We start from the raw sequence: 55,349 nt of genomic DNA, 5'->3' as shown, positions 1-55,349 counted from the left end.
ACCGCTGCATTGAGGCGCACAGCGGTGGCGCTGGCGACACCGCCTGCGCTGCCGTGTACAGGTCAGCGGATGGCGTTCGTGTTCCCGCGCCGGTCGATGCGGGAGCACGTGCAGCGCAACGCTGTTGACGCCGCCGCAGCGCGCCCTGACGCCACGACCACGCGGCCTGGCTAGCATGATCCGCAACGGCGGCCGCCCGCTGCCTGCCACACCATGCTGCGAGGACGCGCCGATGCGCCTGGAACACTGGCTGCTGCCGCCGCACGATTGGGTCCCCAACCATCCTTTCCTGCCGGTCCTGCTGTACCGCCAGGCCGAACGCGATGGCGATGCCGCCGGCTTCGAACGCCGCTTCGCCGCCCACGGCTGGCCGCCGCACTGGCGCGATGGCATCTACGATGACCACCACGACCATTCCACTGCCCACGAGGTACTTGGCGTGGCCAGCGGCAGCGCGCGGCTGCTCATCGGCGGCCCAGGCGGCACCGAAGCCACGCTGGCGGCCGGCGACGCCTTGCTGCTGCCGGCCGGCAGCGGCCATTGCTGCATCGCCTCCAGCAGCGATTTCCTGGTGGTCGGCGCCTATCCCGCCGGGCAGGACTGGGACATCTGCCGGCAGGCGCCCAGCGCCGAAATGACCCGACGCATTGCCCAGCTACCATTCCCGCCCAGCGATCCCGTCGCCGGTGCGCAAGGCCCGCTTCTCCAGCACTGGAAGATGCCTGAGGATCCGCGCTAGATCCGCGCCGGCGCCCCGGCGTGTCGCAGTCCGGGCATGACTTCCAGCACCCTGACTTCCCGCAGACGACAGGGCGCGGCCCCGCACCGATGCTGCGGTCATCGTCAAAGGAACCGCCGCCATGCGCCTGCTGCTCTCCGTGTGCACGCTCTCCCTGCTCGGCGCCGCCGCCAGCGCCGCCGCCGGCCCGCAGTTCTCCTCGCAGCAATGCGGTTTCTCCACGCCCTACGACGTCATCGTCGATCGGACCGGCGTGGCCCTGAGGCGCAGCGCCGGCACCCCGAAGACCGTGTTCCTGCATGACGGCCGCCTGCAGGTGGATGGCGTCGCCCAGCCGCTCAGCAATGCCGATGCGCAGCGCGTGCGGCAGATGGAACAGGGCGCGCAGGCGCTGATGCCCGAAGTAGCCGGCATCGCCCGCGAAGTGGTCGGCATCACCTTCGATGCCTTCGGCGACGTGGTCGAAGCGATCACCGGCAATGCCGGCAAGGCGCGCAAGATCGAGCGGCACCGCGACGCCGCCCTCGCCCACCTGGATCGCACCCTCGGCAAAGGCCAATGGCAGAAGGAACCGTTCGACAAGGCATTCGAAGCCGACGTCAGCGCCGCCGCCGAGGAAATGGCCGGCGCACTGACCCGCGGGGTGATGTTCGCAGTGTTCACCGGCCGCGCCGATGCCATCGAGAAGCACACGGACGCGATGGAGAAGGACCTGGAGCGGCGCATGGAGGCGCGCGGCAAGGCGCTGGAAGCCAGGGCCAATGCGCTCTGCGTGCAGGTTGCCGCGCTGGATGCGTTGGAGCAGCAACTGGACTACCGGTTGCCTGGCGGCAAGCGGCTGGACTTGCTCGAACATGGCGAGAAGACGGCAACCTCGGCCACGCCCGGCGATTCGGCCGTGGCCGCGGCCAAATAGCCGCACAGCAAGACACACTGAGCGAGGGCGTGCTGCTGATGCTGTTGGTGTTCGCCGGCCCGTGGGTGCGGCAGCCTGACTGAGGCGCAAGCATCAGAATCGTTTGTCTCGACTCTGCGAAGACAATGATTCAGGAGACCTTTCGAAAATGATCCGATGTCGGCGCTACTGCCCTCATGCTCAGCAACGCTGCTACTACCCCTCGAATTTCATAACACGCTCTGGAACCGGGATTAATCAGGATTGTCGTTGATCCACACCTCGTTTGCCGGGTCGAATTCGCTAATCTCCATTTTTCCTGCACGCCAGCCAAAGCCACAGATCGCCACCACGCCCTGCTGCATCGGGTCCAAGGCAAATGCCTGCTCAACTTCCATTTCGTTGACGGCAGATGTCACGAACGCGCCCAGCCCGGCCTCGGTGGCACTCAGATACAGCATTTGGGAGATGTGCCCAATGTCCAGAACGCCCGCGCGGTATGCCTTTGCATGCAGCCGATACTTCCAGAAACTGCGCTGAAATCGCAACGCCAAAACGATAATAACCGGGGCGTCAGAGAACCAGTGCTGGCCTGCCAGTGCCGCTCTGGAAAATACTTCCAGCGGCTGTTTAGGCGACGGCAAAGGCTGCAGCGCGTGGTCGATGGGGTGATAGTGATACAGTCCTGGAGCCAATCCTTCAACCCGATTGGCGATCAGATACGCCTCAACCGGGTGTAGCCCTCCGCCAGAAGGGACATACTTCTTGAGAAATATCGTGTCCTCTTGTATCCGGACCTGTGCGTGAGCCATCAGTGCACGCTGCAGCATTCTTGCGAGCAGCGGCTGCGGCACAGACCGCTGAATATCGAAGTTGCGGCAGGTGGCACGCCGCGCGAGCAGGCCGTCGAGATCGTTTGCAGGCAAACGTGGCAGCGGTATTCGGCTTGGCGCATCGCCGCGCTCGCCGACTGCCGGCGGCGGCGCGCCCAACCTGGCTCGCAACTCGACAGCGGTCGTCATTTCGCTATCCGCCATGGCTACTACGCTATCCACCGCTTGCCAACGGCTATGGCGGTGCATCACTGCCGCCATGGGCCACCAGTGCCCGCTGCGCAGAGTGTCATCGTGCTGTCGGTACTCAGCACTCTCGACATCATCGCCGATCAGCAGACCTTGGCGCAGCAACCGCTTGACAGCCTCTTTCGGATAACCTTCCAATCGATCATCATCGATCCATTCGCCAGGACCCACTTCTCCCAGGATTTCGCGCTCGACCGCGCTGACCTCGACCTCGCCATCCAGATGTGCGGCCAGAGCCAGCCAGCGTCGTTTACGCGTTAGTCCGTCGCCCCCTACCAGCAGCGACTCGATATCTACAGAAACACTTTCACGACTTTCAAAGAAGACTATCGCACATCGACGTAACCGCATAATCCCTCAATATAGGACCAGCCAGGACAAAACTCAGAAATCCACAAATCCAATCTTGCAAAAACCGGCAGGAACCATCATATATCCGCAACACCAACGAACAAATCAGGGGATCCATATGAGCCAGAACGTCGAACACATTCCCTTTAGCGAAGAAGCCGCATTTAGCCTGATTGACAGGCTCTCCAGTGATGAAGATTTTCGCAATCTATTTGTCACCGATCCCGCAAAAGCACTTAGAGAAGCAGGAGTTCCTGAGCAAATCGTTCAAGCAACGGTAGGCGAAGGCAAATGTCTTGATGTCAAGCATCTTGCCCCGGCGGCTTCAACTCCGATTCGCAACACCAACGGTTGTGAAGTGGCCCGGCGACCTGACTTGAGCGACTTCACCGCCAAGTGGAGTTGCCCATGTCATCCAGCCGCCTGGACCAGGCCGAACGATACCGTTTGCATGCGTTATATGAAACCGGGATGTCGATGCGGGCCATCGCCGATGCGTTGGAGCGCGCGCCCAGCACGATCAGCCGCGAACTGCGCCGCAATCAGCACGCTCGGCACTATCTGCCAGATCACGCACAGCGCATCAGCGAGCATCGGCGCACGCAGGCCAGCCGGCGTCCACGCATCGACGCTGAGCGCATCGCACAGATCGAGGTCCTGCTGAGCGAGGACTTCAGCCCGGAACAGATTGCCGGTCGCACCGGCCTGGCCAGTCACGAATGGATCTATCGGCACATCTACGCTGACCACAAGCGCGGTGGCCAGTTGTTCACGCATCTACGCAAGCGCCGCCGCAAGCGCCGTCGGCGGGGCGTGCGCGATGGCCGCGGACAGCTGACACATCGGCGCAGCTGGACACAGCGCCCCAGCGTGGTGGAGCAGCGAAGCCGCATCGGCGACTGGGAGCTGGATACCCTCCGGGCCTCACACGGAAAGGCCGTGGTGGTCAGCATGACCGAACGCCGCAGTCGCCTGCATCTGCTGGCTTACTCGCCTGACGGCACCGCCGAGAACGTGCGCAACGCCATCGTCCAGCGCCTGGGCGGCCTAGGCCACACGGTGCACACCCTCACCGCCGACAACGGCAAGGAATTCGCCGATCATCGGCTCATTGCCGCCTGCTTGCAGAGCGACTTCTATTTTGCAGATCCGTACTGCGCATGGCAGCGAGGCAGCAACGAAAATGCCAACGGATTGACGCGCCAGTACTTGCCACGACACATCGATTTCAGCACCATCACCGATGCGCACCTGCGATGGATCGAACAGCGACTCTACAATCGTCCGCGCAAGATACTCGGATTCAAAACGCCCCTCGAAGTCTTCTCCGAGGAGGTCCTCAACAGCGTTGCGAATCGGAGTTGAATCCGCCCCCCAAAGAAGAGCTTGCTGCTGCAAAATCTCTTCTACTAGAATATCTCACTTCAAAATCAGCCTATCACGTCGTTCATTGCTTCGAATCCGGAAAGATAGATTCGACCCTTCGCAAAAAATAATCGGAAAGCCCGTCAAGAGGCCAGCCGCGGCGAAAACTCGACAGTGATTGCCGCGCCTGTTGCACATCACCCACAGCGACCCATGCCTGAGCAGAGCTCAGATAAGAAAGCGTGCAGTCGGCAATATTCATGCTCTGAAAAGCCTGACCTCCGAACGGCTCCGCGTAAGCGCGCCCGCGGTGACTGGCGATCCATCGATCCTGCTGCAACGCGCGCTCATATTGACCGGCGGCATAAAGCGCATCACGCAACGCAACGTGCGTCTGGAACGGTTCAGTGCCATCGATTCTAGAGGAAAGATCCGCAACAGCCTGATCCGGCTCACCCGTCAGTCGCAACTTTTCCGCTTGCGCAATCGCGACAAACTGATGCACAACAGGGTTGCTCGACTTTACAGCGAAAGGCATCAACGACGCGACCATCCTATTGCTTGTGGCGACATTGCCCCTCCTTTGCACCAATCTGATGACTGCCAAGGCATTCACCAGCAAATCGTCACGATCACGCACATCGCCCGCGGCAACCTGCTGCATTATTTCGCTGAATAGACCATCCAGGCCTGTTACGTGCGGGGCGGCGGGATCGCTCAAAAAATCAACGGTACTGGCCATGACCCTCAGGGGATATTTGGGCATGGCGGCAGCACTTGAGGAATCGCTTACCGCTTGCGCCGCCAGCATCCTGGCATTTTTCAGATTGCCTTGATCCAATGTAATCGCCACCTTTTCGAACCCGTTGGTCAGACCATCCGCATCCATGCCTTTCGCAGACAGAGAATCCAGTACGAGCTTCGCATCGACAAAATTCCTGGCTGCAGCGAAAGCAGCCGCGTGATACCTGGTTTGCTTGTAGCCGCCGATATCCTCGGCTGTCGAGAATTCGGTGATGGCATCGGCATAACGCTCTTTCGCCAGGCGGATTCAACTCCGATTCGCAACGCTGTTGAGGACCTCCTCGGAGAAGACTTCGAGGGGCGTTTTGAATCCGAGTATCTTGCGCGGACGATTGTAGAGTCGCTGTTCGATCCATCGCAGGTGCGCATCGGTGATGGTGCTGAAATCGATGTGTCGTGGCAAGTACTGGCGCGTCAATCCGTTGGCATTTTCGTTGCTGCCTCGCTGCCATGCGCAGTACGGATCTGCAAAATAGAAGTCGCTCTGCAAGCAGGCGGCAATGAGCCGATGATCGGCGAATTCCTTGCCGTTGTCGGCGGTGAGGGTGTGCACCGTGTGGCCTAGGCCGCCCAGGCGCTGGACGATGGCGTTGCGCACGTTCTCGGCGGTGCCGTCAGGCGAGTAAGCCAGCAGATGCAGGCGACTGCGGCGTTCGGTCATGCTGACCACCACGGCCTTTCCGTGTGAGGCCCGGAGGGTATCCAGCTCCCAGTCGCCGATGCGGCTTCGCTGCTCCACCACGCTGGGGCGCTGTGTCCAGCTGCGCCGATGTGTCAGCTGTCCGCGGCCATCGCGCACGCCCCGCCGACGGCGCTTGCGGCGGCGCTTGCGTAGATGCGTGAACAACTGGCCACCGCGCTTGTGGTCAGCGTAGATGTGCCGATAGATCCATTCGTGACTGGCCAGGCCGGTGCGACCGGCAATCTGTTCCGGGCTGAAGTCCTCGCTCAGCAGGACCTCGATCTGTGCGATGCGCTCAGCGTCGATGCGTGGACGCCGGCTGGCCTGCGTGCGCCGATGCTCGCTGATGCGCTGTGCGTGATCTGGCAGATAGTGCCGAGCGTGCTGATTGCGGCGCAGTTCGCGGCTGATCGTGCTGGGCGCGCGCTCCAACGCATCGGCGATGGCCCGCATCGACATCCCGGTTTCATATAACGCATGCAAACGGTATCGTTCGGCCTGGTCCAGGCGGCTGGATGACATGGGCAACTCCACTTGGCGGTGAAGTCGCTCAAGTCAGGTCGCCGGGCCACTTCACAACCGTTGGTGTTGCGAATCGGAGTTGAAGCCGCCCCAGCAAAGAACGCCCTTTCAGTTCGAAAGCGACGTCCCGCAATGGATTTTGCTGAACTGAAAAACCGTCAGCGGCACTGAACGATGCATCGTAGCTTCCCGCATTGAATTGGTACCAGGCACTTTCTGCAATTCCTGCATAGAAGTCTGGATAGATGCCAGCCAATACCTTCCACTTGCCAGGGGCCACGCGCCAGCTGTCTTCCTGAAACTCCGCTTCCCACGCGTCCAGATAGAGTGCATCCCGCGGCGGCAAGTGATTGCGCAGCGATGCTGCCTTCAGCAGATAGGGTTTGGCTGCGACATTATCCGAGGAAGATACATAAACGCGCATGATACCCAGATAAGCAAGCGCAAAATCTTTATCTAATTCGACCGCTTTTTGGAAATATTGCAATGCATTCTTAGAATCGCGGCGCGTGTAGAAATTCGTAGCGATCGCATACGCCCTTAGGGCATCCAGGCTACTGGTCGTTACCTGAGGAAGCGGAGCAGAATTCCTGCTTATGCTGCCCATGGCCTCGCCAAGACTTTCACGCAAAGAAGCCGTGACTTGATCAACCGAACCAAGCACGGAACCGAGTCCCTTGCCATCGGAAGATTCTACGGCGACGGTGGTTTGTGTCCTTGGATCGACCACCTCTGCGCTCAAGCGGACGCGCCCGCCGATTTCTGCGACCGTCGGCAATATGACCGCGCGCGCGCCGTCGCGCATCGCAACCTCCGAAGCAATGATTCGATCGACCTTGGTGTGCTCCGGGTTGCGCCGCATTCTATTCAACGTATCGCGAACTTTAAGATCGCTCAGGACGTTTACATAACGCGATTGTTCCAGGCTGATCCGGAACGCCTGCTCCAGCGAATCGTCTAGTAACGTGTTACCAGTCAGATTCCGCAAATCCCCCACCACCACCCAGTCGCGCTCGGCGAAGGCAATGGCCGGCTGCGGGCGAGTGGCGAACCAGGCGCCGACCGCGATCGCGGCGATCAGGCCGACCTCGGCCAGCAGCGCCGCCGGCTGCCGCCACAGCGGGATGTCGCGCCACGCCTTCGGCGTCGGTTTCGGCGCGCGCAGGGGGGTGTTGCCGATCTCGCCGACTTCGTAGATTTCCTGCGCAGTCGGCACGCCCTTGAAGCGCCAGCGGCCGTGCGATTTCCACAGCAGGCGCTCGCCGCGCTCGCCCAGTTCGCGCGCGGCGCGGTGGGTCAGCGACTCGGCCACCGCCGACAGCAGGATCTGCCCGGGCCGGGCCAGGGTCATCAGCCGCGCGGCGGTCGGCTTGGCCAGGCCCTCCACTTCCAGCGGCTTGGCGCCGACCTGCACCGCGGCATCGCTGTTGCGCCAGGTCAGCACTTCGCCGACGTGCAGGCCGGCGCGCACGTTCAGTTGCAGCTTGCGCTGCGTGCCCAGCGCCTGCAGGCCGCGGCTGTAGTCCAGGGCGAACCCGAGGCCGTCGATCGGCCGCTCGAACAGCAACAGCAGGCCATCGGAACGGTCGATCAGGCGCCCGCGCCAGCGCTGCTGCAGTTCCAGCACCAGCGCGTCGTGCAGTTTGAACAGCTCGGCGGCGTTGGCGTCGCCGAGCCGCTCCACCAGCGCCATCGAATCGCACAGGTCGGTCAGCAGCAGGGTGCGTAGCTGCGGGACCTCGGGCCGGGGCGGGTGGACATCGTGCATGGCAACTCGAGGACGCGCGTGCGTCAGCAGGGCGCGGCGGCGCGGTCGTGCCAGTACAGGCGGTTGCCGCCGAGGCGCTTGGCCTCGTACAGCGCGGCGTCGGCGTTGGCGTACCAATCGTTCCAGTCGGACTGTGGATCGACCCGGCTGATGCCGATGCTGACCGAGCAGATATGCGGCGAGGGGTGCGGCACGCCGAGCAGGTTCTGCACGGTGGCGATCACGAACTCGCCGATGCGGCGCAGATCATCGGCGTTGCCGGTGGACACCAGCAGGCAGAATTCGTCCCCGCCGAGGCGGCAGGCGATGTCGTCCTGGCCGGCGACGGAGCGCAGGATGTTGGCGACGTTCTGCAGCACGCGGTCGCCGATCAGGTGGCCGTGCTGATCGTTGATGTGCTTGAAGCGGTCGCAGTCGATCAGCAGCAGGCCCGGCCCGGGCGAGCGGCCGTCGCGGCGGCATTCCTGCAGGCGCAGGATCAGGCCGCGGCGGTTGTGCAGGCCGGTCAATTCGTCGGTGCGCACCAGCTCTTCGGTCTGGGTGAGCTGGTGAGTGGTGGTGTAGAGGTTGTCCAGCGCCGCTTCCAGGTCGTGGTTGCGGCGGCGCAGCTGGCGGATCAGGGTCTGCTCGTTCATCACCACGCGCATGATGGTGCGGCGCAGGAAGTAGGCAACCACGCCCGGGTCGCGCTCCACCAGGCGCTGGAAGTCGTCGTGATCCAGTTCGACCAGCACGCCGTCGCTGGCGGCGATGGCGTCGGCGCTGCGCATGTGGCTGCCGATCAACAAGCCGAGCTCGCCGAAGAATTCGCCGTGCCCGAGATGCTTGACGACCAGGTCTTCGCCGAAATCCAGGTCGATCACGCCGCTGCCGATCACGAACATGGCGCTGCCGCCGTCGCCGCGCCGGAACAGCACGTCGCCGGCACGCACCGTGCGCGAACGGCCGAACTCGGAGAACAGACGCAGTTCCGCGGCGGTCAACACCGCCAGCTCATTGGGCTTGGGGGCAACCATACCCATCGTCGGAATTGTCTCGCGTGCATTGGACGCGGCGCTGTCGCAGCTCATCCAGCCCCCTAATGCTCTTGGCGTCGCCCGCCATCTTGTGCGAAGCATAGCATCCGGCAGCATGTTCACCGCGACATCACAGCAAATCTCACATCTGACGGAGACGGGAAAAGACCTGCAAGCGCGCATTGCCGCCGCGCGCCACGCTTTAGGCGTGGCGCGCGGCATCGGCGCCGGGACGCGCACCGCGGCGCGGGCAAAAAGAAACCCGGGCAAGCCCGGGCTCTTCCCCTCCCTTGGGGATCGGCAAGCCAACGGCCGCCTGGCTGCAGGTCAGGCGGCCTTTTCGCCGAGGAACTGCTCTTCTTCCGTCGAGCCCTTCAGTGCGGTGGTGGAGGACTGGCCCTGCTGGATCGCCTGGGTCACCGCATCGAAGTAGCCGGTGCCGACCTCGCGCTGGTGCTTGACCGCGGTGAAGCCGCGATCGGCGGCGGCGAACTCGGCTTCCTGCAACTCGACGAAGGCGCTCATCTGCCGGCGCGCGTAGCCGTGCGCCAGGTTGAACATCGAGTAGTTCAGCGCATGGAAGCCGGCCAGGGTGATGAACTGGAACTTGTAGCCGTAGCGGGCGATCTCCTGCTGGAACGTGGCGATGGTCGCATCGTCCAGGTTCTTCTTCCAGTTAAAGCTCGGCGAGCAGTTGTAGGCCAGCAGCTTGCCCGGGAACTTGGCGTGGATCGCCTCGGCGAACTGGCGTGCGAACGCCAGGTCCGGCTTGCCGGTCTCGCACCAGATCAGGTCCGCATACGGGGCGTAGGCCAGGCCGCGGCTGATCGCCTGGTCCAGGCCCTTGTTGGTCTTGAAGAAGCCTTCGACGGTGCGCTCGCCGGTGGTGAACGGGCGGTCGTTGGGGTCGATGTCGCTGGTCACCAGGTCGGCGGCTTCGGCGTCGGTACGCGCCACCAGCAGCGTCGGCACGCCCAGCACGTCGGCGGCCAGGCGCGCGGCGTTGAGCTTCTCGATCGCCTCGCGGGTCGGCACCAGCACCTTGCCGCCCATGTGCCCGCACTTCTTCACCGAGGCCAACTGGTCCTCGAAATGCACCCCGGCGGCGCCGGCCTCGATCATCGCCTTCATCAGCTCGAAGGCATTGAGCACGCCGCCGAAACCGGCCTCTGCATCGGCCACGATCGGCTGCAGGAAGTCGATCTCGTCCTTGCCCTCGGCATGGTGCAACTGGTCGGCGCGCAGCAGCGTGTTGTTGATGCGCTTGACCACCGCCGGCACCGAGTCGGCCGGGTACAGCGACTGGTCCGGATACATCTGCCCGGCCAGGTTGGCGTCGGCGGCGACCTGCCAGCCGGACAGGTAGATCGCGTTGAGCCCGGCCTTGACCTGCTGCATCGCCTGGTTGCCGGTCAGCGCGCCCAGCGCGTTGACGAAGTCCTTTTCGTGCAGGGACTTCCACAGTTTCTCGGCGCCGAGCCGGGCCAGCGAATGCTCCACGTGCACGGTGCCGCGCAGGCGCACCACGTCGGCGGCGGTGTAGTTGCGGGCGATCCCGGCCCAGCGCGGATCGGTGTCCCAGGCGTGCTGGATCTGTGCGGCGGTCTGCAACGTGGTGCTCATCTTGCGCTCTCCTCGGAATGGATACGGCGATGCAACGGTGGCGCGGTCTATCGGATGAAACGCGCGGAAGACACGGAAGACATCAGGCGCAAGGACATCGCGCTCACGATTCCCCATTCCCGATTCCCCACTCCCAGCCTCAATCAATCGATCATCTGATAAGCCGGCAAGGTCAAAAACTCGGCCAGCTCCTCGCTGCGGGTCAGGGTGTCGAGCAGCGCGATGGCGTCGTCCAGGCGGTTGCCGCCGGGCAGCAGCGCGCGCTCGCCCAGGCGTGCCGGCAGCTGGCGCATACAGGCGTCGAACAGCGCGAAATCGATCGCGGTGCCGTCGTCCAGATGCAGGCCGCCCACATGCAGCCACTGCCACAGCTGGCTGCGGCTGATCTCGGCGGTGGCCGCGTCTTCCATCAGGTGGTGGATCGGCACGCAGCCGTTGCCGTCCAGCCATGCGGCCAGGTAGCGCACGCACACTTCGATGTTGCCCTCGAAGCCGGCGCGGGTGATGCTGCCGGTGGATGGCGCGATCAGCGTGTCGCGGTCGGCCTGCACGTCCTCGCGGCGCACGTCGTGCTGGTTCGGCGCGCGCATGTGCTCGTCGAAGATGGCGCGGGCGATCGGGATCAGCGCCGGATGCGCGACCCAGGTGCCGTCGTGACCGGCGCTGACCTCGCGCAGCTTGTCCGCACGCACCCGTGCCATCGCCTGCTCGTTGGCGGCTTCGTCGTGGCCGATCGGAATCTGCGCGGCCATGCCGCCCATCGCATGCGCGCCGCGGCGGTGGCAGGTGCGGATCAGCAGTTCCGAATATGCCTTCAGGAACGGCTGGGTCATGGTCACCTGGCCGCGCTCGGGCAGCACCCGGTCGCGGTGGCGGCGGAATGTCTTCAGGTAGGAAAAGATGTAGTCCCAGCGGCCGCAGTTCAGGCCGACGATGCGCTCGCGCAGCGCATGCAGGATCTCGTCCATCTCGAACACCGCCGGCAGCGTCTCGATCAGCACGGTGACCTTGATCTGGCCCTGCGGCAGGCCCAGCATCGCCTCGATGTGCGACAGCGCGGCCTCCCACAGCGCGGCCTCTTCCATCGACTGCAGCTTGGGCAGGTACAGGTAGGGGCCGCGGTCCTTGGCCAGCAGCGCGCGGCCGTTGTGGAAGGCGAACAGCGCCGCGTCGAACAGGCCGCCGGCCAGCGCCTGGCCATCGACCAACACGTGCTTCTCGTCCAGGTGCCAGCCGCGCGGACGCACGATCAGCACCGCCTGCTCCTCAAAGGGCTTGAGCGCATAGCGCTTGCCCGGGCTGCCGTCGCGCGCCGGCGGCGCGCTGAAGCTCAGCGTGCCGGCCACCGCCTCGGCCAGCGCGCGCTGCCCCGCGACCAGGTTGCGCCAGGTCGGCGCGGTCGAGTCCTCGAAGTCGGCCATGTACACCTTGGCGCCGGAGTTCAGCGCGTTGATGACCATCTTCGGATCGGTCGGGCCGGTGATCTCGACGCGGCGGTCCTGCAGCGCGGCCGGCAGCGGCGCCACGCGCCAGTCGCCGGCGCGGATCGCCTGGGTGTCGGCGCGGAAATCCGGCAGCCCGCCGCCATCGAAATAGGCCTGGCGTTCGCGGCGCGCAGCCAGCCGCGCCTGCCGCTCGGGTTCGATCGCCCGGTGCAGCGACACCAGCAGGGCCAGCGCCGCTGGCGGCAGCAGGGCGTCCTGGCCGGCCTGCGCGGCGGTCAGGGTGATGCCGGGGGTGGAGCGCTCGGCGGACGGGGATGAAGCGGCGAAGGCGGCGGCGGACATGGTGGGGTTCCTCGATGTTTCCGGACTCTCACCGTGCTGCCGCAGCATGTATTTGACAATACAGTTTTATCAATGCATTAAATAAGCACATCTTATAGTTGTTACCTCATGGCCACGCGCGGCACCGCAACTCCGCGTTTTCCTTACAAATCCGACCGGCTGAAGCCGCTGCGCGCGTTCTGCCAAACGGTGCGCCTGGGCTCCGTCTCACGGGCCGCCGAGGCGCTGTTCGTCAGCCAGCCGGCGGTGACCCTGCAGTTGCAGGCGCTGGAGCGCGAACTGGGCGTGGTACTGCTGGAGCGCAGCGGGCGGCGCCTGATCCCCAGCCGCGAAGGCCAGCTGCTGTACGAAATGGCGCAGCCGCTGGTGGAAAGCCTGGACCGGCTGGAGGCCGACTTCCGCGAAAAGGCGCGTGGGCTGGATGCCGGCGAACTGAACATCGCCGCCAACAGTTCCACCATCCTGTATCTGCTGCCGAAGATCGTGGAGAACTTCCGCGCGCGCCACCCGGAGGTGCGCCTGACCCTGCACAACGCGATCAGCGCCGACGGCACCGAGCTGCTGCGCGAGGACGCGGTGGACCTGGCGGTCGGCTCGATGCTCGACGTGCCGGCCGACCTCAGCTACGCGCCGGTGTACCGCTTCGAACAATTGCTGATCGCTCCGCGCGACCATCCGCTGGCGAACATGCCCAAGCTGACCTTGCACGACCTGTCGCCGTATCCGCTGATCCTGCCGCCCAAGCGCCAGGTGACCTATCGCCTGGTCGACCTGGTGTTCCAGCAGGCGCGGGTGCCGTACACGGTGGCGCTGGAAGTGGGCGGCTGGGAGGTGATCAAGCAGTACGTGGCGATGGGCATGGGCATCTCCATCGTCAGCTCGATCTGCGTCACCGAGGCCGACCGCAGCAAGCTGATCACGCGCGCGCTGGGCGACTATTTCCCCACGCGCAGCTACGGCGTGGTGGTGCGCAAGGGCAAGTACCTGTCGCCGCAGGCGCGCGCCTTCATCGAACTGATCCAGCCGGACCTGTTCACCTCGCGCGGCTACGACGAAAGCGGGCCGTCGGAGCGCTAGGCACGCCTCCTCGTCCGTTGCGCGAGTCCCCGCGCATGGCACGCTGCCGCCACGCCGACATCGGCGCGTAACGCAAAATGGATCCGGTCAAATTGCGATAGGCAGCCGCCAGGCCTTCCGACGCACGCACATCACTTCGCACGGCGCGGCAAGGCGACGCTGGCCGGGTGCTCGAATGCAGCGTGCCATTGTATCTGCAGGCGACGAAGACTCCATGCGCTACGCACCGACGCTCGCAAATCGCCATCGAGCGCTGCCCCCACGGGGCGTAACACACGATACCTGGCATAAGCCCGGCTCGGGGGGGACCGTTTGCTTGCGATCCGTGTCCCGAGCCGCTGCCTTCGCCGCATAGCCAGGACATATGCCACCATGAAGTTATACCAACACCTCAACCTCACCGGCACGACCAATCCATCGGAAGCGTCCACAAGCTCCGCGCAATTGGAAATGCAGCCACACGCGCCACAGGCGCTGGCTCAGGCACAGCCGGAAAGCGGCACTGCCGCCCTGGCAGGCCTTTCGCGCAGCCCCAGCCAGCGTAGCGCGCGCAGCGTCGAGGCCACGGCCGCGGCAACCGCGCTTAGCTCTCCATCCGTCACCGCCGAGGCGACGGCTGCGCCAGCGCCCACGTCCATGTCGGCGACATTGCAACGGCTCCACACGCAGTTGCAGCAAGACAAGCAACGCCCGGTGGACAAGGACCTCGCCGCACAACTCATCAGCGCACTGCGGCCGCTGCGTTCCTCGGATGCGACAGCCGCCCCGCGCAACCTTGCGACCAGCGCGGAGTTGACCGCCCAGGTCAGCGAGCAGGATGTGATGCGCTGGTATCAGGCGCAAGGCCTGCAGGAATCCGATGTGCACACGCTGCGCCGCACCGCGTTGCTGTCGGGTATGCCCAATCCGTCCGGCAGCTTTCTCAACAATGCGATGCAGTACATCGCCTCGCCATGGATCAACTACGCCACCGGCAATCCCTGGGCGGGCGCGAGCTTCGGCTTCGCGACTGCGGCCATCGCCGCGCCGATGAATGCCGCCCAGCAGTCGGCCGTGGTCAGCCTGTGCGAATCGATCCGCGAACATGGCGGACATGTGATCGTGCCGGACAAGAGCCAGATCAACGACAAGCAGTGGTTGCCGGATCTAGCGATCAAATTGAGCGAAAAGCTGGCCGATTTCAGCACGTGCTACGACAATTTCAGCGCGGTGGTCAACGAGTACCCGGAACACGATGCGGGCGCGTTGGCCAACGATCCCGAGGTCGTGCAGGCGGCCCAGGCGCTGATGCACGCGGAGAGCGCCCTGCAAAAGACGCAAGGCGATTTCGTGATGACCCAGGGTGCGCACGATCGGCAATGGCTGGGCAATCGCTGGCAGTCGATACCGCGTACGTTGCGCTCGCCCCTTTCCAGTGCGCTGGGGCTGATCAGCAAGACCCCGGCGATACGCGCCCTGTCGCCGAGCGCACAGGCCGTCGCCTCGCTTGTGGTCACCGGCATGCAGCATGTGGCGGCGGGATTCGACGAACGCGCCAAGCAGGAGGCCAACAATAAGCTGAACTTGCTGCACGCCGATGTGTTCACGCCGGAAGGCGCGCAGAAGCTTGCACGCGGCGAGCCGCTTGGTGGCCAGGACATCGACGAGGGCAAGCTGCGCAAGCTGATCCAGTCGTCCACCCAGGCGCAGGTCAAGCGGGTGACCAGCGGCTTGACCGCCGTGCGCAAAGAACTCAGCCAAGCCCTGCAAAGCGCCGGGTCAGAAGCCGGGCACGAGGTCGATCTGGAGTTGGGCCACGGCAACAAGCCCGTGGCGTTGGTCGAACTGGAAAAGGACCTGGATTGTCTGCGCGAAGGCAGGTTGACCGACCTGGCGCACGACGGAGCCGCGGCGCGGCTGTTGGCCGGGTCGGCAACGTCGGTCCTTTCCGAGCAACTGGTCCGCGATATCGCCGCCAAGTACACGATGCGCGAATTCTCCGCGCAGACCGCCCAGCGCATTGGCCAGGCGTTCCATGGGATCGTCTTCGGCAGCGCGGCATCCTCGGTGATCGGCAAGCTGACCTCGGCCGCGCAGGGAGGCACGCGCAACGTCCCCATCCCGCAAGTGCTGGGCGTGGCCGCACTGTCCGGGGCGATGGCCGCAGTCGGTGCGCTGAACCAGCACGTGGCCATCAGCGTCAAGAACAATCGGCGCGAAGCCAGCCCGGATATCGGGCTGGGCAAGCAGATCACGCGCGGCATCATGGGCGGCGCGCAGGAAGCCATGGCGCAACACAGCGGCACCAGGACCAGCAAGGCCATCAACGCAAAGCTGGGAGACGCCGACGTGCACGCCATGCTGCAGAAGGCCAGGGAGGTGTGCCAGACGCACGGTGCTGGGCCGTCGAACCCGCTGACGCTGGACGAGGCGGTGCAGCAACTGCGGCCAGGGCAACGCGCTACGTCGCATTCGGGCGAGATCACGGTGCAGATCGAAGAGGACAAGCCAACGCCTCCGGCCTGAGCCCACGCCAGACGCGACGCAGGATGGATAGGCCGCGGTACGTGCTGCAGTAGACTGCCGCATCGCCGCCGGTCGATCCGATCACTGCCTTGCCAGCATCCTCCCGCTACGCCGAACTCGACGCGCCGCCGGCATTGCGCGATCGCCTGCGCTGCAGCTGGCGCTTTCGCCAGGGCACCGGCGAAGCGCAGCCGACGCAGGTGCTGCCCGATGGCTGTGTGGACCTGATCTGGGATGGCCGCGCGCTGTTCGTGGCCGGACCAGACCACTGCGCCAGCAGCGCGGCGCTGGCGCCGGGCAGCGTGCTGAGCGGCGTGCGCCTGGCCGCCGGCGCAGGCGCGCGCCTGCTCGGCGTTCCACTGCATGCGATCGCCGACCAACGCGTCGCGCTGGAGGCGCTGTGGGACGGCCGCGGCCGCGACTGGCAGGCGCGGCTCGAAGACGGCGCCGATCCACTGCCATTGCTGCACGCGTTGTGCGCCAGCCGCCCGCTGCAGACCGACCAGCCGATGGCCTGGCTATTCGCGCAACTGGCCGGCGACGATGCGCCGCGCATGGCCGAACTCACGCGCAGCCTGGGCATCAGCGAACGCACGCTGCGCCGCCGCTGCCAGGACGCGTTCGGCTACGGCGCCAAGACCCTGGAACGCATCCTGCGCCTGCAGCGCTTCCTGCGCATCGCCTGCGGCCACGCCACGCTGACCGCAGCGGCGCTGGAGGCCGGCTACGGCGACGCCCCGCACCTGGTCCGCGACAGCCGCCAGCTGACCGGCCTCAACCCGCGCGAACTGGTACGGCGGCACGCGCGCTGAGCTGGCCGTTTTCGCCAAGCCGGCGGCGGCGCGGCGGTGGAGACTGGCCACCCTTTTCACGGAGTCCACTATGCACCGCGCCGACCAGCAACACCGCATCGACTACCTGGAATTCGCCGTCGCCTCGATCGCCGCGGCCAAGGCCTTCTACGGCCAGGCCTTCGACTGGAGCTTCCAGGACTACGGCCCGGATTACTGCGAGTTCCGCGACGGCCGCCTCAGCGGCGGCTTCTTCCATGGCACCGCGCAGCCCGGCGGCGCGCTGGTGGTGGTGTACTCCACCGACCTGGCCCAGACCCAGGCGCGCATCGAAGCCGCCGGCGGCCGCATCGTCCGCCCGGCATTCGACTTCCCCGGCGGCCGCCGCTTCCATTTCGCCGACCGCGACGGCTATGAGTGGGCGGTGTGGTCGGAGGGGTGAGGCCCAGCTACGACTGCGCGCAGAGGGCGCTGCGCGTTTGCGGCACTGGCGCCGATAGTCAACCGCGCACTGACGCAATGGCGCGCAGACCGCGCACTGCGGCCGACACGCCGTGCATTGCAGCTACAGGCGCGACCACTCCAGGCCTTCGCCGCGGCGGTAGTACACCGCCACGTCCCCGCGCTGCGGATGGCCGCGCTCGAGCACGCGCCACTCGGTGAACGGCACGCGCAGGCCATAGGCGCTCATGTCCCCGGCGACGCGGTCGCCGGGTTGCAGGGTCGGCTGCATCGAGCCGCTCGGGACCACGTAAGCATCACCGCGATCGGCAGCAGTTCCTTGCGCGTCCAGCGCGCGGCGCGGTGCAGGCGGGAGTCTCGCGGGTCGGTCGAGGTCATGAAACACCTGTGGGATTCGGGCGGGAGGACATCGCGGCATTGCCATCGCGACAGTGCGCGCGGCGCTGCGCGGGTACCAGTGACGGAAGGCATGGGGCGGCGCTTGCGCCATCGGGCGCCGGGCGCGGATGCGTCTTGGCTTCGGAGGCGGTCGGGGCTGAAGACCCTCCTACAGGTTGCCGCGGCCATTTCGCGGCGGCCGCCACGAAAAACGGGATGGCCGTTGGGCCATCCCGTGCTCGATCACCGCTGGCGGCGAGGTTGGACTCAGTTCTTCAGACCGCGGTTTTCCAGCAGCGGTTCGACGCTGGGGTCCTTGCCGCGGAAATCGCGGTACAGGGTGGTCAGGTCGACGCTGTTGCCGCGCGAGAGGATCTTGGCGCGGAAGATGTCGCCGTTCTTGCGCGACAGGCCGCCGTTCTCCTTGAACCATTCGAAGGCGTCGTCGTCGAGCACTTCGGCCCAGAAGTAGGCGTAGTAGCCGGCCGAGTAGCCGCCACCCCAGATGTGGTCGAAATACGTGGTGCGGTAGCGCGGCGGCACTTCGGCCACGTCCACCTTGAACTTCTTCAGCGCGTCTGCTTCGAACTTGTCCACGTCCTGCAGCGGCGCATCGGCCGGCTGGGTGTGCCAGGCCAGGTCGAGCAGCGCCGCCGACAGGTATTCGGTGGTCGCGTAGCCCTGGTTGAAGGTGCGCGCCTTCTTGATCTTTTCCACCAGCTCGGCCGGCATCGCCGCGCCGGTCTGGTAGTGCTTGGCGTAGTGCGCGAACACCTTCGGATCCGAGGCCCAGTGCTCGTTGAACTGCGATGGGAACTCGACGAAGTCGGCCGGAGTGCTGGTGCCAGCGATCGACGGGTATTTCACCTTGGAGAACATGCCATGCAGTGCATGGCCGAACTCATGGAACATGGTGGTGACGTCGTCGAAGCTGAGCAGCGCCGGCTGGCCGGGCGCGGGCTTGGTGAAGTTGCAGACGTTGTAGACCACCGGCTTGGCGCCGGTGAGGCCGTCTTGCGGGACGAACACGTCCATCCACGCGCCGCCGGACTTGCTGTCGCGCTTGTAGTAGTCGGTGTAGAACAGCGCCATCGAGGTGCCGTCCTGGTCGAATACTTCGTACACCTTCATGTCCGGGTTGTAGGTCGGAATGTCGGTGCGTTCCTTGAAGGTGATGCCGTACAGCTCGGTAGCGGCGTAGAACACGCCGTTCTTGAGCACGTTGTCCAGTTCGAAGTACGGCTTGATCTGCGACTCGTCCAGGTCGTACTTGGCCTTGCGCACCTGCTCGGCGTAGAAGTTCCAGTCGGACGCGGCGAGCTTGAAGCCGCCCTTCTGCGCGTCGATCACTTTTTGCATCTCGGCCACTTCGCTGCGCGCCTTGGCGGTGGCCGTCGGCACGGTGTCGGTGAGCAGCTTCAGCGCCGCGGCTGGGGTCTTGGCCATCTTGTCGGCCAGGCTGTAGGCGGCGTAGCTGTCGAAGCCGAGCAGCTTGGCCTTCTGCGCGCGCAGCTGGGCCAGGCGCTGGATGGTCTGGCGTGTGTCGTTGGCGTCGCCCTTCTCGGCGCGCGACTGCGAGGCGGCCATGACCTGGGTGCGCAACTCGCGGTCCTTCAGCGAGGCCAGCACCGGCTGCTGGGTGGTGTTCTGCAGGGCCAGCAGGTACTTGCCGTCGAGCTTGCGCGCGGTGGCGTCCTGCGCGGCCGAGGCGATGTCGCCATCGGACAGGCCGTCGAGCTTGGCCTTGTCGTCCACCACCACCGCACCGGCGCTGGAGGCCGCGACCAGCTTGGTATGGAACTGGGTGGCCAGCGTGGTTTCCTCGACGTTGAGCTTGCGCAGCGTCGCCTTGTCGGCATCGGACAGCTGCGCGCCGGCGCGCACGAAGTCCTCGTAGTCGCGCTCGACCAGGCGCTTCTGCTCCGGCTCCAGGTTCAGCGTCTCGCGCTGGTCGTAGATCGCCTTGATCCGCGCGAACAGCTTCGGGTCCAGGCTGATCTCGTCCTGGTGCTCGGCCAGCTTCGGCGCGACCGCTTCCTGGATCTTCTGGCGCGCGTCGTTGGTATCGGCCTGGACCAGGCCGAAGAAGATGTGGCTGACACGGTTGAGGGTCTCGCCGCTGCGCTCCATCGCCTCGATGGTGTTGGCGAAGGTGGCCGGCTCGGCGTTGTCGGCGATCTTGCGGATTTCGGCCAGGTGCTGCTTCATGCCCTCTTCGAACGCGGGCAGGTAGTCGGCGTCCTTGATCTTGTCGAACGGCGGCGCCTGGAACGGCAGCGTGCTGGCGCTCAACAGCGGATTGGCGGCGGCGGGAGCGGGGGACTGCGAGGCGGGGGCGGTGGACACGGGGGTGGACTCCTTACCGGAACAGGCGGCCAGCGCCAAGCTGATGGCAGCGGCCAGAACGACAGTACGCGACATGGGGGGAACTCCTGACAGGGACATGGTGGCGGGGCAGCCGCGCACGCTACGCGGTTTGCGCGGGGGCGGCATGTGCCATTGGATCTGGGGGTGGCGCGCTCGGCGTGGACAGGGCGGCGGACCGCCCTGGCGCAGCGGCCTGGGCGGCGCTTTGCGGACAGATCCCGGTCGCGGCTGAAGCCGCTCCTACAGGAACCGCATCGGCATCGACGTGCCGGGCCGCCTCACAATGTATCGCGATGCTTGCCGCGCCAAGGCCGGTACCAGGTGCGGATCGCGGCGATGTCGGCGTGCATGTCGGCGCTGGTGTGGAACAGCGGGCCGAGGCCGACGGTGCGGCTGGGATAGTCGAAGTACACCGGGAAGATCGGGATCTCGGCGCCATGCGCGATCTTCCAGAAACCGACCTTCCACTTCTCCACCCGCTTGCGCGTGCCTTCCGGGGTAATCACGTACCACATGCGCGGCGCCTGCCGAATCAGCGCCACCGCCTGCTCGACCACCCCGCGCGGCGACTTGCGGTCCAGCGGGATGCCGCCGAGCTTGCGCAGCAGCGGCCCCAGCGGCCACCAGAACAGCTGGGTCTTGCCCATCACGCGCACCTCGAAGCCGACCGCGAACTTGACCGCAAAGCCCAGGAACCCGTCCCAGTTGGACGAATGCGGGGCGACGATCATCACCAGCTTCGGCACGTCCGGGAACTCGCCCACCACCCGCCAGCCGGTCAGGCGCAGCGCGGTGCGGCCGAACCAGCGGGCGAAGCGGCTGGGCTTGACCATCGGCATGTTCGGGGTGGCGGGTGGCAAGGAAAAATTGCGTTCGCTCAAAAGTCACTCCCAGCGGCCGGGCGAACGGCCGCGTTTGATCTGGCTGCGCTCGCGCTTGGCGTCCAGGCGCCGCAGCTTGGCGCCATGTGAGGGTTTGGTGGCGATGCGCCGTTTCGGCACCGACAGCCCGGCGGCGATGAACTCGGCCAGGCGCTGGCGCGCATCGTCGCGGTTGCGGTCCTGGGTGCGGAAGCGTTGCGCATCGATCACCAGCACGCCTTCGGCGGTGATGCGGCGGTCGCGCCGGGCCAGCAGCCGCGCACGCAACGGCTCCGGCAGCGACGGCGAGCCGGCCAGATCGAAACGCAGCTCCACCGCGGTGGAGACCTTGTTGACGTTCTGCCCGCCGGCGCCGCTGGCGCGCACGAAGCGCTCGACGATTTCGGTTTCCGGAATCGCCAGGCTGTTCGAGATGTGGATGGCCCCGTTACCCATCCGCGAATTGTAGGGCATCCGCCAGACGGCTTGATTTTCCAGGACCGCGGCCGCGCCGACGGTCGCGGCGCGTGGCCGGACCTGCGCCGGCCACGCGGGCCGGCGCAGACGGCGAGGCCACGGCGATTCCCGTATCCTGGCGGCCGGTCATAGCCTTGCAGGACGCTCGATGAACCCGACCCCGCTCCTTTCCCGTCGCTGGCCGCAGCGCCTGCTGCTGGCCGCGCTGCTGGCCCTGGCCGCGGCTCCCGCGCTGGCCGAACCACCCAGCGACGGCGACATCAACCGCCTGCTGTCGGCCTCGCGCGCGCAGAACATGCTCGACAGCATGCTGCCGCAGATCGAAGCGATGCAGCGCCAGCAATTCGCGCAGCTGACCGCGCAGCGCCCGCTGGACGCGGCGCAGCAGCAGAAAGTGCAGCAGATCCAGGAGCGCACCCAGGCCACCGTGCGCAAGGCACTGTCGTGGCAGGAAATGCGCCCGCTGTACGTGAGCCTCTACAAGCAGTCGTTCTCCAGGCAGGACGTGCTGGCGATGGCCGAGTTCTACGAGAGCCCGGCCGGCCAGAGCATGCTCGACAAGACCCCGCAGCTGATGCAGAACCTGATGGGCGCGATCCAGCAGAAGATCACCCCGCTGTTCGCGGACCTGCAGAAGGACCTGGAGCAGACCGTCAACACGGCGCCGGCGAAGAAGTAGCCGCGCCCCTGCGCGCGACGCACTGCACCGCGCTTGCTGTAGGAGCGGTTTCAACCGCGACGAGCGAAGCGGCAGGCGTTGCGCTTGCGGCAGCAGTCTGGACCGAAATGTCCCGACCGCACCTGGACGCTTCAAGCCGCGCAGGAGACATCGTCGGAACGACTCCGGGTGGCGTCGGGTCATGCGTCGTCGCGATGGGGCATTGCCGGTAGTGCCGGTCGCGGCTGAAGCCGCTCCTACACGAAGCGCCACGCCACGAACCCTATGGAAAAGCGCTAGCCAGCGACTTCGCCTGGCGCACCCGCCAATCGTTCCGCGGTGCCCCGCGCCCGCGGCGCCGCCGACCACCCGAACAACCCGAACGCGCGCACGAACTGCGCATCCAGCGGTGCGTTCACCTCGATCCGGCGCCCGTCCGGATGCGGGAACGCCAGCCGCTCGGCGTGCAGCAGCATGCGGTGCACGCCCTGCATGCGGAAGATGCGGTTGTGGCGGCCGTCGCCGTGGCTGGTGTCGCCGATCAGGTGATGCGACAGATGCTTGAGGTGGCGGCGGATCTGGCGGAAACGCCCGGTCACCGGGCTGCAGCGCAACAGCGCGTAGCGCGAGGTGCCGAACTCGCCCGATGGCACCTGCAACTCGCCGCAGGCCAGGCGCTGGAAGCGCGTCTGCGCCGGCTTCTTCAACGGCTTGCCGGGGCCGCCGTCGAGGTCGTGATCGACGTCGAAGCGCTCTTCGGCCGGCCAGCCGCGGCAGACCGCCAGGTAGTCCTTGTCGACCTCCCCGCCCATCAGCGCCTTGCCCAGCGCGCTGGCGGTGTCGCGGTCGAAGGCCAGCAGCAGGCAGCCGCTGGTGGCGCGGTCGAGGCGGTGCACCAGGAAGATCGGGCGGCCCAACTGCACGCGCAGGCGATCGGCCAGGAAGTCGTCCTCGCCGCGGGCCAGCTTGCTGTCGTGGACCATCAGCCCGGCCGGCTTGTCGACCACGGCCAGGAACGGGTCCAGATGGAGGATCTGCAGGGAATCGGGGGAAATATTCACCGCCGGATTATCCGCGCCCGGCGGCCCCGGCCACAATGCGCCCGTCACGCAGCGCCCCATGCCGGGCCGTTGACGCCACCGCGCCACCGCGCCACCGCTCGACGATGATCCTCCCCACGCTGCGGAGCGTCCGATGCAACGCTGGCTGCTGTTGTCGCTGCTGACCGTGGTCCCGCTGGCGCATGCGCTGGACCTGCCCTACGACGCCGACGCCGACGCCAAGGCGCAGGTGCAGCAGGCGCTGGCCGCCGGCAGGCAGGCGCACAAGCCGACCCTGCTGATCTTCGGCGCCAACTGGTGCGGCGACTGCCGCGCGCGACGCCTCGCTCCACACGGCCAGGAATGCCGCGCTGGTGAACGCGCACTTCGAAGTGGTCAAGATCGATGTCGGCAACTTCGACCATAACCTCGAACTGAGCCAGACCTATGGCGACCCGATCCAGAAAGGCATCCCGGCCGCGGTGGTGGTCGGCGCCGACGGCAAGCCGGGCTACACCACCAAGGCCAGCGAACTGGCCAACGCGCGCAAGATGCGCGATGCAGGCATCGAGGACTTCTTCGCGAAGGTAGCCGGGGTGCCGGCAGGGCATTGAACCGCCGCGGCAGCAGCGATGGCTGCCGCCCGTCGCGGGTGGCAGTCGCCCCGGCCGGTTACAGCAACTGGATCCCGAAGCGGCGCACGCCCAGCGCCAACCCACCGAAGCAGGCCATGGTCAGCAGCGCGCACGCGGCCAGCGTCCACCAGAAGCGCAGCCGCGGCAACAGCAGCGGAAATGCCAGGAACATCGGCAGCGTCGGCAACACGTACCAGAACGTATACCAGGCATGATTGGCGATCCTGGCCTGCGGCTGCCGCTCCAGGTGCAGCCAGATCAGGGTCAGCAGCGTGACCAGCGGCAAGGCGGCGATCAGCCCGCCGAGCCGGTCGCTGCGCCGCGCCACTTCGGAAATCGCCACCACCAGCGCGGCGGTAATCAGGTACTTGCCGACGATCCAGGGCATGCGCAGCTCCCAATAGGCGAAAGATGCAGGCCGCGGCCAGCGTGGGGTGTTCGATCGCGGCAGCGAAGCGCCTAGCGCCGCCACCACGCCGAGAGCAGGCTGAGCGCGCCGATGCCGCCGGCGATCCAGGCCCAGAGCGAGACTCCACCGAGTTGCGGCCCACCGGGGTCGAGCGCGTACAGCAGTGCCGCGACGGTGAGCAGGCCCACGCCGGTGATCGCGGTGACCACGCGGCGCTGCATGCGCAGCAGGATCACGTTGAGGTCGGACAGGTCGTGCGAACGCATCGACAACTCGTGGCCGCCTTCCACTTGCTGGCGCAGCCAGCTATGCACCAGGCGCGGCATGTCCGGCGCGTGGGTCATGATTTCCGGCAGCCGCTTGCGCAGTTCCTGCAGCGCGCGCTGCGGGCTGTAGCGCTCGATCAGGATGCGCTCGAGCACCGGCCGCGCCACCGCCCAGATGTCCAGCTCCGGGTCCAGCTGGCGGCCCACGCCTTCGATGTTGAGCAAGGTCTTCTGCAGCAGGATCAGCTGCGGTTGCAGGGTCAGCTGGTAGCGCTGGGCGACCCGGAACAGCTTGATCAGCACCTCGGCCAGCGAGATCTGCGACAACGGCCGGGTGAAGTACGGCTCGCACACCGAGCGCGCCGCCGCTTCCAGCTCGTCGATGCGCACGTTGGCCGGCATCCAGCCCGCCTCCACGTGCAGCTCGGCCATGCGCCGGTAGTCCTTGTTGAAGATGGCCATGAAGTTCTCGGCCAGGTAATACTGATCTTCCTGCGACAGCTGGCCCATGATGCCGAAGTCCAGCGCGATGAAACGCGGGTTGATGCGCCGCGCCGGATCGCTGTCCACCCAGATGTTGCCGGCGTGCGCATCGGCATGGAAGAAATTGTCGCGGAACACCTGCGTGTAGAACACGCGCACGCCCTTGGCCGCCAGCGCCTTGCGGTCGATGCCGGCGGCGTCGAGCGAGGCGATGTCGTCGGAAGGAATGCCGCGCACCCGTTCCAGGGTCAGCGCGCGCTCGGCGGTATGGCTCCAGATCACCTCCGGCACGTACATGTCGTCCGAATGCAACCAGAAGCGGCGCAGCACGCTGGCGTTGGCGCCTTCGCGCTGCAGGTCCAGCTCCGCGGCCAGGGTGGTCTCGATCTCGGCCACCACCTCGCGCGGGCGGATCTTGTCGGCACGCGGGTGCGCGCGTTCCACCAGCGCGGCGGCGGACTTGAGCAAGGCGATATCGGCGTCGATCTGCCGCTCGATGTCCGGGCGCAGCACCTTGACCACCACTTCGCGGCCATCGTGCAGGGTCGCCGCATGCACCTGCGCGATCGAGGCCGAGGCCAGCGGTGTGGTATCGAAACTGGCGAAGGCCACGCCGATCGGCTGGCCCAGCGCCTGCTCGACGATGCGCCGCGCGGCCTCGCCGTCGAACGGGCGCACCCGGTCCTGCAGCAGGGTCAGTTCCTCGGCCACGTCCGGCGGCATCAGGTCGCGGCGGGTGGACAGGATCTGCCCGAACTTGACGAAGATCGGACCCAGATCCTGCAGCGCCAGGCGCAACCGCGCGCCGCGCGACTGCGCGGCGATGTCCGGGCTGGCGCGCGGCACGAACGGCTTGGCCAGGCGCAGCCAGCGCTCGGCCGGGGTGCCGTCGAGCAGATCGTCCAGGCGGTAGCGCAGGATCACCCGGCCGATGCGGCTGGCGCGGAACATCGCCTTCATGCGCCGCGCCCCGGCGACAGCCTGGCCACCCGCGCGGCGATGCGCTCGACATCGTCGCGCAGCGCATCGACGTCGTCGTAGAACGCCTCCAGCTCGGCGCGCGGCACCACGTCGCGCGATTCCTCGGTGACGAATTCGGCCGCGCTCTGCGCCAGGTCCTGCGCCCCGCGCTGCGCCTGCTGCAGCGCCGAGCGCGCGGCATTGGCGAACTGCACGCCGAGCACATCGCCGAATACCTGGGTGAACGGGCGCTGCCAGTCCGGATCGAAACGCCCAGCCAATTGCTGCAGGCGCCGCGCCAGTTCGGCATCGCCGGACACGCGCAGACGCCCACCAGGACTGGCGCCGCGCCGCGCCTGGGCCAGGAACGGCAGCTGCGCGAACAGCCCGCCGAGGGTGCTGCGCACCGCCAGGTCCGGCTCCTGCGCCGCGTCCACCGGCCCGACCTGCAGGCGCGTGCCGTCCACGCGGATCTGCAAGGCCAGCGCCGGCGCCTCCAGGGTCAGCGCCACGCGCTGGCCGTCCAGGCCGCGCAAGGCGTCGCGGGTATCCGGATCCAGCGCCAGCGCGCGGTTGAGCGCCGCTTCCAGCGCGCGGCCGGCCAGGGGCTTGAGGGCATCGAAGGGAGTAGGCGACATGGGCGCATTCTACAAGGCCGCGGCGCAGGGCCATGCGACAGCGTGCCGGCCTGGGCTGCAGCGCGGAAAACGCTCATGCTATCGGCCCCAAAAGCGACGCCCCTGCGGCGAGGACATGCATGCACAGGATCCGGGTCGGCATCCTCTTCGGCGGCAAATCGGCCGAGCACGAGGTCTCGCTGCAATCGGCGCGCAACATCGTCGATGCGCTGGACCCGCAGCGCTTCGACGCCACCTTGATCGGCATCGACAAGCACGGCCGCTGGCACGCCAACGAGCGCGACGGCTTCCTGCTGGATGCCGACGATCCGGCGCGGATCGCGCTGCAGCACAGCGGCCGCGGCGTGGCGGTGATCCCCGGCGACGACGCGCAGCCGTTGCGCGCGCTGCAGCCGGCGCAGGCGCTGGAGCAGATCGACGTGGCATTCCCGATCGTGCACGGCACGCTGGGCGAGGACGGTTCGCTGCAGGGCCTGTTGCGCATGGCCGGGCTGCCGTTCGTCGGCTCCGGCGTGCTCAGCTCGGCGCTGGCGATGGACAAGGACGTGGCCAAGCGCCTGCTGCGCGACGCCGGGCTGGAGGTGGCGCCGTTCGCCTGCATCCGCCGCCGCGATGCGGCGCAGGCCGATTTCGCCGCACTGGCCGCGCAGTTCGGGCTGCCGTTGTTCGTCAAACCGGCCAACCAGGGTTCGTCGGTGGGCGTGAGCAAGGTGCACGATGCGGCCGGCTTCGCTGCGGCGCTGGCGCTGGCGCTGGCCTACGACCACAAGGTGCTGGTGGAAGCGGCGATCGCCGGGCGCGAGATCGAATGCGCAGTGCTCGGCAACGACGCGCCGCAGGCCAGCGTCTGCGGCGAGGTGGTGGTGCACGACGCGTTCTATTCCTACGAAACCAAGTACATCAGCGAGAGCGGCGCGGAGGTGGTGGTGCCGGCGGCGCTCGACGCCGCCACCCAGGAACGCATCCGCGCCGTCGCATTGCGCGCTTATGCCGCGCTGGAGTGCGCCGGGCTGGCGCGGGTGGACGTGTTCCTGACCGGCGACGGCCGCATCGTGGTCAACGAACTCAACACCCTGCCCGGCTTCACCCGCATCAGCATGTATCCCAAGCTCTGGCAGGCCAGCGGGCTGAGCTATCGCGCGCTGATCACGCGCCTGATCGAGCTGGCGCTGGAACGCAACGCGCAGGATGCGGCACTGCGCAGCGCCGTGGCCTTGCCGGGATCCGGCGCATAGCGCAGCGGCCACGCAATGGCCCGAGTCTCGCGCCAGCGGCGCGCACAAAAACCAACGGCCCGCCGCACCGGAGGTTCTCCGGTACGACGGGCCGTTCGGGATGCAGCGCGGGCGGCTAGACCTTGCCGCGACGGAACATCGAGATCACCGCCAGGATCAGGAACACCACGAACAGGATCCAGGCGATGTTGGTCGCGGTGCCAGCGATGCCGCTGAAGCCGAGCACGGCGGCGATGATGGCGATGACGAAGAAGATGATGGCGTAATGCAGCATGGCAATGTCCAGAAACTGTCGTGCCGAATCGGCGCGCAGGTATCTTCGGAAACCATCGGTCGTCAGGGAGTGACGGCAGCGTGGCGGCGCCATGATGACGCCAGGCGCTGCAGGCCCTGCTCGATCGACACCTGCGGCACATAGCCGAAATCGCGCCGCGCCGGTTCCATGCTGTACCAATGCGGCGTGCACAGCTGCTCGGCCAGGAAGCGGGTCAGCGGCGGCTCGCCGCGCAGGCGCAGCAGCGGCCACAGGGTTTCGCAGGCGGCGCCGATCCGGTAGGCGGCCTTGAACGACAGGGTCTTGGTCACCGGCGGCGCGCCGGCCGCGGCGAGTAACTTGTTCAGCAGTTCGCGCATCGGCAGCGGTTCGCCGTTGGAAATGAAGTACGCCTTGCCGGCGCAGGCCGCGCCGACGCGCAGATGCTCGAACGCGTCGAAATGCGCCTGCGCGGCATTGTCGATGAAGGTGGAATCGACCCGGTTGCCGCCGCCGCCGACCAGGCGCACGCGCCCGGCCTGCGCGCGCGCGACCAGCTTGGGCAGGATCTGGTTGTCGCCCGGCCCCCAGATCAGCCGCGGCCGCAGCGCCACCACCGCCAGCTGCGCGTCGTTGGCGGCGAGCACCGCGCGCTCGGCGAGCGCCTTGGTCGCCGCGTACGGCGCCTGGAAGTTCTCGCCGTACGGCACCTGGTCCGCGCCCAGGCCTTCCACCGGGTGGGTGGCGCGATGGGTCACGCTCGGCGTGGAGGTGTAGATCAAACGGCCCACACCGTGCGCGCGGCAGGCGGCCAGCACGTTCTCGGTGCCGACCACGTTGGGCTGGTAGTAGCTATCGTAGCTGCCCCAGGCACCGGCCTTGGCCGCGTTGTGGAACACCGCCTCGGCGCCGGCGACGGCGTGGTGCAGCGCCTGCGCATCGGTCAGGTCGCCGCGCACCTGCGCCACGCCCAGCGCCTGCAGCTCCGGATAGTGGCCGCGGTTGTAGCTGATCACCTCGTGCCCGCGCGCGACCAGGCCGCGGCACAGCGCCTGGCCCAGGAATCCACCACCGCCCGTCACCACTATCTTCATCGCGCCGCACCGATCGCACCAGGGCGCACACGATAGCCGGGGACGCCGGGGAAGGCGATCCGCACGGCTGCGGACGACGCCAAGGCGCACCCCAAGTCATTGATCTTGGCGAACTTCATAATTCTTCATCGTGGCATCAGGCACTTCATCCACGGCGCTGGCGCAGTGCGCGGACTGCATCCTTCGGAGTTCCACCATGTCGCGCCTTCCGTTCCTGCTGTGCATCGTGTTCGTCCTCGCCGCGCCTGTCGTCCGTGCCGCGCCCACCACCACCACCACCACCACGCCGCCGGCGCTCGAAGACGGCTGGAAGGTCGCCGACGCCCGGACAACGGGCTGGAACATGGCCACGCTCGCGGCACTGGAGCAGGCCATCGCCGACGGCAAGGCGCCGCACACCAGCAGCGTGCTGATCGTGCGCGACGGCGCGCTGGTCTACGAACGCTACTTCGGCGATGCCGACCGGCAGACCCTGCAAGACACCCGCTCGGCGACCAAGAGCATCACCGCGATGCTGGTGGGCGCGGCGATCGAGCGCGGCCGCCTGCCCGGCGCGCAGGCCAAGGTCTACGATTACTTCGGCGATCGCCAGTGGCAGCAGCCGGATCCGCGCAAGCGCGCGCTCACCGTCGAGGATCTGCTGACGATGAGCTCGCAACTGGAATGCGACGACGACAACGCGTTCTCCAGCGGCAACGAGGAACGCATGTACGTCAGCGCCGACTGGACCCAGTTCGTGCTGGACCTGCCGATCAAGGGCTACGCGCCGTGGATGAACCGCCCCGAGAACAGCCCGCACGGCCGCGCTTTTTCCTACTGCACCGCCGGCAGCTTCCTGCTCGGCGCGCTGGTGGAGAAAGCCACCGGCCAGCACCTGCAGGGCTTCGCCGCGCAGGCGCTGGAACGGCCACTGGGCATCACCGACGTGCACTGGGGCCGTTCCGCCGAGGGCGTGGGCATGGGTGGCGGCGGCACCCGCTACCGCAGTCGCGACCTGGCCAAGTTCGGCCAGCTGCTGCTCGACCAGGGCCGTTGGCACGGTCAGCAGGTGCTGCCGGCGGACTGGGTGCGGGCGATGACCACGGTGCACGCGCAGGCGCGCGAGGACGCCGACTACGGCTATCTGCTGTGGCGCTTCCGCTTTCCGGTGCGCGGGGTGTGGGCGATGTCCGGCAACGGCGGCAACTATGTGTTCGTGCTGCCCGAGGAACGTCTGGTGGTGGTGATCACCCGCAGCGCCTACAACATGCCGAAAATGCATCCGCAATCGCAGGCGCTGCTCGCCGACTACGTGCTCAAGGCGCTGCCGTAGCCGCGCCGGTTTCCTGCGGCAACAGGCCGGCGCGGCGCACCTGCGCGCGCTGGGCGGCGATGTCGGCCTGGTTGCGCGCCAGCAACGTGGCGAAGCCAGCCTGCGCGCGCAGCGGCGCCAGCAGCGGCGACACCCGCAGGTAGGCCGCATCGCGATAGCCGGCGGCCTGTGCGCGGCGCAGCGCGTCCAACGCCGCGTCCGGGTCGCCGGCCAGGTGCAGCAGCAGCGCCGCGTCCAGCGCGTCCAGCGGATCGGCACCATGCGCGATGCCCTGCAGCAGGTCCTGCGCCCGCGCGCGCAGCGCCGGCGCGGCAGGCCGTGGCTGCGCGTCCAGCGTCCATGCCACCGTCTGCGCCAGACTGCCCTGCGGACGCAGACGCAGCGCATGCACACTGGCCTGGCGCGCCCGCGCCGCATCTCCCTGCGCCAGTGCCAGTTCCGCCTGCAGCAGGTACAACCCGGCATAGTCGGTGCCGCGCCCGAGCGCCTCGTCCAATGCCGCCTGCGCTTCGGCGGTGCGGCCATGCGCGAACAGGAAACTCGGCCAGGCCAGGTTGGAAAACGCGCTGTCCGGATACAGCTGGAAGCTGTCGCGATAGCGCGCCTCGGCGGCGCTGACGTAGCCGAGCAGGTTGAGGTTGCTGGCGATCTGGATCGGCAGGAAGCGCACCCGTGCCGGATCGCGCACCTGCAGGTTGGCGGCCAGTGCCTGCGCCAATTGCCCCTTGCGCTCGTACAGATACGCCGCCGAGCCGCGCACCGCATCGGCGCCCGGATCCAGCTGCAGCGCGCGCTCGTAGGCGGCCAGCGCCGCCGCGTACTCGCCGCGGCAATCGTGCGCGTAGCCGAGCGCGGCATGCGCGGCGGCCAGCTGCGGCTGCGCCGCGATCACCTGCGCCGCCAGGCGCCGCGCGAGCGCGACGTACTGCGCATCGCCGCCGTACTGGCACACGCGCGCGCTGTAGGCGCGGCTGAGCCCGAGCAACGCACGCGGCTCGTCGGGCGCTTGCTGCAGGCGCTGCCGGTACAGCGCGATCGCGCGTTCGTTGTCGTCGCGCTGGCCGATGCCGGCGTAATACTCGGCGCGTTGCAGCAGCGGCGCTGCCGCCGCTTGTGGCGGCGGCGCAGACCACGACCACGCCAGCGCTGCCAGCGTCCCAACACCGAGCACGACGGTTGCCGCGATCGCGATGCCACGCCAACGCGGTCGTCGCGATGCCGGTACGTTTTCTCTGTCGCCGTCGTCTTCGTCGCGGCGCACCGGCGCGCACAACTGGTAGCCCTGGCCGCGGACCGAGCGCAGATAGCGCGGCTGCCGCGAGGCATCGCCCAGCGCCTGGCGCAACAGGCGCACGCGCTGGGTCACGGTCTCCTCGTTGACCAGCGCCGGCGCCCACACCTGCGCGATCAGTTCGTCGAAGCCGACCACGCGCTGGCCCTGTCGCAGCAGGTACTGCAGCAGGCGGAAACTCAGCCCGCCCAGCTCCAGCGCCACGCCGTCGCGTTCGACCCGCTGCCGCGCCACATCGATGCGCAGGTCGTCCAGCCGGTAGCGCTCGCCCATCGCCGCGGCCTCAGCGCACGCGGTCCTTGGCCCACAGCGCCAGCTTCTCGCGGCCGATCTTGGCGTTGTGGCGGATATCCACCGGAAAGCCCGGATGGCGCAGGAAATCGGCGATCCCGGCGGTGTGCGCATGCGTCTGCGCCAGCGCGCGCAGCACGGCGTCCGGCTGCGCCGGCGGCGTCGCGCCCGCCTGCAGTTCGTAGCACAGCACCGGCCGCTGCGCGCCCGCTACGCCGATTCCGACCAGCGCGCTGCGGCGCAGCCACGGCAAGGTGTTGAAGATCGGCTCGACCTGCTCGGTGTACAGCGGCCCGTGCGCGGTCTCCACGCGCTGGGTCTTGCGCCCGCAGAACCACAGCCGGCCCTGCGCATCGAAATAGCCGATGTCGCCCATGCGGTGCACGATGCGCTCGCTGCCGTCGTCCAGGCGCTCGCGGATCTTGGCGATGCGCGTGGCCGCATCGCGGTTGAAATAGGTATCGGTGGTGGTCGGCCCGGCCACGGTGATCTCGCCGACCGTGCCCGCCGGCAGCTCGCGCACGCCCGGCCACTCGGGGATCGCCGCATCGTCGATGGCGATGATGCGCACCACGTTCGGCGCCACCACCGCGCCGACGCAGGTGCCGGCGCCGGTTTCGGTGGCCGCGCGCGTGTCCTGCAGTTCGCGGCCTTCGATCGCCGCCACCGGCAGGCATTCGGTGGCGCCGTACGGCGTCCACAGCTTGCCGTCCTCCGGCAGCAGGCTGCAGATCCTGGCGACGATTTCCGGCGGCACCGGCGCGCCGGCCGAGGTCGCGCAGCGCACGTTCGGCAATGGCCGGCCGTAGTCGGCCAGCACCCGCATCAGCGCCGGCGAACCGAACAGCTGGGTCACCCCGAAACGGTCGATCGCATCGTGCAGCTTGCGCGGATCGGCGCTGGCCGGACGCGTCGGGTCCATGTCCGGGATCACCGAGGTCAGCCCCAGCGCGGGGTCGAACAGGGCGAACGGCGGGAATGTCGGCAGGTCGATGCCGCCGGGCTGCATGCCGAACGCGTTGCGCATCAGTTCGATCTGGCCGACGAAATGGCGATGCCGGTAGACCACGCCCTTGGGCACGCCGGTGGAGCCGCTGGTGAACAGGATCGCGGCCACGTCGTCGGCCGCGGTATCGGCCAGCTGGCTGCCGGCGCCGTGGCCGGCACGCTCGATCCGCGCCAGCGTGGTACCGCCCCAGGCCCAGCGCCGGCCCACGGTGACGATGCGCCGCGCCGAGCGCGCCCAGCCAAGCAAGCGCCGCGCCAGCTGCGCCAACGGGATGCCGATGAACGCCTCCGGCTGCGCCTCGTCCAGGCATTGCTTGAGCGCGCGCTTGTCGATGCCAGGATCCACCAGCACCGGCACCGCACCGGCCTTGAACAGCGCGAACATCAGCAGGAAGAACTCCGGCGACGGCCGCACCATCACCACCGTGCGGGTGCCGCGGCCGATGCCGTAGCCGCCCAGCCCGGCGGCGATCGCGTCGCTGCGCGCATCCAGCTGCGCATAGCTCAGTGTCACGTCGTAGGCGGCCAGACCGTCGGCGCCACGGCGGCCCGGGCAGCGGATGGCGATCTGGTCGGGACGCTCGCGCGCCAACGGCGGCAGCGTCGCGGCGATGTTGCAGGTCGTGGTCGTGGTCATCGGCGGATTATCGCCGATGGCGCCGGCCATGCCTTTACCGGCCAGCGTTTACCCAACATGCCGCAGCCCCAGGAGTGGGATCGGGCATCCCGATTCGCCACCGGCGCGGCGGCGCCACGCACCTGAACACCGCGGCGCTTGCAGCGCACGCCGGTTCGGTCAGAATGCCGCGCCCCCCACCGCTGTTTGCCGCGCAAGGCCCGGCCTCCCATGGCACATCCCTGCCTCACCTGCGGCGCCTGCTGCGCCTACTTCCGCGTCAGCTTCCACTGGAGCGAAGCCGATCCCGAGTTGGGCGGCAGGGTCCCGTTCGACCTCACCGACCCCTTGCGCACCCACGAACGGGTCATGCGCGGCACCTCGCAGGCGCAGCCGCGCTGCGTGGCGCTGGATGCCGAGATCGGCCGCTACAGCCGCTGCACGATCCACGACCGGCGCCCGTCGGTGTGCGCCGCGGTGCCCGCCTCGCTGGAGTTCGGCGAACGCAGCGCGCAGTGCGACAAGTCGCGGCTGGCGCATGGTTTGCCGCTGCTGACCGCGGCCGACTGGGATGGCGTGGTCGAGCGCAATCTCCCGGACGCCTGATGGCGCGCTGCCGCCGCACGCAACGCAGCGCGTCCGATGCCACCCCTGTCAGCGCGGCCGGGCGCGCGTCAGCGGTTCTTCCAACTGGTCGGCACCGGATTGGTCACGGTGTTCTTTTCCAGAGTGTAGGTACCGTTCTGCTGGGCGATGGCTTCGCCGGTGTCGACGATCGCGTTCTGGATGAAGATGTTCTTGTCATCGCCGCGGACGAAGGTCAACTGGTGGAAGGCGGTCTTGTTGCCCCAATCCTCGGAAGGCAGGGAAATGAAGCGGACGGTATAGTTCTCGTCGTCGAAACTACCTTGCAGCACGTAGACGCCGTAATGGTTCTCGCCTTGCGAGATGAGCTTGTACATGCCGTTGCTGTAGTAATAGAGCTCGGCATCGGGAAACGGCTTCTTGTCGTACATTTTCCGGTAATGCAGCACCTGTTTGTAGGTGGGCTGGCCGAAACTGACCGCCAGGCTCTTGCCGTCGGGGGAGGTGGTCAGGTTTTCCGCGTGCGCGCCCGTGGCGCTCATCGACATCAACATCATCGACATTGCAATCGCTCTCACTTCGTCTGTCTCCGGTCCGGTTGCATGAATCGCTTGGCTGCGGCGAACCGCATGCGCTGCGCCTTACTGTACAGGGACCTGTTCGTTACAGAGTTGCCATCGTTTGCAGTTTGTGCAAAACCTGCCGGCGACCGCTGCGCTGCGACGCGCACCATGGCCAACCACTCGGCGCTCTGCTCGCCCGCCACCGATCCCGAGGCCGGCACTGCACCGGGCCACTGCGAGCCGACGCGGCGCGCCTCAACCCAGCGGATGCGTGTCCAGGAAGCTGCGGATCGCCGGCACCAGCACCTCGTGCTTGTCTTCCAGCACGTAGTGGTTGGCATCCTCGAACGCCATCACCTCGGCCTGCGGCAGCGCCTGGCGGAAACCGGCCAGGAAGTGATGGTCGAAACAGATGTCGCGCAGGCCCCAGGCGATGAAGGCCGGGCGGTCGGCGAACGACGGCAGCGCCTGGGCCGAGCGCTCCAGCAGCGACCACGCCTTGTCGGCCGGCGACAGCGGAATGTCCTGCATGAAGCGGATCGTGGCGATGCGGTTGGCCCAGCTGTCGTACGGCGCCACGTAGGCGCGGCGCACGGCAGCGGGCATGCGCCGCGACACGCCCAGCCACGACGCGCCGGCGGAGAACGCATTGAAGGTGCGGATGAACCACTCGCCGGGGCGCCAGTGCCGGCCCATCGCGATCTGCCACGGCATCGGCTTGGCCGCCGGCAACGGGAACGCGGCGGTGTTGGTGATGACCAGCCGCTTGACCTGCGCGTGGTGCGACAGCGCCCAGCCGAAGCCGATCATGCCACCCCAGTCGTGCACCGCCAGCGTCACCGGCCCGTCGATGCCCAGGTGCCGCAGCAGCGCGTCGAGATCGTCCACGCGCGACTGCAAGGTGTAGTCGTACCCCGGCTGCGCGCCCGGCGCGTCGTCCGGCTTGTCCGACAGGCCCATGCCGATATGGTCGGGCACGATGCAGCGGTAGTGGTCCGACAGGCCGGCCACCAGCGTGCGCCACAGATAGCTCCACGACGGATTGCCGTGCAACATCACGATCACCTCGCCATCGCGCGGGCCTTCGTCGAGATAGGACATCGCCAGCCCAGGACGCACCTGGAAACGTTGCGGGGTGAAGGGGTAGCCGGGGTAGTTCATGTGGGTCGACCAATTGAAAGTGAGAAATGAAGCGAGGCATGTGCATCGCTATCACGGTCAAGGCATGCAGATGGCACGTCTGCACAGGCGGGCGCAGGCGCATTCACAGCGGCTGCGCGCCTTCGCTGAGGATGTCCAGGTACGCCTGATAGGCGAAGACGCGATGCCGCTGCTGGCCGGTGAGTTCGTTGACGATCGCCAGTTCCTGCAGGGTCCGGATGGCCGCGCGGATCGTCGGTGCGCTCAGCGCCAGATGCGGCTGCACCTGCGGCACGCCAAGCAGCACCCTGCGCGCGAACTGCTCGAACACCAGTCCGACATTGCCGGCACGCGTGCCTAGGCCGGCAATCCGCGCACGATCTTGCGCCAACAGCGCCAGCAAACGCTGCGCCGTGCTGACCGCTTGCTGCGCCGTATCCGCGACGCCGTCGAGGAAGAATCCCAGCCATCCTTCCCAGTCACCCTCGGTGCGCACGGCGTTGAGGCGCTCGTAGTACTGCGCGCGATGCCGCTTGAAGAACAGGCTCAGATACAGGCTTGGTTCGCGCAAGACGCCTTCATTGCACAGGATCAACGCGATCAGTAGCCGCCCCAGCCGGCCGTTGCTGTCGCTGAAAGGATGGATCGTCTCGAACTGCACATGTGCCAACGCCGCCTTGACCAGTGGCGACACGTCGTTGGCCGGCGCATGCAGGAAGCGTTCGAATGCACCCAGCACCGTCTCCAGGGCTTCGGGCGGCGGCGGTACGAAATGCGCCAGCGCCGGCGAGGCGCCGCCGATCCATACCTGTCCCGCGCGGAATTCGCCGGGCCGCTTGCCGGCACCGCGCCCGCCCCGCAACAGCAAGGCATGCATTTCCCGGATCAAGCGCAAGGACAGCGGGAAGTCGTCCTGGCGCAAACGCTTGAGCCCGTGGTTCAGCGCGGCGACGTAGTTGGACACCTCCTCCACGTCGTCCAGCGGCACGCCCGGCGCCTCGTCCAACTCGAACAGCAGCAGGTCCGACAACGACGACTGCATCCCCTCGATCTGCGAGGACAGCAGGGCTTCCTTGCGCACGTATTGATAGAGGAACAGTTCCGGATCCGGCAGCATCAAGGTGATGCCATCCAGGCGTCCCAGGGCCTGATCCGCCCGCTCCTTGCGTGCGATCAACTCCGGTGCGGCCAGGTCCAGCGGCGGCACAGGCGGCAACGGATCGGGGACGAACGCCTGGTAACGACTCCCGGCCAGCGAACTGGAAACGTAATGGCCGGTGGAACGGCGGGGAGGCATCGGGCTTTCCTTACCGCCACCGAATGCGGCCATTAAGAAAGAAAATTACCAATAATTTTCCCAAAGCGCCAGATTGCGCCGGACAAGGAAAATTATTGGCCCATTCGACGCAATGGCCCCACACCACGCTTCCGCCTACCAGACCACCTCGGCCATCGAGCAGTTCAGGCCCGAACCGATGCCCATCAGCGCGATCCGGTCGCCCTTCTTCAGGCGCCCCAGCTCACGCAGCTTGCTCAGCACGATCGGCACGCTGGCCGGGCCGATGTTGCCGTGCTCGCCGAAGATGGTCATCACCTTCTTCGGGTCGATGCCGAAGTTCTTGATGAAGGCCTGGGTGTGCGGCAGGCTGACCTGGTGGATCACGAACTGGTCCAGCTCGTCCACCGCCCAGCCCAGCGCCTGCATGGCGGCGACGAAGGTCTTCTGCGCCAGCTTGAGGCCTTCGATCAGCAGCATGCGGGTATCGGTGACCATGCGGTCCAGGTTGCCCCGGCACAGCGTGTTCCACTCGGTGGCCGAGCGGGTCACGCCGCCGCGGTAGCGCGGGGCGTCCGGGACCAGCTCGGCGCGCGCCATCACCATCGCCGCGGCGCCGCAGCCCAGGGTCAGCGCGGCCAGCTCGTCGCGGAATTCCTGCGCGGTCACGTCCGGGGAGGTCATCCGCTCCAGGGTCTTCTCGTACACCAGGTTGGCGGTCTCGCCATCCACCACCAGTGCGTAGTCGACTTCGCCGCGCTCGATCATCCGCGCCGCGATGTCCATGCCGTTGATGAAGGCCAGGCAGGCATTGGCGACGTCGAAGGTCACGCATTCCTCGCCCACGCCCAGATTGCCCGAGACGATGCTGGCGGTGGACGGTTCCAGGTAGTCGCGGCTGACCGAGGTATTGACCAGCAGCCCGACCTGGCCGGCGGTGATGCCCGCGTCGGTCATCGCCTTGCGGGCCGCCAGGGTGGCCGCATCGGACGCCTGCATGTCCGCATCCCACATGCGCCGCGCGTGGATGCCGGCGACGTCGCCGAGCACGTCGGTACGGATGCCGAGGCGATCGTAGGTGGGCTGCAGGCGTTCGTTGATCTGCTTGGAGGTCAGCGTGTGCGGCGCATCGATATGCGCCAGTCCCGCGATGGAGACATTGTTGAAGAGCATCGAGATGTACGCCGGGATAAGGCGAAGGGGCGCCAATTCTAGCGGTTGCCCGGTTTTACCGCATCTTTAACAAACTGAAACAGAGCGCATAGCTTAACCGGTTCAGCGAACACTGCATTGGTAGGCGGCATAGCGCTGGTCGCCCTCGACCGGCTCGCCCATCGCCTGCACCGTGTTGGCGCCGACGCCCGGGGCCTCGTTGCGGGCGAGGGTTTCCAGTTCCTCGCGCACCCGCAGGGGGTTGCGCTGGTAGAAGCCGACGTTGCTCTTCACCGACACCACCACCTCGCCGCGCTTCTCGCAGCCGGCCGGTACCGGTCCTGGCGGCAGCACGCGCACGGTCTTGCCTTCCGGCGCCATCGGCACCCAGGTGCAGGCGGCCAGACTGGCGAGCAGGAACAACGCGATCGGTAGGCGCATGGACAGGGACCGCAGGTTGAAGGAACCCGGATTGTGCCGTAGATCGCTGAATTGGCAATGACGCTGCCGCGCGGGGCTAAGCAACGGCCAAGCCCCTTTCCCGCCGGGAGCGGGGTTGGGGTGAGGGTCCGGCGCGAAGCGTCTCGCCGATCCAGGCGCACGCGGCTGCGCCCGTCCCCTCATCCGGCCCTGCGGGCTACTTTCTCCTGACGGGAGAAGGCCCCGCGGGCCACCGCCTCAGCGCTTGGGCGCGACCGGCGCAGGCGCGCCCTTAGGCTTGCCGTCGGCGTCGATCACCGTCACCTCGCCCAGCTTCAGCGCGCGCACCGGGCGCTCGATCTGCTTCAGGTCGCCCACCACCACCCAGGTCAGGGCGTTGGCATCGAGCGTCGCCGCCGCCTCGCGCACCTGCGCCGGGGTCATCGCCTCGATCTCGGCCTTGCGCTTGAACACGTAGTCGTCCGGCCGCCCGTAGCGCACGATGCCGCCGATCGCGCCGAGCACCGAACTGGCGGTCTCGTAGGCGCCGGGCAGGCTCAGGGTCTGGATGTTGCGGATCCGCGCCACTTCGTCTGCCGTCGGCGGCGCCTTGCCGCTGGCGAAGGCGCTGATCTCCTTCTGCATCTCCTGCAGCGCCGGCGCGGTCTTGTCGATCTGCACCGGCGCGGCGGCCGACCACGGGCGCTGGCCCAGGGCGTTGGAGGCCGAACTGCGCGCGCCGTACGACCAATGCTTGTTCTCGCGCAGGTTCATGTTCAGCCGCGAGGTGAAGTCGCCGCCGAGCACGCCGTTGGCGATGTCGAACCGGATCGAGGACGCCTCGGTGGTCGGCGGCACCAGTTCGGCGGCGAACAGGTTGGCCTGCACCGCACCGGGCTGGTCGATCAGGTACACCCGCGGCTTGCTCGGACGCGGTACCGCCGCCGGCGCCTGCAGCGACGGCGCCGCGCCCTCGCCCTTCCAGTCGCCGAACTGCGCATCCAGCAGCGGCACCACCTCGGCCAGCGTGGTATCGCCGACCACGATCAGCGTGGCCTGCTCGGGACGGATCCAGTCGCGCTGGAAATCGACCAGGTCGGCGCGCTCCAGCGCCGCGATCTCCGCCTCGGTGCCGCTGCCGCTGAACGGGATCGCATACGGATGGCCGGCGCCGTACAGCAGCGGCGGCAGCACCCGCATCGCCACCGCGTTGGGCTGCGCTTTCTCCTGGCGGATGCCGGCGATCCAGCTGGCCTTGATCCGCTCGATCTCCTTCTGTTCGAAGCGCGGGCGCCGCAGCAGGTCGGCGTACAGCGCCAGCGACGGCGCCAGGTTCTCCTTCAATGCCGACAGGTAGGCATTGCTGCCGTCCAGCGCCGCGCCGGCGCTGAGCGCGGCGCCCAGGCTGTCGGCGGCATCGGCGAAGCCCAGCGCGTCGCGCTCGCCGGCGCCTTCGTCGAGCATGCCCATGGTGAAGTTGGCGGTGCCCGACTTGCGCCCCTGGTCGGCGCTGAAGCCGCCTGGGAATTCGTAGCTGAATTGCACCACCGGCACATCGTGGCGCTCGGCCAGGATCAGCTGGGTGCCGTTCTTCAGCGTTGCGCGCTGCAGCGCCGGGAACTTCAGCTGCGGGAACTGGGTGGTCTTGGGCGGGCCGGCGCTGCGATCGACGACGCTGGGCAGCGCGCGGTACTTCGGATCGACCGGCGGCGCATTCAGCGGCGCCGGCTGCACCGCCGGATCCTCGGCCAGCGCCACGCGCTCGCCCGGCGCCACCACCAGGGTGTGGTCGCCCTTGCCCAGCCATTTGCGGCCCACCGCCTTCAGGTCGCGCGCGCGGGTGGATTCGATCGTGGCCAGCGAGGTGCGGAAGCAGCCCGGATCGCCGGTAAACACCGTGCACTCGGCCAGCGCATCGGCCTTGCCGCCGAACCCGCCGATGCGTTCGATGCCGCGCACGAAGCCGGCGCGGAACGCGGTCTTGGCGCGCAGCAGCTCGTTCTTGTCCGGCCCCTTGTCGAGCAGCTTGCGCAGTTCCTCGTCGATCACCGCCTCGACCCTGGCCGGATCCACGCCCTGCTTCACCGTGGCGATGATGCCGAAGCTGGAGCCCAGCTGCGACGGCCAGGCGCCGGCGCTGATCTGGTCGACCAGCTTGTCCTCATGCACCAGCCGCCGGTCCAGCCGCGACGACTTGGCCCCGCCCAGCAGCTGCGCCAGCAGCTGCAGGCGGTCGATGTCCTCGGTGCCGGTCTGGGCCACGTTCCAGACGCGGTAGATGCGCGCCTGCGGCACCTTGTCGGTCATCGTCTCGCGGGTGGACTGGGTGCGCTGGGCCACGTCGACCTGTGGCTTCGCCATGCTCGGCCCGGCCGGAATATCGCCGAAGTAGCGGGCGACCTTCTCTTTCGCGGTGGCCACGTCGATGTCGCCGGCCAGCACCAGCACCGCGTTGTTCGGCCCGTACCAGGTGCGGAACCACTGCTTCACGTCGGCCAGCGAGGCGGCGTTGAGGTCGTTCATCGAGCCGATCACGCTGTGGTGGTACGGGTGGCCCTTCGGATACAGCGCGCGGCTCAGCTTGTCCCAGGCCTGGCCGTAGGGCTGGTTCTCGCCCTGGCGCTTCTCGTTCTGGACCACGCCGCGCTGTTCGTCGAGCGCGGCCTGGTCGATGGCGCCGACCAGGTGGCCCATGCGGTCGGACTCCATCCACAGCGCCATGTCCAGCGCGGTTGTCGGCACGTTCTCGAAATAGTTGGTGCGGTCGCTGTTGGTGGTGCCGTTCTGGTCGGTGGCGCCGACCTGCTTGAACGGTTCGAAGAACTCGCCGCTGTGGTTCTCGCTGCCCTGGAACATTAGATGTTCGAACAGGTGCGCAAAACCGGTGCGCCCGGCCGGCTCGTCCTTGGCGCCGACGTGGTACCAGAGGTTGACCGCCACGATCGGCGCCTTGCGATCGGTATGCACCACCACGCGCAGGCCGTTGGGCAGGGTGAACTGCTCGTAGGCGATATCCACTTTCGCCGCCGGCGGCGGCCTGGCCGCACTCGACGGCGACGCGTAGCTCAGCGTGCCGAGCGCGGCGGACAGGGCGATGGCCAGCAACGCCCCACGGGGGCGGATCGACACGGTCATGCAAGTTCCTTTTGAGGAATGAGTGGAAGGACAGCCAGGCCTCGATCGTAACGGGCCGCCGCCATGCCCGTGTATGCCTTTCGGCCCGTTCCCGTGCATCGCCGGCACTTCCGATGCTGAACGCGATGCGCCGACACCGCGGCGAGAGAGGTGACCGGCAGGCCTGAGACGGACGTACGCAAGCGACCGGGTGTCCGCCCGCGGACACAGGGCTCCGCGAAAAAACCTTGAATAACAATGCCTTGAAGTTGGCACAGGATCTGCTTTGTAGCTGGGCGCAACAAACACTGCCACATCAAAAAGTGAACAAGAGATTAATAAAAACAAAAAGCAAAAGAAAGTTCTTGCACACCCTGATTAGGTGTTCTACCTTACTACCTCACCACTACTCAACAACACCAACGAGGCCCACTATGAAAACCGCTTCCTTCGCCCTGACCTTCGCCATCGCCGCCCTGCTCGCCGCGCCGGCGATCGCCGCACCGACCATCGCGACCCTGGACAGCGTGCAGGTCCGCCCCTCCGCCGAGCAGATCGCCCAGCGCAGCGTCGAGCGCAACAGCGGCATCGCCACCCTGGCCGCACTGCAGGTGCGTCCGTCCGCCGAGCAGCTGGCGCAGCGCGACGCCGAACTGTCCAGCCGCATCGCCACGCTGGCGTCGGTGCAGGTGCGTCCGTCCGCCGAACAGATCGCCCAGCGCGATGCCAAGCAGGCGACCAGCCAGCGCGTGGTCACCCTGGCCGCGGTGCAGGTGCGCCCGAGCGCCGACACCCAGAGCGTGTTCGCGATCGGCAGCGTGGTCAGCGGCGCCCTGGACAGCGCGATGCTGCAGATGCAGCCCAGCCTGCAGAATCTGAGCCAGGACCTGACCACCAGCCTGGCGCGCTGAGCCGGCGACGCTTCGCCGGCGCAGGCCGGAGCCGGCGCGTAAACTGCGCCGATGACCGCCACGCCCACGCTGCATGTCCTGCTGTTCCAACCCGAAATACCGCCCAACACGGGCAATGCCATCCGCCTTTGCGCCAATACCGGCGCGCAGCTGCACCTGATCGAGCCGCTCGGCTTCGACCTCGAGGACAAGCAGCTCAAACGCGCCGGCCTGGACTACCACGAATACGCACGCCTGCAGGTCCACGCTTCGCTGGACGCCGCGTTGCAGACCATCGCCCCGCGCCGCCTGTTCGCCCTGAGTACCCGCAGCAGCACCCGCTACGATGCGCCCGCGTTCGCCGACGGCGATGCGTTCCTGTTCGGCCCGGAGACCCGCGGCCTGCCCGCCGAGGTGCTGGAACAGGTTCCGCCCGCGCAACGCCTGCGCCTGCCGATGCGCCCGCACAACCGCAGCCTCAACCTGTCCAACGCGGTGGCGGTGGTGGTGTTCGAAGCATGGCGGCAGTTGGGCTTCCCCGGCGCGGATTGAGCGCACGGCAGGCCGCCGGCCGATCGCGAACGCGTTTCCCCGGGCCGGACGCGCGTCGGGCGCGCGGACAAGGCGCGCATCAACGCCGAGGCCAGCGGTACGTGCATACCTTATTGTCTATGGGGCGGCAGACCGTGCGCCGCAGAGCGGCTTTCCGGCGCCGCATCGGAAGCGCATTCAGCCGCGGCGGCCGCGTCAAGCAATTGCACCCCATAAGTTCCTGAACACACTGTCTGATTTATATACCGGTCAGTTTGAAATTCAGGGGAAGTTCGGGTGACTAACGGATAATTTACATATCGGCAGCGAACGGCCCACGCCTCAGCGCCGACTAAACCAATAAAAGGATATCCCGATCATGAAGACTTCTCTGCTCGCTCTCGCCCTCCTGGCCACCCTGCCGTTCGCTGCCTCCGCTGCCGAAGGCCTGTCCTACAACTACGTCGAAGGCGGTTACATCAAGACCGACGCCAGCGGCGGCGACGCGGACGGTTGGGCCGTCAAGGGTTCCTACGCGATCAACCCGAACTTCAGCGTGTTCGGCGACTTCAACCGCCAGAAGACCGATTTCGGCGACGTCGACGTCGACCAGTGGCGCATCGGCGCCGGCTACAACCACGAGATCTCGACCAGCACCGACCTGGTGACCCGCGTGGCCTACAACCGTTTCGACCCGGAATTCGGCACCAAGTTCAACGGCTACAGCGCCGAAGCCGGCATCCGTACCGCGTTCAACCCGTACTTTGAGGTGTATGCGCTCGGCGGTTACGAGGACTACACCAAGAAGAACGGCATCAACCCGGACGGCGAGTTCTACGGCCGCCTCGGCGCCCAGGCCAAGCTCAACCAGAACTGGGGCCTGAGCGCGGACCTGAAGATGAACCGCGACGGCGACAAGGAATGGTTCGTCGGCCCGCGCTTCAGCTGGTAAGCAGCACCGCGTAGCACTGCGCGCCGCGTCTCTCTCTCCCGCTGCGCGCGGTTCGAAGCCCGGTCCCAGGACCGGGCTTCTTTTTTTGTGCGCCATGTCAGGTTGGATGGCCGTACACACGAAAAAGCCCGGCTTTGGCCGGGCTTTTTCGTGTCTGGAACAAGGCGAGGTCAGCTAAACAGCGTGGTCGGATACTCGGGTTTCTGCTCGCGGGCCAGCAACTGCTGCAGGCCCGCCGCCGGCGTCATCGCGCCGTGCAGCACCGCGCGCACCGCGTTGGAGATCGGCAGGTCGATGCCATGGCGTTCGGCCTGGCGCATCACCTCGTCGGCGGTCTGCACCGACTCGACCACCTGGCCGATCGCGCGGACCGCGTCGTGCAGGGTCTGCCCGCGGCCCAGGGCCAGGCCCAGGCGCCGGTTGCGCGACAGGTCGCCGGTGCAGGTCAGCACCAGGTCGCCGAGTCCGGCCAGGCCCATCAGCGTTTCCGGCTTGCCGCCGATCGCCGCGGCCAGCCGCAGCATTTCGTTGAGGCCGCGGGTGATCAGGCCGGCGCGGGCGTTCAGGCCCAGCTCCATGCCGTCGGCCACGCCGGTGGCTACCGCCAGCACGTTCTTCATCGCCCCGCCCAGCTCGGCACCGACCATGTCGTCGCCGGTGTAGGCGCGGAAGGTGGGGCCGTGCATCGCGTCGGCGACCTGCTGCGCGAACGCGGCATCGCCGTGCACGGTCACCGCGGTCGGCAGGTCCAGCGCCACTTCCTTGGCGAACGACGGCCCGGTCACCACCGCCAGCGGCACGTCCTCGCCCAGGATCTGCTGTGCGACTTCATGCAGAAAGCGCCCGGAGCCAGGCTCGAAGCCCTTGGTCGCCCAGGCCACGCCGGCCTGCGGCGGGCGCAACGGCGCCAGCTGGTGCAGGGTTTCGGTGAACGCATGCGACGGCACTACCACCAGGATCCAGTCGGCGCCGTGCACGGCCACCGCCAGGTCGGTGGTGGCCTGCAGCGCCGCCGGCAGCGGGATCTGCGGCAGGTAGCGCGGATTCTCGTGGCGCTGCTGAATCGCCTCGGCGACGGCGGCGTCGCGTCCCCACAGCACGGTCGGAAAACCGTGCCGGGCGAGGAGCGCGGCCAGGGCGGTGCCCCAGGAGCCGGCGCCGAGGACGGCGATCTTGTTCGCGGGCTGATCGCGCATGGGCAACGGCGGACGCGCTCAGGCGTTGCCGGCCGGCTCCGAGTCGGCCAGCGACTGGGTCTCTTCCTGCTGCGCGCGCTGGCGCAGGGTTTCGGCGTACAGCGCTTCGAAGTTGATCGGCTGCAGGAAGAACGGCGGGAAGCCGCCGGCCTGGATCAGGTCGCTGACCAGCGAACGCACGTACGGGAACAGGATGTTCGGGCACTGCGTGCCGAGCAGCACGTCCACCGCCTGCGGGTCCAGGCCGACCAGGCCGAACACGCCGGCCTGCTGCACTTCGGCCACATACGCGGTCTTGCCGGCGGCGGTGCAGGTCAGGGTCACCGCGAGCACCACTTCGAACGCCTGCTCGTTCAGGCGCTGCACGCGCTGGTTGAGGTTGAGCTGCAGCTCCGGCTGTACGTTGTCGTTGAACACCGCCGGCGCGTTGGGCGATTCGAAGGACACGTCCTTGACGTAAATCTTCTCGATGGTGAACGCGGGGCCGGCTGCGGCTTCGGCCGGCGCCGTGGCGCCGTTGTTGGTGACGTCGGACATTGCTTGACTCCGGTGGATTCAGGTAACAGAAAGATTCGGGATTATCACATGCCGGCCGCGGCGCTCGGCGCCCGGCCGGGAGGCGCGATCAGCGGCCCTTGACCAGCGGCAGATCGGCCTGCTGCCAGGCGGCGATGCCGCCGTCGAGCACGTAGACCTGCTCGAAGCCGGCCTTCTTCAGCTGCTTGGCGGCGGTATCGGCGGTGGTGCCGGTGCGGCACACCAGCACCACCGGCGCGGACTTGGCGTTGGCCACCAGCTTGTGCTCGGGGCCGAACTGGCTCGGCGTGGCGTTGCGGCTGCCGGCGATATGGCCTTTCTCGAAATCGGCCGCGGCCGACAGATCGACCAGCACCGCGTTGCCGGCATTGATCAGCAGGGTCAGTTCGGCCGGGCGCAGGGTCTTGAAACCACGGAACAGGCGCGCGATTTCGGTGACGATCAGGGCGATGGTCAGGCCGACCAGGGCCAGGGCCAGCATCGGGTTGCGGCCGGCAAAGGCCAGCAGTTCTTCGAAGTTCACAGGAATAAGGGGCTGGAAGCGGGCGCCGATTGTCGCACAGCTGGCCGGCGGCGCTACTGGCCGTTCCACAAGTCCGGCAGCCCGTCCAGCAGCCACCAGGTCTTGGCCTGCGCGTCCCAGCGCCAGCGCTCGCGGTAGCGCACGATGCGCTCGGCCTGGGTATTGCGGTTGATCACGCCCAGTTCGATGTCGCGCACCGCGTCGCCGTCGAGCACGCCGACTCGCCCCACCTTGTAGGAGGACACCTGCACCTGGCGGTAGCGCTCCAGTTGCAGATCGGTCAGCGGGTGCGCCTGCCGGTAGGCCGGGTCCACCGCTTCCCAGGCAGACTCGAACTCGCTCCAACGGATCGCGGTGCCGTAGGCGGTCTGCAGGGCGTCGAGCTTGTTCTGCTGGCTGCGGCTGCCGGCCAGCGCGGTGCCGGCCAAACCCAGCGCCAGGGCGCGGAACATCGAGTGCATGGCGGATCCCCGGGTAGGCGCGAGCAGTGCGCGCATCCTACCCTTTCGCGATGGCGACGAAGCGGCCGCGCAGCGTCGCCGCGGCGGCGGCAGCGGCCGGCCCGACCTGGGCCTGAATGCCGATCCGGGCACGGCCGCGCTGGCGGAAGGTGTGCACGAACGCGTTCCAGTCGGCTTCCGCGTCGGCGCCGGCCTGCGCATGCAGGTCGGCGTACAGGGGCGCCAGGTAGCGCACCTGGGTGTCGGCGACGTAGACATCGGCCTGCAGGCCGGCACGGTGCAGTTCGCAATTGACCAGCGCCCAGCCGGCCAGGGTCATCACCGAGCCGAGGCTGCCGCCGAAGGCATTGCCCTTGTCGTTGAGATTGGCCGCCAGCGGCGCGACCACATGCAAGCGCTGTTCGGCATAGCCGTGCAGCGCGGCCTGCAGCGCCGCCACCGGCGGCATCGCGTCGAACTGCCGCTGCAACTGCTGCAGGAACGCATCGAAAGGAAGATCCGCTGCCATGGTGCGATTGTGCTGCCGGTCGGGGCTCGCATAATGCCTGGCATGAGCGCACATGCAACTGCTGCCGCCGCGGCCTGGACCCTGATCTCGCTGCGCCCGCAGGGCGAGCACGCGCCGCTGCGGCGCGCGGCGGCGCGGGTCGGCGCACGGCTGCTGGCGGTCTCGCCCTGGCGCCTGCAGGCCTGCGCCGACGCCGCCACGCGCACCGCGCTGGCGCTGGCGCTGGCCGCGCCGCGGGTGATCTTCAGCAGTCCAGCGGCCGTGCGCGCGGCCGCGGCGCTGCAGCCGCTGGCCGCAGCGCCCGGGCAATGCTGGCTGGCGGTGGGCGCCGGCACCGCGCGCGCGCTGCAACGCCATGGCATCGCCGAGGTCGCGGTACCGGAACGGATGGACAGCGATGGGCTGCTGGCCTTGCCGCAGTTGGCCGCCAGCGATGGCGCCGTCGGCCTGGTCACCGCGCCCGGCGGACGTGGCCTGATCGCCGCGCAGCTGCAGGCGCGCGGCACGCCGCTGCAGCGCGCCGATGTCTACCGCCGGGTGCCGTTGCCGCTGTCCGCGGCGCGCATCGCCCGGCTGCGCGCCGCGGCGCCGGGCGTGCTGGCGCTGAGCAGCGGCGAGGCGCTGCGGCTGGTGCTGGACCATCTGCCCGACGACCTGGCCGCGGCCTGGCGCACGCGGCCGCTGGTCGCGGCCAGCGCGCGGCTGGCCGCGCAGGCGGCCGACCTCGGCTTTGTCGACATCGCCCGCGCCGCCGGTCCGCTGCCGCAACAACTGGCCACGGCCGCCGCGGCGATCGTGACGCGCTCACCACCTCGCTGAACGCGCGCCCTGCCCCGGCTTGCGGGCGCGGTGCCGCTCACGCCATGCTCCCGCGTGCCCGTGGGTCCGGCCGTCGCCATCGTCGCGACGGGACGCAGGCTATAAGGATGCCCCCGCCGATGACCGAAATCTCGTCCACGCCTCGCCGCTCCACGCGCTGGATCTGGCTGCTGCTGGTGCTGGCCATGCTGGCGGCGCTTGCGCTGGCCGGTTGGCGCGGCTGGGACTGGTGGCAGGCACGCAATGCGCGCGCGCTGGCCGAGCAATCGGAGACGCAACTGCAGTTGCAGGCCCTGCAACAGAATCTGGACACGCTGCGCCGCGACCAGCGCGCCACCGTGCAGCGGGTGCAGGACGCGGCCAGCACCAACCGCGTGCTGCGCGACGAGATGCTCGGCCTGAGCCAGCGCAGCGCGCTGCTCGAAGACAACGTCGCCAAGCTCGCCGACTCCAACCGCCACGGCGCGCAGGCGCTGCGCCTGGACGAGGTGGAACTGCTGCTCAGCCAGGGCCGGCAACGTCTGGACGTGGCCGGCGATGCGCAGGGCGCCCGCCGCGCCTATGCGCTGGCCAGCGGCGTGCTGGAAGGCGTGGACGATCCGCGCTATCTCAACCTGCGCCAGGTGCTGCTGCAGGAACGCACCGCGCTGGACGCGCTCGGCGAGGGGCCGCAGGCGCGGCTGTCGGCGCAGCTGGACGCCTTCGCCGCCAGCCTGCAGGCCTTGCCCACGCAATTGCCCGAGCCTACACAAGTGCCGCTGTGGCAACGGCTGCTGTCGCCGCTGGTCAAGATTCGCCCCGCCCAGGGCGGCGTGCTGGTCGCGCGTTCGGAGCGGGTCGCCGCGCACGACGCCCTGCAGCTGGAACTGAGCCTGGCGCGCGCCGCGCTGGAACGTGGCGACGCGCGCGGCTACCGCGGCGCGCTGACCCGCGCCGGCACCTGGCTGCAACGCCTATGGCCCGATTCGGCGCCGCTGCGCGAACGCCGCGCCACGCTGCAAACCCTGCGCAACGCCGCCCTGCGCCCGGCCGTCCCCGAGCTGGGCACCACCCTGCAGCAGTTGCGCCACATGCGCGACGCAAGGAGCCAACCATGAAATCCCTCCGTTCCCTGATCGTGTTGCTGGTGGTGATCGCCCTGGGCGTGATCGGCGCGCAGTGGCTGGCGCAGGACAAGCTGGGCGACCTCGGCGAAGTGATCGTGCGCGCCGGCGGCAACGACTACATCTCGCCGCTGCCGCAGGCGGCGCTGCTGCTGGTGATCGCCTTCCTGGTGCTGTTGCTGCTGTGGAACCTGCTCAGCTTCCCGTTCCGCGCCTGGGGCCGGCATCGCCGCAAGCAATCGCGCGCGCGCCTGCTCGAAGGCCTGACCGCGCTGCACAACGGCCAGTGGACGCGCGCCGAGAAACAGCTGAATGCCGCTGCGGAAGATTCCGAAGTCAGCGCCATCGCCCTGGTCGCGGCGGTACGCGTGGCCGATGCGCGCGCCGACGCGGAGGCGGCCAACCGTTACCTGCAGCGCCTGGGCGAACGCGACGCCGGCGCGCACGCGCTGCTGCAGGGCGAACGTCTTCTGGCCCAGCAACGTCCGGTCGATGCGATCAATGCGCTGGACGTGGCCGCGGCGCAGCCGTTGCCGCCGCGCGGGTTGCTGCTGCGCACCGAGGCGCTGACCAGCATCGGCCGTGCCGGCGAGGCCTACGGCCAGCTCGGGGCGATCCGCCAGCAGCAAGCCTTGCCGCTGGAGGCGATCGGCGCGCTGGAATCGCGCCTGGCCGCCGCAGCGCTGCAGCAGGCGGACGATGCCAACGCGCTGGCCGAACGCTGGGAAAGCCTGCCCAAGTCGCTGCGCAGCGAACCGGCTGTGGTCGAGGCCTACGCGGTCCGCGCAGCTGCCCTGCATTGGGACGACGCGGCGCTGCGCAGCGTGGAACAGGCGCTGGACACGCGCTGGGACGACGGCCTGGCAGCGCTGTACGGACGCCTGCAGGTGGAAAAATACGATTCGCGCCGCGCCAGCGCGCAGCGCTGGCTGCAGAGCCATCCGGACAGCCCGGGGCTGCTGCTGACCCTGGCGCGCCTGGCGCATCAGCAACAGCAGTGGCCGCAGTCGGAGGAGTTCCTGCACCGCGCGTTGGCGCTGGGCGCCGGCGCCAAAGCCTGGGAGGCGTTCGGCGATGGCTATGCCGAGGCCGGCGATACGTTCATGGCGCAGCGCTGCTACGCCAACGCGTTGCGCGTGCAGCGCGGCGAACTCGCGCAAGCGTTGCCCGCGACCAGCGCGCCGGTGGTGCCGATCGATCCGGATCCGGACAGCGCCGAGCGCCGCGACGAGCACGGTTTCCCACGCCCGCTGGAATGAGCGCGGCGGCACCAGCGATGCCGCGCCGTTGACCGGGGCCGGCCTCGGCTGCAGCCGGGGCCGGCTTCCTCGCTCAAGGATTGCGCGGCCAGCGCTTGGCCGGTCGAACCGACCGGCTCAGCGCCGCAACGCAGCCGGCAACGCCGGCAGGCGCGCCAGGAATGCGGGCGCCACGCCCTTGTAGCGGGCATAGCGCTCGTCCATGCGCCGCGGCACCAGGATGCGCGCGCCGAGCAGGCCGACGACCAGCATGACCAGGAACAGCCCCAGGCCCAGCCAGAGTCCGGCTTCGTCGCCGACGGCGAACCCCAGCAGCGGTCCGGCCACGAACGCACCGGCGGTGAGCAGGATGAAGCGGTCGCGCCGGCGTCGATGCGCCGCGCACATGCCGAGCACGTGGCTGCTGCGCTTGCGCGCGACCAACGCCGCGATCGCGTAGATCACGATGCTCACCAGGATCAGCACGTACCAGCCCGGCGGGTGCCAGTAGAAGCTGCGCTTGTTCAGTTCGTCGTTGCGCAGCGCCACCCCGCACTTGACGCAATGCGCCGGGAACGGCGTATCGCGCAGGCATAGCAGGTCGTCGCCGTCGCGCCACAGCGTCTCGTCCGGCGGCGGCAGGGTGGTGGTGTGGATGGCGGCGTCAGGCGCCCGATACGGATTGAAGCTGTCCTGCTGGCTCATGGCATGCGCCCCCCGCGCACCGTTCGGCCTGCGTCGTGCAGGCGGATCGGCAGGCATGGTAGCGCAGCGGCGAGCGCTGCTGGCGGGCGATGGCGTTCGGCGCTGGCGGCGGTCATCATGACCGCGTCGCGCCAGGCTTGCGCCTCTCTGGCGGCGCGCCCATGGGGCCATCACCCTGCACGCTTTCGCGGCCCGACGCGCCCATCGCGCGCGGACCGCACTTGGCAGTTCAGCGCTCGACGATCGCCACCACGCCCATGCCGCCGGCGGTGCAGATCGAGATCAGCGCACGCCCGCCGCCGCGTTCGACCAGCTGCTTGGCCACCGTGGCGACGATGCGCGCGCCGGTCGCGGCGAACGGATGGCCGGTGGCCAGCGAGGACCCCAGCGGATTGATCTTGGCCGGATCGATCTGCCCCAGCGGCGCCTCCAGGCCCAGCCGGGTGCGGCAGTAGTCCTCGCTCTCCCAGGCGCGTAGCGTGCACAGCACCTGCGCGGCGAAGGCCTCGTGGATCTCGTAGATGTCGAAGTCCTGCAGGCTCAGGCCGTGGCGCTTGAGCATGTCCGGCACGGCGATGGTCGGCGCCATCAGCAGGCCTTCGCCGTGCACGAAGTCCACCGCCGCGACCTGCGCATCGCGCAGGTACGCCATCGGCACGTGGCCGTGCGCCTGCGCCCATTCCTCCGAAGCCAGCAGCACCGCCGCGGCGCCGTCGGTCAGCGGGGTGGAATTGGCCGCGGTCAGGGTGCCGCGGCCGCTGACCTTGTCGAACGCCGGCTTCAGCGTGGCGAGCTTCTCCAGCGAGGTGTCGGCGCGCAGGATGTTGTCGCGCTCCACGCCGCGGAACGGCGCGATCAGGTCGGCGAAGAAGCCGCGCTCGTAGGCCGCGGCCAGCTTGTGGTGCGAGGACACCGCCCAGGCGTCCTGCGAGTCGCGCGCGATGTTCCATTGCTTGGCCATGTCCTCGCAGTGGTCGCCCATGCTCTTGCCGGTGCGCGGCTCGGCCACGCCGGGAAACTCCGGCTTGAGTTCGGCGAACTTGAAGCTGCGGGTCAGCGCGCGGATCTTGTCGCCGGTGCTCTTGGCGCGGTTGGCGGCCAGCAGCCGCGCGCGCAGCTTCTTGCCATAGACGATCGGCACTTCCGAGGTGGTGTCCGAACCGCCGCCGATGCCCGATTCGATCTGCCCCAGCGCGATCTTGTTGGCCACGGTGATGATGCTGTCCAGACTGGTGCCGCAGGCGCGCTGCAGGGTGATGCCCGGGGTCAACGGCGACAGCCCGGACGACAACGCGGCCTCGCGGCCCAGGTTCCAGTCGCTGGAGTGCTTGATCACCGCCCCCATCGCCACCTCGCCCAGCTGCTGGCCGTGCAGACCGTAGCGCTCGACCAGCGCGCCCAGCGTGCGCACCGACATGCCGAGGTTCCCGACATCCGCATACGCCGTGTTCTGCCGGCAAAACGGAATACGGACGCCGCCGAGAATGGCGACGGGGCGGGCTACTGGCATGGGGATTACCTCGCGCGAGGGGTCGGGGACATGGCCTGCACGGTAGCGCAGGCATAATGAAGCGAGTGTAGCTTTGCGCCCGCGACGGGCCAACCGCCAAGCCATGAGCCAAGCCATTGCCAGCATGAATGCCCGCGGCGTGATCGCCCTGGAACTGTCCGCCGGGCGCGCCCCGGCCCACGCGGCGCTGCCGCACGCCCTGGCCGCGGAACTGGCAGAGAAGGTCGGCCGCGACCTGGCGCAACTGGTGCCGGCGGTGCGCGCACTGGAATTGAGCCTGGCCGGCGCGCATTTCGACCCTGCCGAGGTGCTGCGCCCGGGCTGGCCAATGCACCGGCGCCTGGACGAATTGCGCGCGCGCGCGCCCGGCCGCGACGCCGGCCCGCGCCTGCTGGCGTTCGGCGCCGACGCCGACGGGGCCGTGCCGCTGCCGTTCCAGGCCGACACCGCCCTGCTCGGCGGCGCGCTGCGGGTGGTGCCGTTCCTGCTCAGCGGGCCGGCCGAGACGCTGCCACCGGTGGCCGAGGCGTTGGAAGACGTGCTGCTGGCGCAGGGCATGGCGCAGCCGGACACCGCGCTGCTGGCGCAGCAGGCGTTCGGCGCGCAGATCGAACACGCGCGCTATCTGACGGTCAACGACTTGGCCGCGATGATGTCGATGCAATACGACAACCAGGGCCTGGCGCCGCTGTGGCCGCTGATCGAGACCGCGCTGCTGGCGCCGGACCAGGAGGAATGGCTGGCCAGCCCACCCGAGCCGCTGCTGCGCTACCGCGGCGGCGAAGTGCGCATGGCCTTGTTCGACCCGGCTGGCTGGTGCGCGTACTACGCCCACGACCGGCAGGACTGCGAGCGCCTGCAGCGGGTCTACGAACATTACCTGGTCCGGCAGCGGCAACTGGCCGCAGTGCTGGAAGCGCATGGCATGCCGGTGCTGTACGTGCATTGCGAGGCCGGGCAGGACGCGAGGCAGGCGTTGCTGGCGGCGTGATGTGGGCTTGGTCGCGGGGTTGGCGCGCGGGCCGTCGGCTCGCAACTGAACTTGCAGCGATGCGGCTGCAGTGCACGGCGATCAGGGGCTTCGGCGTGGACGCCGTGCGGCGCCATCGGGCCGATCGCTTGGTTCGTCGCGACTGAAGTCGCTCCCACAGGACCTGCGTCCAGCGGCTAGGCGCACTGTGGGAAGAGGGGTTTCAACCCGGCCGGCGCCGGAGTGGGAACTTGCAGGCTCCTCAGCGTGGCTGATCACCCAGTGTCGCTGGTAGCCGCGCCTGCGCCGACCTGGCCGTGATCGGAGTGGTGCACGACGGGAGGAGCTTCGGCTGGCCTCGGGCCATCTCGGCCTCGACAGGGACGGTGCCGGCCAGCCTGCCGACTTCGCTTGTCGCGGCTGAAGCCGCTCCTACAGTGCACCCAGCAGGCGATCCGCAGGCCATGTAGGAGCTTCAGCCGCGACCGCCGGAAGGCCCGCCGCTGCGTTCGTCGCAACTGAAGTCGCTCCCACAAGAACTCCACCGACGCAGCGGAGCTGTGGGAGGGACTTCAGTCCCGACTGCATGCCAGTTCGGAAAATTCACCACTTCGCTTGTCGCGGCTGAAGACAGTCGCCCCTACACAAGCGGATGCACTTTCTGCACAGGCAGACTCTGGCGGCCTGCACCCGTGCTGTCGGAGCGGTTTCAACCCCCGGCAGCGGCTCCGAAGCCGGGCGACTTGCCGACTTCAGAGCCCGTCGCGCCGATGACACCACGTCACCGGCGTCACCCCTGCACACGCGTACGACGCTGCCGCTTACTGCGCGGAAGGCGCCGCCGCGGCGCCCGCCGGGGCCGCCGCGGTCGCGTTGCCCTTGATCACGCCGCAGGCCAGGCGGCCGCCGGCATTGCCGGTGGGCTGGGTCTTGTAGTCGTCCGGGTCGGCGTGGACGATCACCGCGTGATTGAGGATGTCGAAGCCGTCGCCCTTGCCGATGTTGACGTTGTTGGACACCGTCGCGTCGATCGTGGCCTTGCCGTCGGCGTCGGCTTTCAGGTTCGGCATGTCGCCGCCGTGGTGCGGGTCGGCGCTGACCTGGCCGTGCTCGGACTTGGCCGGGTTGAAGTGGCCGCCGGCGCTGCTGCCGTCGGGCGCGCTGCAATCGCCGAACTCGTGGATGTGGAAGCCGTGCTCGCTGTTGGGCTTGAGCCCGGTGATGGTGCCGCTGACGTGCACGACGCCATCGACCGTCTCGAACTTGACCTCGCCGGCGACCTGGTTGCCCTGGGTCGGGCTCAGCGCGGCGCTGGCGGCGGCCTGGGCGGGCACGGCGGCAGGCGCAGGTTCTGCGGCCGGTGCCGGGGTGGCGGGCGCGGCGGCCGCGACGGGGGCGTCGGCAGCGGCAGGCGCT

The 55,349-nt window shown here is 68.0% G+C and carries 52 protein-coding genes and 3 pseudogenes (2 of these 55 only partly in view); 22 read left to right on the top strand and 33 right to left on the bottom strand.

The genetic code is table 11. From position 1 onward, the window contains the following. The 3 genes from KHF85_RS01700 to KHF85_RS01690 all read left to right on the top strand — a co-directional run. Positions 1-13: the final stretch of a SulP family inorganic anion transporter gene (locus tag KHF85_RS01700; RefSeq protein WP_284568276.1), read on the top strand. 1,610 nt of this gene lie to the left of the window's left edge; the window shows 13 of its 1,623 coding nt (coding positions 1,611-1,623); its start codon lies beyond the left edge, outside the window; the stop codon is at positions 11-13. 162 nt (positions 14-175) lie between these two features. Beyond that, positions 176-739 carry a cupin gene (locus KHF85_RS01695; protein ID WP_284568275.1) on the top strand — a complete coding sequence of 188 codons (564 nt, stop codon included), beginning with the start codon at positions 176-178 and terminating at the stop codon, positions 737-739. Between the two features lie 121 nt (positions 740-860). Further along, entirely contained in the window at positions 861-1,655 is a 795-nt protein-coding gene (locus KHF85_RS01690) for a DUF2884 family protein (protein ID WP_284568274.1), read from the top strand. 233 nt (positions 1,656-1,888) lie between these two features. On the opposite strand, the gene KHF85_RS01685 is transcribed toward KHF85_RS01690, so the two are convergent. Further along, entirely contained in the window at positions 1,889-3,067 is a 1,179-nt protein-coding gene (locus tag KHF85_RS01685; RefSeq protein WP_284568273.1) for a putative peptide maturation dehydrogenase, read from the bottom strand. Positions 3,068-3,185: 118 nt separating this feature from the next. Here KHF85_RS01685 and KHF85_RS20560 point away from each other — a divergent pair. Then, positions 3,186-3,326, top strand: a pseudogene (locus KHF85_RS20560) (NHLP-related RiPP peptide); the annotation flags it as partial. Between the two features lie 149 nt (positions 3,327-3,475). Continuing rightward, positions 3,476-4,432, top strand: coding sequence for an IS30 family transposase (locus tag KHF85_RS01680; protein WP_009597007.1), 957 nt, complete (start codon positions 3,476-3,478; stop codon positions 4,430-4,432). Positions 4,433-4,514: 82 nt separating this feature from the next. Here KHF85_RS01680 and KHF85_RS01675 read toward each other — a convergent pair whose 3' ends face one another. From KHF85_RS01675 to aceB, 6 genes and pseudogenes are all read right to left on the bottom strand, one after another. Then, the gene (locus KHF85_RS01675; RefSeq protein WP_284568272.1) at positions 4,515-5,321 is read right to left on the bottom strand and encodes a hypothetical protein; all 807 of its coding nucleotides are present in this window, start codon (positions 5,319-5,321) and stop codon (positions 4,515-4,517) included. Positions 5,322-5,483: 162 nt separating this feature from the next. Next, positions 5,484-6,440, bottom strand: coding sequence for an IS30 family transposase (locus tag KHF85_RS01670; RefSeq protein WP_009597007.1), 957 nt, complete (start codon positions 6,438-6,440; stop codon positions 5,484-5,486). Positions 6,441-6,525: 85 nt separating this feature from the next. Beyond that, positions 6,526-8,208, bottom strand: a pseudogene (locus KHF85_RS01665) (putative peptide modification system cyclase); the annotation flags it as partial. A 23-nt stretch (positions 8,209-8,231) separates the two neighbouring features. Then, the gene (locus KHF85_RS01660; RefSeq protein WP_284568271.1) at positions 8,232-9,278 is read right to left on the bottom strand and encodes a GGDEF domain-containing protein; all 1,047 of its coding nucleotides are present in this window, start codon (positions 9,276-9,278) and stop codon (positions 8,232-8,234) included. Positions 9,279-9,551: 273 nt separating this feature from the next. Continuing rightward, entirely contained in the window at positions 9,552-10,847 is a 1,296-nt protein-coding gene (aceA, locus tag KHF85_RS01655; protein WP_284568270.1) for an isocitrate lyase, read from the bottom strand. A gap of 143 nt (positions 10,848-10,990) precedes the next feature. Beyond that, positions 10,991-12,634, bottom strand: coding sequence for a malate synthase A (gene aceB / locus KHF85_RS01650; protein WP_284568269.1), 1,644 nt, complete (start codon positions 12,632-12,634; stop codon positions 10,991-10,993). Positions 12,635-12,742: 108 nt separating this feature from the next. On the opposite strand from aceB, the gene KHF85_RS01645 reads away from it, so the two are divergent. The 4 genes from KHF85_RS01645 (at position 12,743) to KHF85_RS01630 (ending at position 17,449) form a co-directional block, all read left to right on the top strand. Further along, on the top strand, positions 12,743-13,711 hold the full coding sequence (locus tag KHF85_RS01645; protein WP_009573940.1) for a LysR family transcriptional regulator: 969 nt from the start codon (positions 12,743-12,745) through the stop codon (positions 13,709-13,711). Positions 13,712-14,083: 372 nt separating this feature from the next. Beyond that, a complete protein-coding gene (xopN, locus tag KHF85_RS01640) occupies positions 14,084-16,216 on the top strand; it encodes a type III secretion system effector XopN (RefSeq protein ID WP_284568268.1) in 2,133 nt (710 codons plus the stop codon). Positions 16,217-16,305: 89 nt separating this feature from the next. Next, positions 16,306-17,028: a helix-turn-helix domain-containing protein gene (locus tag KHF85_RS01635; RefSeq protein ID WP_284568267.1), complete on the top strand. Its 723-nt coding sequence runs from the start codon at positions 16,306-16,308 to the stop codon at positions 17,026-17,028. Between the two features lie 70 nt (positions 17,029-17,098). Next, positions 17,099-17,449, top strand: a complete 351-nt coding sequence (locus KHF85_RS01630) for a VOC family protein (protein ID WP_284568266.1) — start codon at positions 17,099-17,101, stop codon at positions 17,447-17,449. Between the two features lie 144 nt (positions 17,450-17,593). Here the strand turns inward: KHF85_RS01630 and KHF85_RS20450 are convergent. The 4 genes and pseudogenes from KHF85_RS20450 to arfB form a co-directional block, all read right to left on the bottom strand. Beyond that, positions 17,594-17,847, bottom strand: a pseudogene (locus tag KHF85_RS20450) (S26 family signal peptidase); the annotation flags it as partial. Between the two features lie 267 nt (positions 17,848-18,114). Next, a complete protein-coding gene (gene dcp, locus KHF85_RS01620) occupies positions 18,115-20,268 on the bottom strand; it encodes a peptidyl-dipeptidase Dcp (RefSeq protein ID WP_284568264.1) in 2,154 nt (717 codons plus the stop codon). A gap of 224 nt (positions 20,269-20,492) precedes the next feature. Continuing rightward, positions 20,493-21,047 carry a lysophospholipid acyltransferase family protein gene (locus tag KHF85_RS01615; protein ID WP_009573934.1) on the bottom strand — a complete coding sequence of 185 codons (555 nt, stop codon included), beginning with the start codon at positions 21,045-21,047 and terminating at the stop codon, positions 20,493-20,495. A gap of 51 nt (positions 21,048-21,098) precedes the next feature. Beyond that, entirely contained in the window at positions 21,099-21,530 is a 432-nt protein-coding gene (gene arfB, locus KHF85_RS01610; RefSeq protein ID WP_284568263.1) for an alternative ribosome rescue aminoacyl-tRNA hydrolase ArfB, read from the bottom strand. A gap of 169 nt (positions 21,531-21,699) precedes the next feature. Between arfB and KHF85_RS01605 the strand changes: the two genes are divergently transcribed. Next, entirely contained in the window at positions 21,700-22,230 is a 531-nt protein-coding gene (locus KHF85_RS01605; RefSeq protein ID WP_284568262.1) for a DUF2059 domain-containing protein, read from the top strand. Between the two features lie 275 nt (positions 22,231-22,505). Here KHF85_RS01605 and KHF85_RS01600 read toward each other — a convergent pair whose 3' ends face one another. Further along, entirely contained in the window at positions 22,506-23,330 is an 825-nt protein-coding gene (locus KHF85_RS01600; RefSeq protein WP_284569454.1) for a pseudouridine synthase, read from the bottom strand. Between the two features lie 73 nt (positions 23,331-23,403). Between KHF85_RS01600 and KHF85_RS01595 the strand changes: the two genes are divergently transcribed. Beyond that, positions 23,404-23,676, top strand: coding sequence for a thioredoxin domain-containing protein (locus KHF85_RS01595; protein ID WP_284568261.1), 273 nt, complete (start codon positions 23,404-23,406; stop codon positions 23,674-23,676). Beyond that, positions 23,624-23,863 carry a hypothetical protein gene (locus tag KHF85_RS01590; protein WP_284568260.1) on the top strand — a complete coding sequence of 80 codons (240 nt, stop codon included), beginning with the start codon at positions 23,624-23,626 and terminating at the stop codon, positions 23,861-23,863. Before KHF85_RS01595 ends, KHF85_RS01590 begins: the two co-directional genes overlap by 53 nt. Before the next feature lie 58 nt (positions 23,864-23,921). Here KHF85_RS01590 and KHF85_RS01585 read toward each other — a convergent pair whose 3' ends face one another. From KHF85_RS01585 to KHF85_RS01575, 3 genes are all read right to left on the bottom strand, one after another. Further along, positions 23,922-24,272 (bottom strand): DUF3147 family protein, encoded by a 351-nt coding sequence (locus KHF85_RS01585; protein ID WP_284568259.1) that lies wholly within the window; start codon positions 24,270-24,272, stop codon positions 23,922-23,924. Between the two features lie 71 nt (positions 24,273-24,343). Next, a complete protein-coding gene (gene ubiB / locus KHF85_RS01580) occupies positions 24,344-26,002 on the bottom strand; it encodes a ubiquinone biosynthesis regulatory protein kinase UbiB (RefSeq protein ID WP_284568258.1) in 1,659 nt (552 codons plus the stop codon). Next, complete coding sequence (locus tag KHF85_RS01575; protein ID WP_284568257.1) at positions 25,999-26,640, bottom strand: ubiquinone biosynthesis accessory factor UbiJ; 642 nt, start codon at positions 26,638-26,640, stop codon at positions 25,999-26,001. The genes ubiB and KHF85_RS01575 overlap by 4 nt, the downstream gene beginning before the upstream one ends. 119 nt (positions 26,641-26,759) lie before the next feature. Here KHF85_RS01575 and ddlA point away from each other — a divergent pair, with 119 nt between their 5' ends. Beyond that, complete coding sequence (ddlA, locus tag KHF85_RS01570) at positions 26,760-27,875, top strand: D-alanine--D-alanine ligase (RefSeq protein WP_284568256.1); 1,116 nt, start codon at positions 26,760-26,762, stop codon at positions 27,873-27,875. A 115-nt stretch (positions 27,876-27,990) separates the two neighbouring features. Here the strand turns inward: ddlA and KHF85_RS01565 are convergent, their stop codons facing one another. Beyond that, complete coding sequence (locus KHF85_RS01565) at positions 27,991-28,149, bottom strand: DUF1328 domain-containing protein (RefSeq protein WP_284568255.1); 159 nt, start codon at positions 28,147-28,149, stop codon at positions 27,991-27,993. Positions 28,150-28,211: 62 nt separating this feature from the next. Continuing rightward, on the bottom strand, positions 28,212-29,222 hold the full coding sequence (gene oleD, locus KHF85_RS01560; RefSeq protein WP_284568254.1) for a 2-alkyl-3-oxoalkanoate reductase: 1,011 nt from the start codon (positions 29,220-29,222) through the stop codon (positions 28,212-28,214). A gap of 196 nt (positions 29,223-29,418) precedes the next feature. On the opposite strand from oleD, the gene KHF85_RS01555 reads away from it, so the two are divergent. Beyond that, the gene (locus tag KHF85_RS01555) at positions 29,419-30,534 is read left to right on the top strand and encodes a serine hydrolase domain-containing protein (RefSeq protein ID WP_284568253.1); all 1,116 of its coding nucleotides are present in this window, start codon (positions 29,419-29,421) and stop codon (positions 30,532-30,534) included. On the opposite strand, the gene KHF85_RS01550 is transcribed toward KHF85_RS01555, so the two are convergent. Both KHF85_RS01550 and oleC read right to left on the bottom strand, forming a co-directional pair. Beyond that, on the bottom strand, positions 30,518-32,098 hold the full coding sequence (locus KHF85_RS01550) for a winged helix-turn-helix domain-containing protein (protein WP_284568252.1): 1,581 nt from the start codon (positions 32,096-32,098) through the stop codon (positions 30,518-30,520). The two genes, KHF85_RS01555 and KHF85_RS01550, sit on opposite strands and share 17 nt — an antisense overlap. Positions 32,099-32,108: 10 nt before the next feature. Next, positions 32,109-33,761, bottom strand: coding sequence for an olefin beta-lactone synthetase (gene oleC / locus KHF85_RS01545; RefSeq protein WP_284568251.1), 1,653 nt, complete (start codon positions 33,759-33,761; stop codon positions 32,109-32,111). Between the two features lie 210 nt (positions 33,762-33,971). Here oleC and KHF85_RS01540 point away from each other — a divergent pair, with 210 nt between their 5' ends. After that, positions 33,972-34,346, top strand: a complete 375-nt coding sequence (locus KHF85_RS01540; RefSeq protein WP_009611217.1) for a YkgJ family cysteine cluster protein — start codon at positions 33,972-33,974, stop codon at positions 34,344-34,346. A gap of 68 nt (positions 34,347-34,414) precedes the next feature. Here the strand turns inward: KHF85_RS01540 and KHF85_RS01535 are convergent, their stop codons facing one another. From KHF85_RS01535 to KHF85_RS01510, 6 genes are all read right to left on the bottom strand, one after another. Continuing rightward, entirely contained in the window at positions 34,415-34,888 is a 474-nt protein-coding gene (locus tag KHF85_RS01535; protein WP_053838472.1) for a hypothetical protein, read from the bottom strand. 255 nt (positions 34,889-35,143) lie between these two features. After that, on the bottom strand, positions 35,144-36,049 hold the full coding sequence (locus tag KHF85_RS01530) for an alpha/beta fold hydrolase (RefSeq protein WP_284568250.1): 906 nt from the start codon (positions 36,047-36,049) through the stop codon (positions 35,144-35,146). A gap of 103 nt (positions 36,050-36,152) precedes the next feature. Further along, positions 36,153-37,325: a Fic family protein gene (locus tag KHF85_RS01525; protein WP_284568249.1), complete on the bottom strand. Its 1,173-nt coding sequence runs from the start codon at positions 37,323-37,325 to the stop codon at positions 36,153-36,155. Between the two features lie 135 nt (positions 37,326-37,460). After that, positions 37,461-38,477, bottom strand: coding sequence for a 3-oxoacyl-ACP synthase III (locus KHF85_RS01520; RefSeq protein ID WP_053835032.1), 1,017 nt, complete (start codon positions 38,475-38,477; stop codon positions 37,461-37,463). 102 nt (positions 38,478-38,579) lie between these two features. Beyond that, a complete protein-coding gene (locus tag KHF85_RS01515) occupies positions 38,580-38,897 on the bottom strand; it encodes a DUF4156 domain-containing protein (RefSeq protein WP_284568248.1) in 318 nt (105 codons plus the stop codon). Positions 38,898-39,134: 237 nt separating this feature from the next. Next, positions 39,135-42,011: a M16 family metallopeptidase gene (locus KHF85_RS01510; RefSeq protein ID WP_284568247.1), complete on the bottom strand. Its 2,877-nt coding sequence runs from the start codon at positions 42,009-42,011 to the stop codon at positions 39,135-39,137. A gap of 413 nt (positions 42,012-42,424) precedes the next feature. Between KHF85_RS01510 and KHF85_RS01505 the strand changes: the two genes are divergently transcribed. The 3 genes from KHF85_RS01505 (at position 42,425) to KHF85_RS01495 (ending at position 44,363) form a co-directional block, all read left to right on the top strand. Continuing rightward, a complete protein-coding gene (locus tag KHF85_RS01505) occupies positions 42,425-42,901 on the top strand; it encodes a hypothetical protein (protein ID WP_284568246.1) in 477 nt (158 codons plus the stop codon). 51 nt (positions 42,902-42,952) lie between these two features. After that, a complete protein-coding gene (locus KHF85_RS01500) occupies positions 42,953-43,432 on the top strand; it encodes a tRNA (cytidine(34)-2'-O)-methyltransferase (protein ID WP_284568245.1) in 480 nt (159 codons plus the stop codon). 358 nt (positions 43,433-43,790) lie between these two features. Continuing rightward, the gene (locus KHF85_RS01495; RefSeq protein WP_053838464.1) at positions 43,791-44,363 is read left to right on the top strand and encodes an OmpO family porin; all 573 of its coding nucleotides are present in this window, start codon (positions 43,791-43,793) and stop codon (positions 44,361-44,363) included. 170 nt (positions 44,364-44,533) lie between these two features. Here KHF85_RS01495 and KHF85_RS01490 read toward each other — a convergent pair whose 3' ends face one another. The 5 genes from KHF85_RS01490 to KHF85_RS01470 form a co-directional block, all read right to left on the bottom strand. Continuing rightward, positions 44,534-45,559, bottom strand: a complete 1,026-nt coding sequence (locus tag KHF85_RS01490) for an NAD(P)H-dependent glycerol-3-phosphate dehydrogenase (protein WP_284568244.1) — start codon at positions 45,557-45,559, stop codon at positions 44,534-44,536. A gap of 18 nt (positions 45,560-45,577) precedes the next feature. Then, positions 45,578-46,096, bottom strand: a complete 519-nt coding sequence (gene secB, locus KHF85_RS01485) for a protein-export chaperone SecB (protein ID WP_284568243.1) — start codon at positions 46,094-46,096, stop codon at positions 45,578-45,580. A gap of 88 nt (positions 46,097-46,184) precedes the next feature. Next, positions 46,185-46,619, bottom strand: coding sequence for a rhodanese-like domain-containing protein (locus KHF85_RS01480; protein WP_284568242.1), 435 nt, complete (start codon positions 46,617-46,619; stop codon positions 46,185-46,187). 53 nt (positions 46,620-46,672) lie between these two features. Continuing rightward, on the bottom strand, positions 46,673-47,080 hold the full coding sequence (locus tag KHF85_RS01475; RefSeq protein WP_284568241.1) for a hypothetical protein: 408 nt from the start codon (positions 47,078-47,080) through the stop codon (positions 46,673-46,675). A gap of 37 nt (positions 47,081-47,117) precedes the next feature. Beyond that, positions 47,118-47,588 carry a YiiD C-terminal domain-containing protein gene (locus KHF85_RS01470; RefSeq protein WP_284568240.1) on the bottom strand — a complete coding sequence of 157 codons (471 nt, stop codon included), beginning with the start codon at positions 47,586-47,588 and terminating at the stop codon, positions 47,118-47,120. A gap of 42 nt (positions 47,589-47,630) precedes the next feature. On the opposite strand from KHF85_RS01470, the gene KHF85_RS01465 reads away from it, so the two are divergent. The 3 genes from KHF85_RS01465 (at position 47,631) to KHF85_RS01455 (ending at position 50,769) form a co-directional block, all read left to right on the top strand. Then, positions 47,631-48,407 (top strand): uroporphyrinogen-III synthase, encoded by a 777-nt coding sequence (locus KHF85_RS01465; RefSeq protein ID WP_409976639.1) that lies wholly within the window; start codon positions 47,631-47,633, stop codon positions 48,405-48,407. A 119-nt stretch (positions 48,408-48,526) separates the two neighbouring features. Next, positions 48,527-49,504 (top strand): hypothetical protein, encoded by a 978-nt coding sequence (locus KHF85_RS01460; protein ID WP_284568238.1) that lies wholly within the window; start codon positions 48,527-48,529, stop codon positions 49,502-49,504. Further along, a complete protein-coding gene (locus tag KHF85_RS01455) occupies positions 49,501-50,769 on the top strand; it encodes a heme biosynthesis HemY N-terminal domain-containing protein (RefSeq protein WP_284568237.1) in 1,269 nt (422 codons plus the stop codon). Before KHF85_RS01460 ends, KHF85_RS01455 begins: the two co-directional genes overlap by 4 nt. A gap of 117 nt (positions 50,770-50,886) precedes the next feature. On the opposite strand, the gene KHF85_RS01450 is transcribed toward KHF85_RS01455, so the two are convergent. Both KHF85_RS01450 and KHF85_RS01445 read right to left on the bottom strand, forming a co-directional pair. Next, on the bottom strand, positions 50,887-51,453 hold the full coding sequence (locus KHF85_RS01450; RefSeq protein WP_284568236.1) for a hypothetical protein: 567 nt from the start codon (positions 51,451-51,453) through the stop codon (positions 50,887-50,889). A 229-nt stretch (positions 51,454-51,682) separates the two neighbouring features. After that, positions 51,683-52,963, bottom strand: a complete 1,281-nt coding sequence (locus KHF85_RS01445) for an acetyl-CoA C-acetyltransferase (protein WP_284568235.1) — start codon at positions 52,961-52,963, stop codon at positions 51,683-51,685. Between the two features lie 103 nt (positions 52,964-53,066). Between KHF85_RS01445 and KHF85_RS01440 the strand changes: the two genes are divergently transcribed. After that, positions 53,067-53,954, top strand: a complete 888-nt coding sequence (locus tag KHF85_RS01440) for a hypothetical protein (RefSeq protein ID WP_284568234.1) — start codon at positions 53,067-53,069, stop codon at positions 53,952-53,954. A gap of 800 nt (positions 53,955-54,754) precedes the next feature. Here the strand turns inward: KHF85_RS01440 and KHF85_RS01435 are convergent. Further along, positions 54,755-55,349: the 3' portion of a superoxide dismutase family protein gene (locus KHF85_RS01435; protein ID WP_284568233.1), read on the bottom strand. It continues 65 nt past the right edge of the window; only the last 595 of its 660 coding nucleotides appear in the window; its start codon lies beyond the right edge, outside the window; its stop codon occupies positions 54,755-54,757.

The sequence above is a fragment of the Xanthomonas graminis pv. graminis genome (assembly GCF_030168915.1).
Lineage (GTDB): Bacteria > Pseudomonadota > Gammaproteobacteria > Xanthomonadales > Xanthomonadaceae > Xanthomonas_A > Xanthomonas_A translucens.
Note: the sequence above shows the minus strand (reverse complement) of the source record. Positions and strands in the feature narration are given on the sequence as shown.

Bases quoted from the DNA above. Each gene is read 5' to 3' on its own strand.
- KHF85_RS01695 (WP_284568275.1), top strand. From the start codon at position 176: ATGATCCGCAACGGCGGCCGCCCGCTGCCTGCCACACCATGCTGCGAG.
- KHF85_RS01690 (WP_284568274.1), top strand. From the start codon at position 861: ATGCGCCTGCTGCTCTCCGTGTGCACGCTCTCCCTGCTCGGCGCCGCC.
- KHF85_RS01685 (WP_284568273.1), bottom strand. From the start codon at position 3,067: ATGCGGTTACGTCGATGTGCGATAGTCTTCTTTGAAAGTCGTGAAAGT.
- KHF85_RS01680 (WP_009597007.1), top strand. From the start codon at position 3,476: ATGTCATCCAGCCGCCTGGACCAGGCCGAACGATACCGTTTGCATGCG.
- KHF85_RS01675 (WP_284568272.1), bottom strand. From the start codon at position 5,321: ATGGATGCGGATGGTCTGACCAACGGGTTCGAAAAGGTGGCGATTACA.
- KHF85_RS01670 (WP_009597007.1), bottom strand. From the start codon at position 6,440: ATGTCATCCAGCCGCCTGGACCAGGCCGAACGATACCGTTTGCATGCG.
- KHF85_RS01660 (WP_284568271.1), bottom strand. From the start codon at position 9,278: ATGAGCTGCGACAGCGCCGCGTCCAATGCACGCGAGACAATTCCGACG.
- aceA (WP_284568270.1), bottom strand. From the start codon at position 10,847: ATGAGCACCACGTTGCAGACCGCCGCACAGATCCAGCACGCCTGGGAC.
- aceB (WP_284568269.1), bottom strand. From the start codon at position 12,634: ATGTCCGCCGCCGCCTTCGCCGCTTCATCCCCGTCCGCCGAGCGCTCC.
- KHF85_RS01645 (WP_009573940.1), top strand. From the start codon at position 12,743: ATGGCCACGCGCGGCACCGCAACTCCGCGTTTTCCTTACAAATCCGAC.
- xopN (WP_284568268.1), top strand. From the start codon at position 14,084: ATGAAGTTATACCAACACCTCAACCTCACCGGCACGACCAATCCATCG.
- KHF85_RS01630 (WP_284568266.1), top strand. From the start codon at position 17,099: ATGCACCGCGCCGACCAGCAACACCGCATCGACTACCTGGAATTCGCC.
- dcp (WP_284568264.1), bottom strand. From the start codon at position 20,268: ATGTCGCGTACTGTCGTTCTGGCCGCTGCCATCAGCTTGGCGCTGGCC.
- KHF85_RS01615 (WP_009573934.1), bottom strand. From the start codon at position 21,047: ATGGTCAAGCCCAGCCGCTTCGCCCGCTGGTTCGGCCGCACCGCGCTG.
- arfB (WP_284568263.1), bottom strand. From the start codon at position 21,530: ATGGGTAACGGGGCCATCCACATCTCGAACAGCCTGGCGATTCCGGAA.
- KHF85_RS01605 (WP_284568262.1), top strand. From the start codon at position 21,700: ATGAACCCGACCCCGCTCCTTTCCCGTCGCTGGCCGCAGCGCCTGCTG.
- KHF85_RS01600 (WP_284569454.1), bottom strand. From the start codon at position 23,330: ATGGGGCGCTGCGTGACGGGCGCATTGTGGCCGGGGCCGCCGGGCGCG.
- KHF85_RS01595 (WP_284568261.1), top strand. From the start codon at position 23,404: ATGCAACGCTGGCTGCTGTTGTCGCTGCTGACCGTGGTCCCGCTGGCG.
- KHF85_RS01585 (WP_284568259.1), bottom strand. From the start codon at position 24,272: ATGCCCTGGATCGTCGGCAAGTACCTGATTACCGCCGCGCTGGTGGTG.
- ubiB (WP_284568258.1), bottom strand. From the start codon at position 26,002: ATGAAGGCGATGTTCCGCGCCAGCCGCATCGGCCGGGTGATCCTGCGC.
- KHF85_RS01575 (WP_284568257.1), bottom strand. From the start codon at position 26,640: ATGTCGCCTACTCCCTTCGATGCCCTCAAGCCCCTGGCCGGCCGCGCG.
- ddlA (WP_284568256.1), top strand. From the start codon at position 26,760: ATGCACAGGATCCGGGTCGGCATCCTCTTCGGCGGCAAATCGGCCGAG.
- KHF85_RS01565 (WP_284568255.1), bottom strand. From the start codon at position 28,149: ATGCTGCATTACGCCATCATCTTCTTCGTCATCGCCATCATCGCCGCC.
- oleD (WP_284568254.1), bottom strand. From the start codon at position 29,222: ATGAAGATAGTGGTGACGGGCGGTGGTGGATTCCTGGGCCAGGCGCTG.
- KHF85_RS01555 (WP_284568253.1), top strand. From the start codon at position 29,419: ATGTCGCGCCTTCCGTTCCTGCTGTGCATCGTGTTCGTCCTCGCCGCG.
- KHF85_RS01550 (WP_284568252.1), bottom strand. From the start codon at position 32,098: ATGGGCGAGCGCTACCGGCTGGACGACCTGCGCATCGATGTGGCGCGG.
- oleC (WP_284568251.1), bottom strand. From the start codon at position 33,761: ATGACCACGACCACGACCTGCAACATCGCCGCGACGCTGCCGCCGTTG.
- KHF85_RS01540 (WP_009611217.1), top strand. From the start codon at position 33,972: ATGGCACATCCCTGCCTCACCTGCGGCGCCTGCTGCGCCTACTTCCGC.
- KHF85_RS01535 (WP_053838472.1), bottom strand. From the start codon at position 34,888: ATGTCGATGATGTTGATGTCGATGAGCGCCACGGGCGCGCACGCGGAA.
- KHF85_RS01530 (WP_284568250.1), bottom strand. From the start codon at position 36,049: ATGAACTACCCCGGCTACCCCTTCACCCCGCAACGTTTCCAGGTGCGT.
- KHF85_RS01525 (WP_284568249.1), bottom strand. From the start codon at position 37,325: ATGCCTCCCCGCCGTTCCACCGGCCATTACGTTTCCAGTTCGCTGGCC.
- KHF85_RS01520 (WP_053835032.1), bottom strand. From the start codon at position 38,477: ATGCTCTTCAACAATGTCTCCATCGCGGGACTGGCGCATATCGATGCG.
- KHF85_RS01515 (WP_284568248.1), bottom strand. From the start codon at position 38,897: ATGCGCCTACCGATCGCGTTGTTCCTGCTCGCCAGTCTGGCCGCCTGC.
- KHF85_RS01510 (WP_284568247.1), bottom strand. From the start codon at position 42,011: ATGACCGTGTCGATCCGCCCCCGTGGGGCGTTGCTGGCCATCGCCCTG.
- KHF85_RS01505 (WP_284568246.1), top strand. From the start codon at position 42,425: ATGAAAACCGCTTCCTTCGCCCTGACCTTCGCCATCGCCGCCCTGCTC.
- KHF85_RS01500 (WP_284568245.1), top strand. From the start codon at position 42,953: ATGACCGCCACGCCCACGCTGCATGTCCTGCTGTTCCAACCCGAAATA.
- KHF85_RS01495 (WP_053838464.1), top strand. From the start codon at position 43,791: ATGAAGACTTCTCTGCTCGCTCTCGCCCTCCTGGCCACCCTGCCGTTC.
- KHF85_RS01490 (WP_284568244.1), bottom strand. From the start codon at position 45,559: ATGCGCGATCAGCCCGCGAACAAGATCGCCGTCCTCGGCGCCGGCTCC.
- secB (WP_284568243.1), bottom strand. From the start codon at position 46,096: ATGTCCGACGTCACCAACAACGGCGCCACGGCGCCGGCCGAAGCCGCA.
- KHF85_RS01475 (WP_284568241.1), bottom strand. From the start codon at position 47,080: ATGCACTCGATGTTCCGCGCCCTGGCGCTGGGTTTGGCCGGCACCGCG.
- KHF85_RS01470 (WP_284568240.1), bottom strand. From the start codon at position 47,588: ATGGCAGCGGATCTTCCTTTCGATGCGTTCCTGCAGCAGTTGCAGCGG.
- KHF85_RS01465 (WP_409976639.1), top strand. From the start codon at position 47,631: ATGAGCGCACATGCAACTGCTGCCGCCGCGGCCTGGACCCTGATCTCG.
- KHF85_RS01460 (WP_284568238.1), top strand. From the start codon at position 48,527: ATGACCGAAATCTCGTCCACGCCTCGCCGCTCCACGCGCTGGATCTGG.
- KHF85_RS01455 (WP_284568237.1), top strand. From the start codon at position 49,501: ATGAAATCCCTCCGTTCCCTGATCGTGTTGCTGGTGGTGATCGCCCTG.
- KHF85_RS01450 (WP_284568236.1), bottom strand. From the start codon at position 51,453: ATGAGCCAGCAGGACAGCTTCAATCCGTATCGGGCGCCTGACGCCGCC.
- KHF85_RS01445 (WP_284568235.1), bottom strand. From the start codon at position 52,963: ATGCCAGTAGCCCGCCCCGTCGCCATTCTCGGCGGCGTCCGTATTCCG.
- KHF85_RS01440 (WP_284568234.1), top strand. From the start codon at position 53,067: ATGAGCCAAGCCATTGCCAGCATGAATGCCCGCGGCGTGATCGCCCTG.